Source organism: Photobacterium kishitanii (assembly GCF_003026355.1).
Taxonomy (GTDB): Bacteria; Pseudomonadota; Gammaproteobacteria; order Enterobacterales; family Vibrionaceae; genus Photobacterium; species Photobacterium kishitanii.
This window is the reverse complement of record NZ_PYON01000013.1, coordinates 57,672-115,342: the sequence shown is the minus strand read 5'-3', so window position 1 is coordinate 115,342 and position 57,671 is coordinate 57,672. Positions and strand designations below refer to the sequence as shown.

The window sequence follows — 57,671 nt, the reverse complement described above, 5'->3', positions numbered from 1 at the left end:
TCCCCAAATTGCATCATCTTGGTTGATGATGGTTGTTGTTTGATATTGTTGTTGTGGAAAGCGCGCAGCGCTAATAGCATTAACTAATTTAGCATTGATTTTTTTTGCAGAACTTCTTCCTGCAATTGCCATTATTATACGTGTTTTCCCTTCTAATTTGGTGCTATGCCAGAACTGATAGCTAATACTGTCATTGTTCAGTACTAGTTCACCTTTATTCGTTACAGTAACTGCTGGTAGAGTTGCGCCTATTTCAATGTCATTAGCTTGAGCTAAAGTTGGAATTGTAACAATAAAAAGTATTGTTAATAGTGCTTTATACATAAAAATTCTTATTTATTTGTGATGTTATTAGTGTAGTGAATTATATTCCGAATGGTGATGATTTTATCTTATCGTCGTTAATCATTTTTGTTTATGTGGCAAATTGTTTGCATCTTTTTGTTGTTAATAAAAATAACTGCGTTCATTGATTATGATGTGAGGATATATGTTGAGAATTTTTCAAGTTTATCGTCCTATTCAAGTAGCGAAACATGTTAAAAACTTCTTTAAAGGACGACTTTTTATTATTGGAATTGGTGGGTTTGAATTTGAATATGGCCGTTTACTTCCACCTAAGTCAGCTAATCTTAAAGCATTGAATGTATTATCAGAAGTGAATAAAGAAATTCAAATACTTTCAACTATAATTGCTTAACTAATAGCAAATCAATATAGGTATGAGTGTTTATTTTTTGAGAGAATAGAGCTCAATGTCAATCATTGCTAATGACTATTTAAAGATAGTTATCAAAATGAGGTGAATAAATTATAGGTTTATAATGAGATCGCCATTTTCATTTTGCAACGCTTGTTGATAATATTTAGTGTCTCACTAGGTTAGATTATTTAAAAAGTGTGGATAATTGTTCTAGAGTTATTTGGTCACTATGTAACTCCCTCTGGTGCTTGCCAGATAAAGTCATTCTAATCTGAATGTGCAACGTGATGGTTATTGTGTTGTTAGTGATAGATATTTGAATTGAGTGGTTTATTATCAATAAATATTTGTAGTTATTGTTGGTATAGATATACACACTTGCCAAAATAGACCGTGTGAATGAATCTAATTTTTCCAAGAAGCATAATCCGAATGAATAAAGTTTATCAGTGGCTGGGTATTGCATCTTTTGCCTTAGTATTATCAAGTCCGGCAATGGCGGCATCTCTTAAAGTAAAGGGATTAAAAAGTAGCCTCGAAGATAATGTCGATGCGTATTTATCAGCTATTTCTAAGAATGATTATAGTGATACGTTACGCTTTCAAGAGCAAGTGAAGTCTGAAATAAGTCAAGCTTTACAAGCGCTAGGCTATTATCAACCGAGTTATGACTATCATGTAAAGGGCAGTGGTAAAAAGATTGCAATTACCGTGACTGTTGATGCAGGCCCTCGTACGCATATCAGCCAGAGTAATATTATTATTACTGGAGATGCGAAAGATGATCCTGCTTTTATCTCTTTATTGAAAAATAGTGGCTTAGGGATAGGTAAGGCTCTCAATCAAGGAAAATATGAAGCATTAAAGTCTTCCTTACAAAGCTTAGCTATACGTCGAGGTTATTTTGATGCCGAATTAAAGAAAAGCGAATTAGGCGTGATTCCTACTCGTAATGAAGCGATCATCACTATAGATTTTGATTCTGGACGTCGTTACACTTTTGGTGACACGCATTTTACTGGCAGCCAAATCAAGGATGCCCGTCTTCGTTCGATGATTCCTTATACTGAAAATGAGCCTTATTTAGCATCTAAATTAGGTTTATATAATGAACGTTTATCTAATGTGGGTTGGTTTTCATCTATTTATGTTGGCGGTGATGTTACTAAACGCAAGGATGATAAAATTCCGATTGAGGTCGCTTTAACACCTCAAGTTAGAAATCAAATCGAAACGGGTATTGGTTTTTCAACTGATACTGGCCCACGTTTGAAATTTAATTGGAAAAAGCCATGGATTACCAGTAATGGCCACAGTTTTTATCTTAAATCTGAAATATCGAAAGAGCAGCCTAAACTTGAAGCCGCTTATAAAATTCCATTAGATGATGTATTAAATAATTATTATCAAATTGTTGGTGGCATTCGCTATGTTGATAATCACGATACTATTAGTACCCAACTAGGGTTAGGTGTTGAGCGTCATTGGAAGCTAAGCTCAGGTTGGGATCGTACAGTATCATTACATTGGCTTAATGAAAAATACAAGCAAGCTGGTGATGAAGAGGGTACCTTTAACTTATTTTTACCAGGACTTTCTTATAGTAAAAGTGAATTCACAGGCGGAGTATTTCCAACCTCGGGTAGCAAATATAATTTCTCAGTTGAATTTGCGGATAAATCATTAGGCTCAAATACAAGCTTAGTTCGTTTGCAGGCAAAATCTGCTTGGATTCGTACCTTAAGTGAAAATCAACGTGGTATTTTCCGTATTGCAGGTGGTGCTGTATTAGCTGATAGCATTCGTGATATTCCACCATCATTACGTTACTTTATTGGTGGTGATAATAGTATTAGAGGCTACGGTTATGAGTCTATTTCGCCTCGTAATGATGCCGGAAGAATGGTGGGTGGCCAATATATGGCGACTTCTAGTATTGAGTACCAATATCGCCTATACGGTAATTGGTGGGGCGCACTATTTTATGATTATGGTTCGACATGGAATGATAATAAACCAGATTGGATGCGAGGCACGGGCTTTGGTGTGCGTTGGGCATCACCTGTTGGCCCGGTTCGTATTGACTTTGCTTGGGGGCTTGATAAGCCAGCCAAGAATAAGTTTGAACTTCACTTTACTCTAGGACCTGAATTATGATCTGGGTGAAGCGTATTTCTCTGGCTATCTTAGCCCTTTTATTATTTGTTGTGATTGCCGTTGCGGTGATTTTATACACTCCTGCTGGCTTAAAAGTTGCCAGTTGGGGAGCGCAAAAGGCTTTACCTGCACTATCTATTGGTACAACTAATGGATCGTTGTTAAGCGGTTTCCAAATTGATGATGTACGCTATCAAGATAGCAGTATGGATTTAGCTGTTAAGCAATTAAATTTAACCTTGGATGAGCGTTGTTTACTGACTCCTGAGATTTGTATTTCAGATTTAGGCGTAAAAGGGGTTAAGTTTTCAATGCCTAAATTACCGTCAGCAACGGAACCTCAGCAACCATCAAAACCAGTAACAGAAATTAGTCTTCCGATTCCGATCAAAGTCGATAAAGTCACTTTAGATAATATTGATCTTGATATATTAGCGAATAAAGTGAGTTGGCAACATTTTGCAACGGCAGCGACTGTTATTGGTAGTCATGTAACATTAAAACCAACCGACTGGCAGAATATTAAGTTAGCGCTTGCTCCTGCTAAGGACACTGTTAAATCAAAAAACACCTCTCCAACAGATGTTAAAGCTAAGTCAAACGCTACAGCGATTACATTACCTGATGTTGTATTGCCAATGTCATTTGATATTGAACGCTTTACAGTTAAAAACTTTGAATTGGAAGGTAAAACGCCACAAAAGGTATCTTTGCTTGAGCTGATTGCATCTGGAAAAGGTAGTGAGATTAATGTTGAAAAACTACAAATTAATGCACCGCAAGCTAATTTAAACGCTAAAGCACAAGTGATGTTAGCAGGGGATTATCCATTAACATTAGATGCCGATGCTAAAATCGCAATGAAGCCAGTTAATGGGCATCGACTGACATTAAAAGCTCATGGTTCATTACAAAAGTTGCTTATCGATGCTCAACTAAAAGGTAAGTTAGATGCTGTTATTAAAGGTCAGTTATCGCCTCTTAAGGCAGACTTCCCATTTGATGTTGCAGTATCGAGTAAACACTTGCAGTGGCCAATTGATAAACCAGCTGAGTTTACCGTTGATAATACAGTCATTGACGCCAAAGGTAGTTTAAAAGGATTTACTTTTAAGGCTAAAAGCAGCATCGACGGTACACCTATGCCTGCGGTGAAATTAGCACTTAATGGTAAAGGTGACTTGAATCAGGTCGATCTTTCTTCTTTAAAGATAAATACCTTAGGCGGTGTAATCAGTGGTAATGCGCAAGCGAATTGGAAAAAATTAGTTACTTGGGATGGAGAATTAGCCTTTGCGAATATTCAACCTGGTTTACAGTGGCCTGCGGCTAAAGGCAATGTTAGTGGTAAATTTGTAACGTCTGGTGGATTAACGAAGCAAGGTGGTTGGTTTGTAAAACTGCCGCAACTATCAGTTGATGGCACTATCATGAAACAAGCATTAACGCTTGTTGGACAGTTAGATGCGTCAGATATTAACGGCAAAGGAGATTTACTTCAGGTAAATACCCCAGGGCTGACGTTAAAACATGGCCCTAACGGCATGATGGTGAAAGGTCAGTTGAATAAAACTTGGGACATGATTGCTAAGATTGATGCACCAGATTTATCAAAATCATTAAAAGGTTTACATGGTGCAGTTAATGGTGATGTGAAGTTATCAGGTAGCATGGCAACACCAGATATTAAGCTTGATTTACAAGGTAATGATTTAGGTTGGCAACAATTAGCAAGCTTAGCATCGTTTGATCTTAAAGGTAATGTGACGCCGTTGCCTGATATGAAAGCGGATATCAGTTTAACTGCTGCAAAAGGTAAATATGGCACGACCACATTAGATGATCTTAAGGTCTTATTTAACGGCACGGAGCAGAAACATCGTTTAACGGTTAATGCTAAAGGTGATCCTGTTGGTGCCAATTTATTGATTGATGGATCTTTTAATAAGCAAACTGGTTGGCGGGGTACGCTAGCTAAAGGTGATATTAGTACGCCTGTTGGTAATTGGGTATTGAACCATCCGACTTTGATTCGTTATGACCTTAAAACAGCAATGGCAACGGTTGGAGCGCATTGCTGGCAACAAGGGAAAGCGGGGATTTGTTTAACGCAAGATCTTACCGCAGGGGCTTCTGGTCAAGCGCAATTAGCGGTTCGTAAATTTAACTTTAATTTGCTTAAACCCTTCCTACCACCAGAGCTAAAAGTTAATGGTGAGTTAGGGGCGAATGTTGATGCGAAATGGTCTCCTAAAACAGCACCATATCTAAAAGCTAACATCACCATGCCTGCCGGTGGGTTAAGTCAGCAAATGAGTAGCGATGAACACTCACTGAAATTAGGCTGGGATAAAGTAACAATTAATGCTGAGATGCAAGATAATGCGTTAAATGCTAATTGGCTAGTTGCGATTAAAAATAACGGTGATTTAAGTGGCCAGGCAAAGATCACTAACCTGCAAGGTGATAAACAGATTAATGCTAATGTTAAGCTTGATCATTTTACGTTAGGTTTTCTTGAGCCAATAATTAAGGATTATCATAAGTTTGATGGTCAAGTTGATACTAATCTGACAGTGACTGGACCTATTCTACATCCTGCGGTTAATGGTTTATTACAAGTGACTAAGCTTGAAGCAACAGGGCGTAAGGTACCGTTAGATATTAAAAATGCGGATATTAAACTGGCATTTAATGGTTATAACGCCAACTTAATCGGTAATATTTATACGCCTGATGGTCAGCTTTTACTACGTGGTACTGGTGACTGGCAGGATATGGCCGCTTGGAAAACTAAGCTTAATATCAATGGTAAAGAGTTGAAAGTTAGTGTGCCGCCGATGGTTTCGTTAAAGGTCTCTCCTGATTTAACCATTGAAGCATCACCAACTGCCGCAGAGATCACTGGTAAAATTGGTATTCCATGGGGACGGATTACCGTTAATCAATTACCTAAATCAGCAGTGAAAGTATCGAAAGATCAAGTGATCTTAAAAGATAACTTACAGCCGGTGAAAGAAAAATCTGCGGTTCCATTTGATATTACAACCAATATTTTTGTTCATATTGGTGATGACGTTAAATTGTCAGCCTTTGGTTTAAAAGCTGGTCTGTTAGGTGATTTAAATATTCGCCAAGCAGGTAAGGGACCAATGATTTATGGTGAAGTAAATATTGCTAAAGGATCGTACTACCGCGCATTAGGGCAAGAATTATTGATCCGTAAAGGCCAAATTTTATTTAATGGCCCAGCGGAACAACCTTATCTCTCTATCGAAGCGATTCGAGATCCTGATAATGTAGAAGATGATGTTATTGCCGGAGTACGAGTTACTGGTCCTGCGGATAAACCTGAAGTCAATATATTCTCTGATCCTGCGATGCCGCAACAAAATGCATTGTCATATATCCTAACTGGTAAGAATCTTGATTCTGAAGGTTCAGGTGATAGTAATGGTGCAATGACAACGGCATTGATTGGAATGGGTCTAGCACAAAGCGGCCAGCTAGTGGGTGATGTTGGTGAAGCTGTTGGCGTTAAAGATCTGAGTTTATCCACCTCTGGTGCTGGTGATGATTCACAAGTGACGATCAGTGGCTATATTGCTCCTGGCTTACAGGTGAAATATGGGGTTGGTATTTTCAACCAAGTAGATGAGTTTACTTTACGTTATCAATTAATGCGTAATTTGTATGTTGAAGCGGTTTCTGGTCTTGATCAGGCGGTGGATTTACTTTACCAATTTGAATTTAATTAATCACAATATTGGTATTCAATGTATTGAGTGCTAATAATTGACAAAGCCCGGTTAGATTAATAACCGGGCTTTTTTTTGTCTCATCACTTTATGGTGTGGATATTGGTTGTGATGTTTTAAGTTTTTGATAGCTAAGACCGTTGTAGATTGCAGTGTAACCGAGTTTTTCTAGTGTCGTTGCTGCTATCTCAGCCCGTCGACCTGATTTACAGTAAAGTAAAATGGGTTGAGTCTTGTCTTGATAACGAGTCACTATAGTTGCAATCTGTTGGTAAGGGATATTGATGGCTGAATTTAAATGTCCTGCGGCAAACTCAGCACTGGTTCGAACATCAATAATGACATTAGGTTGTTGCTGCTGTAGTTGCCAAAATTGTTGTACTGAAACATTTTTGGCATAACTTATTGACGTTATAATATTAAGGCTTAATGTTGTAATGAGTAACCCATATTTTAGTGCTGGTTTCATTACTAGGCCTCGTTATTTTTGTGCGCGTTCAAATGAGGTTATTATTTCTTCTTTTGCTGACTCGGCATTTTCCCAGCCATCAATTTTGACCCATTTGTTAGCTTCTAATTCTTTATAGTGTTCGAAAAAGTGCACAATTTGTGCTTTCAATAAACTAGGAAGATCATCAATATCTTGAATATGATTGTATTCTGAAGTGAGTTTACTATGTGGTACCGCCACAATTTTAGCATCTTCACCTGATTCATCGGTCATTTTTAGCACCCCGATTGGACGACAACGAATAACTGAACCTGCAAGTAATGGGTAAGGCGTTGGCACCAATACATCAACAGGATCACCATCAAGAGAAAGGGTGTGGTTGATATAACCATAATTACACGGATAGAACATTGGAGTTGAGGTGAAACGGTCAACAAAAATCGCGCCACTGGCTTTATCTACTTCGTACTTAATTGGGTCGGCATTGGCTGGAATTTCAATAATAACGTTAATATCGTTGGGAATGTCCTGACCTGCAGTCACTTTATTTAAGCTCATGATAGATTCCTTTTTGGTTAATTAAATGTTGCGTATATCGAGGTTATCATGATTATGGCTAAAAACAACCGCAGCGCTTGAAGTGTTTTTAAAGGAACTTGATGGCGATAAAGAGAGGATTAATTAATATCAAGGTGGCTAGCACCACCTTGAATTGTTGTTGTTATTGATCATTTATTTCGTGCAGGAAAGCCTCAACTTTGTTGACCATATTGGTTGAACCAACAAAAAAAGGTACTCGTTGATGTAATTCAGTCGGAATAAGATCCAAAATACGCTGTTGACCATCTGTTGCTCGCCCGCCAGCTTGTTCTATTAACAGTGCCATTGGATTACATTCATAAAGTAGGCGTAATTTCCCATTTGGATAACTGGCTGTACTTGGATAAAGGTAGATTCCACCTTTTAATAAATTACGATGAAAATCAGCAACTAAGGATCCAATGTAGCGTGAGGTATAAGGACGGTTATCTTGTGGAACACATTCTTGGCAATACTTGATGTATTTTTTCACACCTAATGGAAAACGAATATAATTACCTTCGTTAATCGAGTAAATATTGCCATCAACCGGAATTTGCATATTCTCATGCGAGAGGCAGAATACGCCGAGAGAGGGATCATAAGTGAAGCCATGGACACCGTTACCAGTAGTGTAAACCAGCATCGTTGAGGAGCCATAGATAATATAACCGGCTGCAACTTGCAGATGTCCCGGTTGCAGGAAATCGGCATCTGTCGCAGGTGAGCCAACGGGAGATATTCGACGATAGATTGAGAAAATGGTGCCGACGGATACATTAACATCAATGTTAGATGAGCCATCTAGTGGATCCATTAACACCACATATTTAGCATCACGATTTAATTGGCGGTTAAAACTGACAGCTTGATCTTCTTCTTCACTGGCAATGCCACATACTTGATCACGTGCTTCTAATGCTGCTTTAAATTTATCATTAGCATAAAGGTCAAGTTTTTGTTGCTCTTCCCCCTGCACATTTTCGGTGCCTACAGCCCCTGTTATATCAACCAGTCCTGCTTTATTGATTTCGCGGTTTACGATTTTAGCCGCTAGTTTGATCGAGCCTAATAGTGATGATAGTTCGCCACTAGCGTGAGGAAAATCATTCTGCTTCTCGACAATAAATTCACCAAGCGTTCTAATATCGGTCATAAACAATCCTTGCATCATGTTGTCATAAGGGTAGAGAGATTCAGTTGTATACTGTTTGGATCTCAACGCATAATGAGATCGGACGCCTCATAATATTTTTCGTTATATAAAGAATTGTATATAAAGATCTTTTTTATGGTAACGAAGTAACGTCAAAGCGTGACATTAATAAAAATTAAGGATGGAGAGAGCAATTATGCATATTCATATTTTAGGTATCTGTGGAACATTTATGGGGGGCGCAGCTACATTAGCGACTCAACTTGGGCATAAAGTTACCGGTTCTGATGCTAATGTTTATCCACCGATGAGTACCATGCTTGAGTCTCAAGGTATTGAAATAATTCAAGGATATGATCCTGAGCAATTAAATCCAGCACCTGATTTAGTGGTGATCGGCAACGCGATGAGTCGCGGTAATCCGTGTGTTGAATATGTCCTCAACAATAATTTACGTTACACCTCTGGCCCTCAGTGGTTACATGATTATTTATTGCATGATCGTTGGGTAATGGCAGTTGCTGGTACACATGGCAAAACAACTACCGCGAGTATGTTAGCCTGGATTTTAGATGATTGTGGTTATCAACCTGGCTTCTTAGTGGGGGGAGTGCTTGGAAACTTTGGTGTTTCAGCTCGCCTTGGCGAAAGTATGTTTTTTGTTGTTGAAGCCGATGAATATGATAGTGCTTTTTTTGATAAGCGTTCGAAGTTTGTGCATTACCATCCACGCACTTTGATCATGAATAATCTTGAATTTGATCATGCAGATATCTTTGATGATCTAAAAGCAATTCAACGTCAATTTCATCATTTAGTACGTACAGTACCAGGAAATGGTCGTATTTTAGCGCCGCATGGGGTAAAAAATATTGATCAAACGCTAGCGATGGGTTGTTGGAGTGAATTGGAATATATTGGTGGCGATGGCCATTGGCGTGCGCAAAAACAACTTGCTGATGGCAGCATATTTGATGTTTATCTGGATGGTCAATTAGTCGGTGTTGTGGACTGGGCATTAGTTGGCGATCATAATGTTAATAATGCATTGATGGCAATTGCTGCTGCTCGACACGTGGGGGTAACGGCGAATTTAGCCTGTGAGTCATTAGCTAAATTTATCAATACTAAGCGTCGATTAGAGTATAAAGGTGAGGTCAATGGCGTCACTGTATATGATGATTTTGCCCATCATCCAACCGCAATAGAGTTAACATTGGGTGGATTGAGAGCTAAATTGAATCAATCACGTATTCTTGCTGTGCTTGAACCGCGTTCAAATACGATGAAATTAGGTGTACACAAACACGACTTGGCACCTGCGTTACATGCCGCAGATGAAGTGTTCTTATTTCAACCGGATAATATTCCATGGTCAGTTCAAGAAATTGCAGATCAATGTCCACAACCTGCATTTTGTAGTGATGATATTGATACGCTGGTGGCTAAGATTGCTGAATCAGCTCAGGCTGGCGATACTATTTTAGTGATGAGTAATGGTGGTTTTTGTGGTATTCATGACAAATTATTAGCCGCATTAACTGCAAAATAAAGTGAGATATAATGAAGCATAAACAGATAACATTGGCATGGACGGGAGCGTCCGGTGCACCTTATGGTTTGCGTTTGCTGGAATGTTTGTTGGCGGCAGATTATCAGGTTTATCTGTTGATTTCATCGGCGGCGCGAGTGGTATTGGCGACTGAGCATGGGCTTAAATTATCAGCAGCACCAGAAACAGCGCAGCAACAATTAGTTGCTTATTTGCAGTGTGCCACTGAAAAATTGGTAGTGTGTGGTAAAGAGGAATGGTTTTCACCTGTAGCTTCAGGTTCGGCAGCGCCTAAACAAATGGTGATCTGTCCATGTTCGGCATCGACGTTAGCTTCCGTTGCTTATGGAATGTCGAATAATTTGCTCGAGCGGGCGGCGGATGTAGTGATAAAAGAGCGTGGTCAATTGCTACTTGTGGTCAGAGAAACGCCATTCTCAAGCATCCATTTAGAGAATATGCTTAAGCTATCGCAATTGGGGGTTACGATCATGCCTGCAGCACCAGGATTTTATCATCAACCGCAAACCATTGCTGATTTAGTGGATTTTATGGTGGCACGTATCTTAGATCACCTAAAAATAGAGCAAGGTTTAGTTCCTCGTTGGGGATATGATCAACGCGAACAATCCTAATTTAGGAACAGAGTGTCACTCATATTAAGGAGACACTGAAAACAAAGGGTCTATATTTCTTGAGCATTGATATTGATGCTACGCAAAGTTAGATAGACCCTAATCATCGATCAGTTGCTGTAATCAAACAGCTCGCATACCGAGTCATAAAGCTCATTGGTGGTGATGTTATTGGTCGGTGTAATAAAAATAGTATCGTCACCCGCAACAACACCTAAGATTCCTTCCGCTCTACCTAAAGAGTCTAATAAGCGTGCAATAACTTGCGCTGCGCCGGGACCGGTATGGATCACGACTAAGGCACTATTAAAGCCCACTTCCATTACTAATTCTTTTAATGGGCTAGTGATTGTTGGAACACCCAGCTCAATCGGTAAGCAATAAACCATTTCCATCTTTGCATTGCGAGTACGGACTGCGCCGAATTTTGTTAGCATGCGAGAGACTTTTGATTGGTTAATATTATCAAAACCCTGTGCTTTTAACGCATCAACAATCTCACCTTGAGAACTGAATTTTTCTTCTTTTAAAATTGATTTAAACGCTTTGATTAAACGTTCTTGTTTATCTGAATTTCGCATAAGTAAATATTATCTACAGGGACGAGGTGAGCCATTTTTGCATAACCTGTGACTCACTGGCAAACAAACTGAATCAAAATAAATATGTGAATTCGCATTTTTGGCATAGATAAAATTTTTTATTGTGGCTCTTGTCATTGTTTTATCATAACTAATTAATTGAAATCTGATAAAGCAGAGTCATTATTAATTTTTTATTTTATTTGTCTGATAAAAGCATTTGAGTGCATTTTTATGGGATTCTGCGTTACTTCGCAAAGCGAGGGGGAGAAGATTGTATTTTTTTTATGCTTAATATAACGTCCATAGATTGTTATTCAGTTACTACTATTATTAACTGAATTAGGTTGTACCCACTTCAATAAATATACTTCTATCGTAAAGGAGAACGAACATGAAAGTTGCTGTAATTGGTGCGGCTGGTGGTATTGGTCAGGCATTAGCATTGCTATTGAAAAATCGTTTACCAGCAGGCTCAGATCTTGCTTTATATGATATTGCTCCAGTGACACCTGGGGTTGCGGCAGATTTAAGCCATATTCCAACCCCTGTAGCAATTAAAGGATATTGTGGGGACGATCCAACGCCGGCGCTAGAAGGTGCTGATGTTGTGCTTATTTCTGCAGGTGTAGCACGTAAACCCGGAATGGATCGTTCTGATTTATTCAATGTTAATGCTGGTATTGTAAAATCATTAGCTGAAAAAATCGCAGTAGTGTGTCCACAAGCTTGTGTTGGTATTATTACTAATCCTGTAAATACTACGGTTGCAATTGCGGCTGATGTATTGAAAAAAGCCGGTGTTTACGACAAGCGTAAGTTATTTGGTATTACGACTTTAGATGTACTTCGTTCGGAAACATTTGTTGCTGAGCTAAAAGGCGTTTCACCATGTGATATTCGAGTACCTGTCATTGGTGGCCATTCGGGGGTAACTATTTTACCATTGTTATCGCAAGTTGAAGGTGTGAGCTTTAGTGAAGATGAAGTGAAAGCATTAACTCCACGCATTCAAAATGCAGGTACTGAAGTTGTAGAAGCTAAAGCGGGTGGTGGCTCTGCGACATTGTCTATGGGCCAAGCCGCCTGTCGTTTTGGTTTAGCCATGGTGCGTGCATTACAAGGTGAACAAGGTGTTGTTGAATGCGCTTATGTTGAAGGTGACGGTAAACATACTCGTTTCTTCGCTCAACCTGTATTACTGGGTAAAGATGGCATTGAAGAAGTGATGGACTACGGTACATTAAGTGCATTTGAACAAAATGCATTAGAAAGCATGCTTGATACATTACGTGCAGATATTACACTGGGTGAAGAGTTTGCTGCAAAATAAACCAGCTTAACTATTTGAATTAAAAAAGCGGCCTAAAGAGCCGCTTTTTTATGGCTGTTATTTATGAATATTAATAATAACGTTCGCAACCATTATGGAGTTGAGGTTGTTCGATAAGATCTGCAATATCTATTGACTGTAATTGATGATCTTGGCGGTGCTCGACGATCACTGAGTGGTACTGATGATCAATGCCGATCACTTTGCCTACTCCATGATAAGATTCAACCCACATTCCTTTGGTCAAATGCTTCATATCCATGATCACCTTCTTAGCCGATAAGGCACTTTATTTACCTAGTAGCTACAGTATAGATCATCGTCGATCGTAGATAGAGTTATCACGGGGGGAGGTTATTGGATATAAAAAAACCTGCCACTAGGACAGGTTTTGATAAAAAGGGGATTATTTTTTACGTTGTACTGCCATATGGGCTAACGTAATCAGTGCTTGCTTATAGTCGGACTCAGCAATTGGAGCTAGAGCCGCTATGGCTTTTTGTGCTTCTTGTTCAGCACGTTGTTGAGTGTACTCTAACGAGCCATATTGGTGCATACAAGCCAAAATAGCCTCAAGCTTATCCATGCCATTAGCATGAACAATTGCTTCACGTATCATTGTAGCCTGTGCTTGATCGCCATGATGCATTGCATGCAGTAAAGGTAATGTCGGTTTGCCTTCAGCAAGATCATCACCAACGTTCTTACCCATTTCTTTGCCGTCGGCAACATAGTCAAGGACGTCATCGATTAACTGGAAAGCAGTACCTAAATAACGTCCATACTCTTGCAGCGCAACCTCAATTTCTGTTGGTGCATCTGCAATAATGGCCGCAATTTGTGTTGATGCTTCAAATAAGCGCGCTGTTTTCGAGTAGATCACCTGCATGTAGCTGGCTTCTGTGGTTTCAGGATCGTTACAGTTCATTAACTGCAGTACTTCACCTTCAGCGATCACATTGGTTGCTTCACTCATGATATCAAGGATCCTTAAGGATCGTAGGCTTGTCATCATTTGAAATGAGCGCGTATAAATGTAGTCACCAACTAAAACACTGGCTGCATTACCAAAAGCGGCATTGGCTGTTTCTTTGCCACGACGCATATCTGATTCATCAACCACATCATCATGGAGCAATGTCGCGGTGTGGATAAATTCAACAAAAGCCGCGGCTGTGGTGTGTTTGTCACCCTCATAGCCAAGTGCACGTGCTGTTAATACTGCCAGCATGGGGCGAATACGTTTTCCACCACTGTTGACAATGTAGAATCCGAGTTGATTAATGAGGGCAACATCTGAGTTAAGTTGCGCCTGTATCTTCGCGTCGACTTCCGCCATATCGTTGGCGGTGAGCGCTTGGATAGCTTTAAAATCCATTATACATCCAGCAAGATTGTTAGCCGCGTAGGGCGGAAAATATTTTCAATTGATACGGGAATCTTACACTAAAATAACCATATCGTCATAACCTCAAATACAGCTATTTCAAACAGTTTTTGTATTGGGCAGCTTTTCACCAATTTTCTTTCCATAATGGCTTGCCACAAAGTCTCTTTTCGCGTAACATTCGCGCCCTATTGATGACAAGATTAAGCGCATACCCATTGCCCATTTTAGACGTGGCAAATGGCCTATGCGGAGAAGCGGAGTAAGACATGTACGCTGTTTTCCAAAGTGGTGGTAAACAACACCGTGTAAGCGAAGGCCAAACCTTACGCTTAGAAAAATTAGACGCTGAAACTGGCGCTAACGTTGAATTTGACTCAGTACTTTTAGTAGCTAATGGCGAAGAAGTAACTGTAGGCGCACCGTTCGTAGCTGGCGGTAAAGTAACTGCTGAAGTTGTTACTCACGGTCGTGGCGATAAGATTAAAATCGTTAAGTTCCGTCGTCGTAAGCACTCTCGTAAGCAAATGGGCCACCGTCAGTGGTTCACTGAAGTCAAAATTACTGGCATCAGCGCTTAATAACAGGAGAATTTAAAGATGGCACATAAAAAAGCTGGCGGTTCTACTAATAACGGCCGTGATTCAGAAAGCAAACGCCTAGGTGTTAAGCGTTTTGGTGGCGAGTCTGTATTAGCAGGCAACATCATCGTTCGTCAACGTGGTACTAAGTTCCACGCTGGCACAAACGTTGGCCTAGGTAAAGACCACACTCTATTCGCTCTATCTGATGGTAAAGTGAAGTTTGAAGTTAAAGGTCCTAAAAACCGTAAATTCGTATCTATCGACGCTGAATAATTTTCAGAATCGACACGAATATTAAAGCCCTGCCTTTTTGGCGGGGCTTTTTATATCTGGAGGGTTTATGATTAACCGCGGCCCCATGATTGGTTTTTTTCTTGCAATGACAACCGCCGTTTTTTGGGGCGCATTACCCATTGCAATGAAACAAGCTGTAGAAGTGATGGATCCTTTTACAATTGTTTGGTATCGCTTTATTACTGCAGCGTTTGGCTTAGGCCTTTTTTTAGCGTGGCGAAAGCAATTACCAACGATATCAAATCTTGGGCGAATGAGTTGTGTGGTGCTAGCCATCGCCAGTATTGGCCTTGCGGGTAACTTTGTGCTGTATAACAGTTCATTGAAATACCTAAATCCTCCCGTTGTACAAGTTATTATCCAATTAGCCCCCGTGATGCTGTTAGTATCCAGTGCGTGGGTATTTAAAGAAAAGTTAGGCCGACATCAAATTATTGGTGTAATTGCGTTAATTAGTGGGCTGATCTTATTTTTTAATGAACGGCTTATTGAGTTGTTTACCAGTTTTTCTGGCTATACTCTTGGTGTTAGTCTTGCTGTTGCCGCTGCGTTAGTGTGGGTCGTTTATGGCTTAGCGCAGAAATGGTTATTACGGCAGTTTTCATCAGCACAAATATTACTGATGATTTATATCATCTGTGCTGTAATACTGACCCCAATGGCACAACCACAACAAATTTTAACAATGGATAACCGTCAATTAGGGATGCTGTTATTCTGTTGTGTTAATACGCTTGTTGGCTATGGTGCATTTGCTGAAGCAATGGCACGTTGGCAAGCATCACAAGTGAGTGCAGTGATTACACTGACTCCCTTGTTTACGATATTATTTGTCGATCTTGCGAGTTTGGCTTGGCCACAATATGTTGCGACAGTCTCTTTGAATATATGGGGCTATCTCGGTGCTATGGTTGTGGTAAGTGGCGCTGTTTGCTGTGCTATAGGCCATAAGTTTATTCGCCAGAGCAAATAGTCAAGGTCCATGACAATAATTACTACGCGATGATAAGTGCTAAATGCCGTCATCGCTGTATGTTAAACGCCACAGTGCGGAGAAAAAAATGAAGTTTATAGATGAAGCGGTTATTCGCGCCGATGCCGGTGACGGTGGTAATGGTGTAGTAAGTTTTCGTACTGAAAAGTACATTCCTCGTGGCGGCCCTGACGGCGGTGACGGCGGTGACGGCGGTGATGTTTACCTGCTAGCTGATGAAAACTTTAACACTCTAATTGATTATCGCTTTGAGCGTTTCCATGCTGCTGAGCGTGGCGAAAATGGCCGTGGTGGTAACTGTACGGGTAAACGCGGTGCGGATAAAGTATTAACAGTACCTGTAGGTACACGTGCCATTGATGAAGATACAGGTGAAGTGATTGCCGATCTTACTGAACATGGTATGAAAGTGATGGTTGCTAAGGGCGGTTTCCATGGCCTAGGTAACACCCGCTTCAAATCATCTGTAAACCGTGCTCCTCGTCAAAAGAGTATGGGTAGTAAAGGTGAAATTCGTCATTTACGTCTTGAACTACTGCTTTTAGCTGATGTTGGTATGTTAGGTCTGCCTAATGCTGGTAAATCTACCTTCATTCGCTCTGTATCGTCTGCTAAGCCGAAAGTAGCTGATTACCCATTCACTACCCTTGTTCCAAGCTTGGGCGTGGTACGTGTTGATGCTGAGCGTAGTTTTGTCGTTGCTGATATTCCTGGTCTAATTGAAGGTGCCGCTGAAGGTGCTGGTCTAGGTATTCGCTTCTTGAAACACCTTGAGCGTTGTCGTGTGTTATTACACATGATTGATTTATTACCAGCTGATGGCTCTGATCCGGTAGAGAATGCATTTACTATCATCAATGAGCTTGAGCAATACAGTGATAAACTGGGTAATAAGCCACGTTGGATTATCTTTAACAAAGCAGATCTTCTTGATGAAGAGCAAGCACAACAAAAGATCACTGAAGTACTTGAAGCATTAGCATGGGAAGGTCAGCATTACAGTATTTCTGCCTTGAACCGTGTTGGTACTAAAGAGCTTACTTATGATCTGATGGTGGCTATTGATGCCTTGCCACGTGTTAAGTATGAAGTTGAAGAGCAACAAGCTGATAAAGTTGACTTTAAGTGGGATGATTACCACGCTGAACAAATTAAGAAAGTTCAGGATGAAGACGGCGATGATGATGATTGGGATGACTGGAATGAAGATGATTACGATGTAGAGATCATCTATAAGCCTTAAGTCCGAGCGAGCTTTATGCTAATGAGCCACACCTTTTGAGGTGTGGCTTTTTTTTGTGCTTAATCAACGCAGGCTGCAGCGGGTTAGGTATGCTAGTTGTTACAAAAGGTATTTTTATAATGGATTGTAAATGGATATTGGCATGGAGAGAGCACTCCAACCGTTGAATGACGCTCAGCAACGGCAAGTGACTCGGTTAGCGATTGAGGTTGGTCAACGGTTATTGCAACATGGGGCTGAGAGCTCGGTTATCATGGATGTCACTCGCCGACTCGGGTTAGCACTCGGGGTTGAGTATGTTGAAGTGTCATTATCAGCGAGTTCGATAGTGATCAGTACTCGTCATTTAGGTTGCTGTATTACCACCACGCGTCGTTGCCAAGACGGGGGAATTAACATGCAAATAGTGACTGATATTCAACGTATTTGCATTCTTGTTGAGCGTGGATTATTGGATTGTAATGACGTTCAACATCGTTTAGAAAATCTTAAAACCCAACGTTATAATCGCTGGTTAGTTGCGCTTATGATTGGCTTATCATGCGCGGCATTTAGTCGTTTAGCTGGTGGCGATTGGGCTGTATTTTTACTTACCTTTTGTGCTTCATCTGTGGGTATGTGTGTCCGACAGCAAATAGCCAGCTATCATTTTAATCCGTTGTTAAACTTTGCAATAACCGCGTTTGTTACCACTTTAATTTCAGGACTTGGGCAAGTATACAATATTGGAGAACAGCCTTTTTTAGCCATGGCTTCATCAGTGCTGATGTTAGTCCCTGGTTTCCCGTTAATTAATGCGGTGGCTGATATGGTAAAAGGTTTTCCAAGTATGGGGTTAGCTCGTTGGACAATGGCAAGTTTATTGACACTATCAACCTGTATGGGGATTGTGGCGGCGATGAATGTGCTTGATGTCTGGGGGTGGTTACTATGACGTTAATGTTAGCGTTACTCAATGATATGTTACTTGCGATGATCCCTGCATTAGGATTTGCATTGGTGTTTAATGTCCCTAAAAAAGCGCTAAAATATTGTGCAATTGGTGGTGCGATTGGTCATGGAACGCGGTTCTTGCTAATGCATTGGGGGATCTCGATCGAATGGTCAACGTTGGTCGCAGCAACTCTCGTTGGTATGATAGGTGTCCATTGGTCGCACCGTTTTTTGGCACACCCTAAAGTGTTTACTGTTGCCGCATTGATTCCGATGGTGCCGGGAGTGTTTGCCTTTAAAGCCATGATTGCAATCGTTGAAATTAATCATCGTGGATTCTCATTAGAATTATGGGGGCTGATGATTGATAATGTGCTAAAAGCGATGTTTATTGTGGCGGCATTGGCAATTGGATTAGCAATGCCGGGGTTATTATTTTATCGTCGCCGTCCTGTGATATAACGATAGCAGAATGATAATGTGCGCACTGAGAGTGTGAATGGAGATACAAAGATGAAGATCAGTATGATCGCTGCAATGGCTCATGATCGGATCATTGGTAATGATAATAGTATGCCATGGCATTTACCTGCAGATTTTACGTGGTTTAAGCGTTGCACTTTAGGTAAACCGATTGTTATGGGGCGTAAAACCTTTGAGTCGATTGGACGGCCGCTACCTGGGCGATTAAATATTGTTATTAGTCGTAATCCTCATTTCAGTGCTGAAGGTATTACGGTGGTCAACGATATTGCCGCTGCCAAGTTAGTTGCTGGTGATGTACCAGAGTTAATGATCATTGGTGGTGGTAGCATTTATCAGGCCTGTTTACCGATAGCCGATAGACTGTATTTGACTTTTATTGATGCAGATCTTAAAGGGGATACTCAGTTTCCTGAATGGGGAGATCATTGGCAAGTGGTAACAAAAGAGCATCATAATAGCGATGATAAAAATGCTTATGCGATGGAGTTCGTGATCCTCGAACGATCATAACTGATGAATATATTGCATCAGCGAGATAATGCCGACAATCATTGTCGGCATTTTTATAACTTCAAATTAAGCGTAGAGTGGACACTCGGTGACAAATCGTTGTCCATCTTCCCAACGTAACATGGTTAAGCTATTACCCCATACGCAGCCAGTATCTAAACCGATACAGTGCTCATCCTGGTGGCCCATCAGTGCCGCCCAATGACCAAAAATAATGGTTTTTCCTAATGGCTGACTACGTTTGACATCAAACCACGGGATTAAATCACCGATGGCAGGATCGTTAGGTTGCACTTTGCAATGCATATCTAGCCGTCCTTGAGGATCGCAAAAACGCATTCGCGTAAAGCTGTTGATCGTAAACCGTAATCGTTCTAATCGCGAAAGATCGTCTTGCCACCAATCAGGACCATCGCCATACATATTTTTCAGAAGCCATAAGTAGTCATTAGACTGTAGTAGTTGCTCTACTTCACTAGCATGGTGGCGGGCTTGTTCAAGTGTCCACTGTGGCGTAATGCCAGCATGCACCATAACAAATGGATAGTGCGGATGTTCGGCTAATAATGGCTGGTGGCGTAACCAATCGAGTAACTCTTGGCCATCCTCTGCGGTGAAAATCTGATGAATATTATCGCTTTTTTTAGCGCGTGCGAGTTGATGAGATACGGCTAATAAATGCAAGTCATGATTGCCAAGGATCACGGTAGCGTGATCGCCTAATGCTTTGACAAAGCGTAATGTTTCTAATGATTCAGGTCCGCGGGCAACCAGATCACCCGCGAGCCATAAATGATCGTGGTGAGGATCGAAATTAGCTTGCGCCAGTAATTTTTTTAAGTCGGGTAAACAGCCTTGAATATCACCGACAAGATAAGTCGCCATGGTGCTCCCATTATCAATGCGTTAATTAACATGAAATTAATCGCATTAGATTAATGAAGAATGTTTGGCATTGCTAGTCGAAATGGTGCTACTTCAACTTTAAAGGCATTACCTAATTCATCTTCCATGGTGTATTGGCCTTGCATAACGCCGACAGGGGTTTCAATAACGGTACCACTGGTATAAGTGAACTCATCATCAGCGTTAATATACGGTTGTTGACCTACAACACCTTCGCCCTCAATGACTAATTTTTTCCCGTTGGCATCGGTGATCAACCAATAACGTTTAAGTAAGTGGGCACAGCCACGACCTAAATTTTTGATAATAATGGTATATGAAAAAACATAGCGTTGGAGTTCTGGTTGTGATTGTTCGACTAGATAATGACTAACAACATGACACTTGATTGTTGGAGGGGATGAGATACTCACAGGCAATATCCTTTGCTGATGGTTTATTCTCATTTTAGTATTGTTGGCTGATAAATAAAGAAAACCCTGTGTAACACGTGACATGTTACACAGGGTTTTAAGGTTATTTACGCCGTTATAAGTAGGTTATAGCGGTTATTGTTCTTTTTGGAAATTAACATCAAGCCAATTAGCCATAGCAACAAATTGCTCAACCGTAATGTTTTCAGGGCGGTGGCCAGGATTAACGCCTAGCGCTTCAAGTTGTTCTGGAGTGAACAAGCCTTTGTAACAGTTACGAATTGTTTTACGACGTTGGTTGAAGCCTTCACGACACACACGATCTAGCCATTTTAGGTTAGTACATGGGTAAGGTAAAACTTCATATGGCGTTAAACGTACTACCGCAGAATCAACTTTCGGTGCTGGTACGAAAGATTCTGGTGGAACTTCCAATACAGGCATCACTTTACAGTAGTATTGTGCCATTACTGTTAGACGACCATAAGCCTTGCTACCTGGGCCGGCTGCTAGACGATTAACCACTTCTTTTTGAAGCATAAAGTGCATATCTAGTACGTCTTTATGGAATTCAAAAATATGGAACATCAATGGTGTTGAGATGTTGTAAGGCAAATTACCGAAGATACGTAGCTTATTATTTGGCTTAATAAGTTGCGTAAAGTCGAAGCGCATTGCATCGCCTTCATGGATCGTTAGCTTTGAGGCAAGATCGGGATGGTTACGTAAACGCTCAGCCAGATCTCGGTCAAGTTCAATAACGGTAAATTTATCAACTAATTTGCCAACATATTCAGTAATTGCACCAAGGCCGGGGCCAATTTCTACCAAGTTTTGGCCTGGTAGAGGGTTAATCGCTGACACAATGCCATCAATAATATATGGGTCTTTTAAAAAGTTTTGGCCAAAGCGCTTACGCGCGCGGTGACCTAAGTGGACTTGATCGCTGCTCATGCTTGTTTTTCTACCAATTCGAGGGCGTGGGATAGCGCTGTCCGAAGGCTACCTATGTCTGCTTGCCCAGTACCTGCGAGTTCCAGTGCGGTACCATGATCTACTGAAGTTCTGATAAAGGGCAGTCCCAACGTAATGTTGACTGATTTACCGAAGCCTTTGTATTTCAGCACCGGTAACCCTTGATCGTGATACATCGCTAACACCGTATCGGCATCAGCTAAATATTTTTCTTGAAAGATAGTATCTGCTGGAAATGGTCCAAGCAAATTTATGCCTTCTTGTTGACGCAGTTGTTCTAATGTTGGGATGATAGTATCAATTTCTTCCATTCCCATACAGCCGTCTTCTCCGGCATGAGGATTGAGCCCGCAAACATAAATTTTGGGGGACGCAATACCAAATTTAGTCACTAAGTCAGCATGCAAGATACGAATAACTTGCTTAAGTCGAGATTCGGTAATGGCTTTAGAAACACAGCTTATAGGAATATGGGTCGTCACTAATGCAACCCGTAAACCTTCTGTTGCCAGCATCATAACAACTTGTGCTGTATCTGATTGCTGTGCAAAAAATTCAGTGTGACCACTAAAAGAAACTCCGGCGCGGTTGATTACGCCTTTGTGTACTGGACCTGTAACAACCGCGGCAAATTCACCACTCATACAGCCAGAAGCTGCACGTTCTAGTGTTGCTAATACATAGAGACCATTTTGCTCGTCAAGTTGTCCACAGACAACTTCAGCGGCACTGTCTATTTGAGCCACTGTCATGGTGCCAGCTTGATGTGGTTGAGCTGGTAACTCAGATTGATAGGGCAAAATAGTAAGTGGCAAACCTAATTGAGCCGCACGTTCTACCATAACCTGAGCATCAGCACAAATTACAAGTTGATGCGGCCAATGTTGCTGACACAAGGCAATGACTAAATCTGGGCCAATTCCTGCCGGTTCACCTGGAGTGATTGCAATCCGTTGTGTGTTAGTCACCTGCTTGTTATTAGCCATTATTTACCTTATTCATTTGTTCAATGTAGGCACCAGCACGAAGTTCTTGTAACCAAGTTTGTGCTTCTTCATTGAATTTACGGTTAAATAAAATCTGTGCGGCACGGTTCTTTAATGCAGCTTCAGTACGATCGACATTACGGCGACCTTCAACTTCAACAATGTGCCAACCAAACTGAGATTTAAATGGTTGGCTAATTTGATCTACTGGCAATGTTTCTACTTCTTTTTCAAAAGCAGGTGCATACATTGATGGTACTTGCCAACCTAGTTGACCACCATTAGCCGCTGAGCCTGGATCTTCGCTGTATTGTTTTGCTGCTGCAGCAAAGGTTTCTTTACCACTAATGATCTTCTGGCGAATTTGTTGTAATTCTTTTTTAGCTGCGGCGTCACTTAAAATGATGGAGGTTTTAATTAAAATATGACGTGCTTTTACTTCAACCGCAGAAACTGTTGGCATGCCTTTAACGTCATTAATTTTTAAAATATGGTAACCAACACCGCTACGGAAAGGACCAATTACACTGTCTTTACCGCTGGTTTTAATTTGGTCAGCAAAGATAGTTGGCATTTCATCTTTACTCATCCAACCCCATTCTCCACCTTTAAGGGCTTTAGGGCCTTTTGAGTAGCGATAAGCCAATTCAGCAAAATTAGCGCCTTGTTTTAATTGGGCATAAATTTTATCAGCTTCTTGCTTCGCTTTTTCACGGGTCGCTTTGTTTGCATCATCATCGACAGCAATTTGAATTTGGCTAATGTTGTACTGGACGTTTTGCTGAGTTTGTTTTGCTAGCTGTGCGGCTAAACTATCCACTTCTTGTGGCAGAATATTCACTCGTTTACGGACAATAATGGTACGCGCTTCAGAAGCTAGCATATCGTTACGTAATTGCTCACGGAACATTGAGAAGCTGATACCGGCACTCGCTAAATCTTGACGTAGTTGAGCCACGGTCATATTTCGTTGCTTAGCAACATCAGCAATCGCTTGATCAAGTTGATTGTCGTCAATGCGTAATCCTAGCTGTTTTGCTTGCTGGATTTGCAAACTTTCCATGATTAATTTGTCCATCACTTGCTGGCGTAAAATATTATTAGGGGGCAGTTGTTGGCCCTCTGCTGCCGCATTTAGATGAACAGTTTTAAGCATTGCATTGACGTCACTTTGTAAAATGACACCATCGTTAACCGTGGTTACAATTTGATTTAATTCTTGCGGTTGAGGAGCTGCCATTGCTGTCGCTGTCATCCCCATGAGCATTACGCTTAGCGCCGAATACTTCCACTTTTTCATTTATAGTCCGTCATGTTGAGTGGCGATATGTATTATCGCCACGATCATTAATTTTTAAGTGTGAATGGGTCAGCATAACCTAAGATATTGCCGCCATCATCTGTCGATGTTTGACCAAATGGTCGTGCACCTTGAAGCCCAAGTAGACTAAACGAGAAGCTAACATTACTGTCATACTCAGTAAAATCTTGGCTCAATGCATTTTTTGCATAGCGATTATAGCTTAAACCGATCATCCAACATGCAGAGCGGTAAACTAGGCCGACCCGACTCTCTAGCATTTTATTGACATTCATATCTTGGAAATAATCCGCAGTAATATCAATATTATCGTTAATTGGAAAACCTGCTGATAACCCTAATTGTGATATGCCATCATTACCGTTATCTTTTAATGTATTTTCATCAACATAATTACCAAGATAAGAACGAGACACATAACGATAGCTAGGTTGAACAAAAACGCGACCATTACGGTATTCAACTGCAGTACTGCCTTGCTGAATTTCATTCTTACTTGAGTCATATTGCATTGCACTCTTGAAGAACAGGTTATCATTAAGGTTGAATTCGGTTTCTAATGCCGTTGCAGAATAGCTTTTTGCTTCTGTGCCATCAGCGACAGGTTTATCAATATAGAATATTTGACCCAATGAAAGGGTAAATCGTTCCTTAAAGTTTGCATCATAATAGCGAGTTGTGGCACCAACCGTAAATTGGTTAGCAGCAGCAATGTAATCTTGACCACTATAAGTACGATCACTAAACAAGCCGTAATAATCTTGTTGTAAACGGGTTGAGTCGTAACCACCACCACTATAATTAACCGGGTTATAAATCCCCGATTGATCAACATTTTTAACGTATAAATATTGTAGTTGTGGCTCTAAGCTTTGAGTGTAATGTTCTCCCATAATGGAGGTATCACGCTCAAAGTATAAACTACTGTTAACTCGAAACTCAGGTACGGTGCGATTAGTTGTTTTATCAAGTGTACTTAAATTTGGATTAACATTGACATCAAACTGTTGGTTGTAATGTGCGTAGTTTAATTTTGCTTGAGTCGTGACTGACCACCACGGTGTCGCGTATGGCAAGGTTAATGTTGGATCAAATGTAACTCGATCGGCTGTCGGTTTAGCTCGATCATCGGTATCAAACTTACCGATACTCATTGGCAAACTAAAGTCTAAGCCATAAGGCAGATCAGACTTATAGTAGGTGCTTGATAGTTGAGGCATTAATCGGTATTGAGTGCCTTCGCCACTTGGAGTGAGTGGTTGGAAGTCACGCACCATTAAGCTGGTGTCCCAATTATCATTTCGATATGCTAATGACGCGGTTTGCAGCAGGTTATTATCTTCACGCTGGCCGATAGTTGAATCAACGTCGTCAAAATATGCAGTATCACTGACTTTGCTGTAATCAATGTTCAGCAACCAGTTTTTGTTGATAATACCGCTATGTGTCCACTGAATACCCCAGCGTTTATCGTAATCTGGGTGTTTTTTGTCGTGACCTAAATATTCACCAATGAACTGGCCTTGACCAAAGTCAGTCAGATAACGGAATTTAGACGTTAGCTGTAACCCTCTGTGATTCATGTATTTAGGTGTAAAGGTCAAATCGTAATTAGGGGCAATATTCCAGTAAAATGGGGTTTCAATTTCCATACCGTTTTTAGAGCCGTAGCTAAGCGACGGGTAAAGGAAACCAGTAAGACGTTGCTCTGTAACTGGAACGCGTAACCAAGGCAGATAAAATATTGGGAAATCGAGTACTTCAAAGCGGGCGTTATACAGATCTGCAAACGGAGACTCACCATCACGCTCGAGGCTGCCAGCGGCAAAGCGCCAGCTTTTATCGTTATTCGGGCAAGTGGTGTAGGTGCCATCTTTCATCTTATAAAACTGTGTGCCATCAACATTGCGACGCTCAATTAATTTCGCATCACCCCGACCTGGCTGACAGGTCATTTGGTAGACGGCATCATCCATTTGGGCATCTTTAGTATCAAGATCGCTCGTAAGGCGTTTGGCATCAATATCCATGCCACCATCTTGGTAGAAAACGTTACCGTTAGCCGTCACAATATTGGCTGGTTGTTGTAAAGTTGCTTTATCAGCAACAATAGTACGAGTGCCTTGCTTGACCACCACATCACCAGAATATACCGCGGTTTTATTTTGTTGCGCTTCAACGCGGTTAGCACTGATATGGATCGGTTCGTTGTTGGTATCTTGTTGGCGATCTTTTTCTGGGATGCAGACGCCACGTACCATCGCAAGAGGATCTTTGTTACCATTAATCGTATTATTAGCGGGATCTGCAATGGTTTGCTGGTTGTGACCATCACCACTTGTAGAGGTGGTGTCGGCAGCCATTGCTGGGCCATAAAGGGCTAAGCTAATCATTGTGGCTAGTAAACTGTGAGAGGTAAGTGACATCTAATTCAACATTCCTGTATCAATTTGGTGCAAGGCGAATTGTTGCGCTTTTTACAAGCATTCCCGACAAATGACAGCTATCATAATGCAAATTTAACGCGACGGCATCTTTTCAGCGCATGCTGTGGGGTAAACAGTGAAAAAATTAACGAATTACCAGAGAGTATAGAATGCAGAAAACAGGTATATGGGGAAAAATTATTGGCGCGTTGCTAGGACTCTCTATTGGTAAGCTACCTGGATTGTTGATCGGGCTGTTTATTGGCCATCAATTTGACAAGGCTTATGCGCGCCAAATGAATGGCGGCTTTGGTGGTTTTGGCGGTAAAAATGCCACTAATGCTGAACGCCAAGCGGAGTTCTTTAATGCCTGTTTTGCCACTATGGGCCACATGGCAAAAGCCAAAGGTCGCGTGACTGAGAACGAAATTCGTGTTGCTAGTACGATTATGGATCGGATGGGGCTGCAAGGCGAATCTCGTCGCCAAGCACAAAATGCATTTCGTGAAGGCAAAGAAGATAACTTCCCATTAGAAGAAACCCTTAATCGTGTCCGTAGTCGTGCTGGACGGGCTGATTTATTACAGTTTTTCTTAGAGCTTCAAATTCAAGCTGCGTTCGCTGACGGGCAATTACATCCGAAAGAGCGTGAGTTATTGCATGTGATTGCACGCTATCTTGGTTTCTCAGAAGCGCAACTAGAGCAACGCTTGCAAATGCAAGAAGCGGCGTTCCGCTTTCAGCAAGGTGGATTTCATCAGCAGTACCAACAGCAAGGTGGTGGTTTTCAAGCACCACCAACGCGTGATCAATTAGCGGATGCATTTAAAGTGTTGGGTGTTAATGATGATGCCTCTGCGCAAGAAGTTAAGCGTGCCTACCGTAAGCAAATGAATGAACACCATCCTGATAAATTGGCCGCTAAAGGTTTACCACCAGAAATGATGGAAATCGCTAAACAAAAAACTCAAGAGTTACAAGCTGCTTATGATCTGATTCGAAAGGAAAAGGGTTTTAAATAAGGTTGTGCTTATAGCTATAACCAGCGACTAAAATAAAAAAGCGAGCGTAGTGCTCGCTTTTTTGTCACTAAAAATCATCATTAAAGCCGATTTTTATGGGTGCCTTGGTGAAAGCTATTGATATTATCAATGAGCTGATTCACTAATGCCTGAATAGCGGAGTCAGATCCCCACGCAACGTGTGGTGTTAAAATTAAATTAGGTAAATGGCTATGGGCAATTAAAGGATTAGACATCGGCGCAGGCTCTTGAGTAAAGACATCAATACCAGCGCCCGCTATTTGTTGGGAGAGCAGTGCATCAATCAAAGCCTGTTCATTAATCAGTCCGCCACGGCCAGTATTAATAATAATTGCGCTGGGTTTCATTAATTTAAATTGCGGGGCTGCAATCATATTATTCGTTGCTGAGGTGAGCGGACAATGAAGGCTAATGATGTCAGCTTCACGTAATACTTGCTCAAAGGGATGATAGCCATCACGACATTGATTTGCCCCTGGATGCTCTGCAAATAAAACTTCGATTCCGATTGCACGCGCGAGTGCTGCAACTGCTTTGCCTAAACTGCCGTTACCGATAATGCCTAAGGTCGATCCCGCAACATCCGTAATTGAATGCGTAAAGAAACAAAATTGCTGCTGGCGTTGCCATTCACCGTTAGCAATATCTTGCTGATAACCAGCAAGGTTACGTTTGAGAGCAAAAATCATTGCGATCACATGTTCTGGTACTGAACGAGTGGCGTAACCCTGAATATTCGCCACTCCAATGTTATGGGCTCGGCAATAATTGAGATCAACATTATTAGTGCCTGTGGCGGCGATGGCGATAAATTTAAGTTGTGGTAATTGGGCAAGAATATGGCTATCGAGGACAACTTTATTAGTGATCACTATGGTCGCATGTTGAAGTCGTTCAATTATCTGTGCTGGTGTGGTGGTATCGTATTGCTGCCATTGGTGACAAAAGGTTGGACGAGGGAGACTAATGTGTGTCGGAATGGTTCCATGATCAAGAAAAACGATGGTTTCCATGGGTAACCTCAATAAACAATGAATGCAGGCTTTACGCTAGCATTCATTGCTAAAGATGCCTACCGCTTATGGGTAAATTGTTTGAGTTGGTGCTTGTGGATAAAATTCACATGGTGCGAAAAGATGCATCGGCTCATCGGTACCAGGGTGAGTAAAGGTTAGCTCAGCGGCGTGTAATAGCAGTCGCGGTGATGCTGCAAGCGCTTCGTCATTAGCATAGAAGCCATCACCTAAAATAGGGTGCCCGAGTGCTTGCATATGTACTCGTAATTGATGAGAGCGACCAGTGATAGGTAATAAACGCACTAGCGTGGTTTTATCATCGCGGCTTAATACCTCATAGTGAGTAACTGATGGCTTACCATCATCAAAACACACTTTTTGACGAGGACGATTTGGCCAATCACAAATCAGTGGCAAATCAACCGTACCGCTATCATGTTCTAGATGTCCCCATACTCGAGCGTAATAGACTTTTTTCGTTTCACGCTCACGAAATTGTGCTTTGAAATGGCGTTCGGCTGCCTTATTTAAGGCTAATACGATTAAGCCTGATGTACCCATATCTAAACGATGCACAATTTGTGATTGAGGATATTGGGCTAACACGCGCGCAAACACACTGTCATGGTGCTCAGGTTGACGACCTGGGTTTGATAACAGGCCTGCTGGTTTGTTGACAGCAATAATATCACTATCAATAAAAAGGGTATCCAACCAAGGATCTGTGGGTGGATTGTAGATCAGCACTGGCAATGGTTTCATGATGCGCTCGTTGGTGAGAGTAAAAAATTGGTCAGCATACTAATATGAATACCTCATAATTGGTATGCCTATAGCACTGCTACCATAAAAAAGCCGCCGATCAGATGCTGTAAACATATAATCGGCGGCGGAGTTTTTATGGTAATAACGTCAGTAATTAGTTATGACTAACAACAATTAAACGTAATGAATCAAGTTGAATTTGCGCTTTGGCAATGTAATCGGTCAAATCTAAAATTTGAGTTTCAATCAATTCTAATTCGTCATCACGAATATTTGGGTTAACCGCTTTTAGTGCCAGTAAGCGTTGATGTTCAGCGCGTAAGCTTGCTTCCATCTCTGCTTGTGCTTGGCTACGAACGCTAACCAACTCTTTATCAATTTCGCGTTCAGCATGAGCAATTAAAGTATGGATCTCTTTCTGTACTGAATTGACTAGCTTACTGCTTAAATGACGGTTAATTGGGCTTAACTGACGGTTAAAGCTTTCAAACTCAACATTCGCCGACAGGTTATTGCCTTTACTATCAAGTAAAATACGAATTGGCGTTTTCGGTAAGAAACGGCCGATGCCTGATTGTTTTGGTGCTTGCGCATCAACCACATAAATCAGTTCTAACAATAACGTACCGACTGGTAATGCTTTGTTTTTCAATAATGAAACAGCAGTCGTACCAACGCCTTCACTCAATAGTAATTCGATACCACCTTGAATCATTGGGTGTTCCCAGCTGATAAAGTGCAGATCTTCGCGTGATAGCGCCGTATTTCGATCAAAAGTAATCGTACAGCCGTCATACGGTAAACCTGGGTAGCTCGCGACCATCATGTGTTCCGATGGGGTGACTACAATTGCGTTTTCACCTTTATCGTCTTGGTTAAGGCCGATAGTGTCAAATAAGCCAAGAGCGAAAGAGACCAAGTTGGTATCGCCGTCTTTGCTACTGATTTGTTCAACTAATTGTTGAGCAGCCTCACCACCGTTAGAGTGGATTTCAAGTAAACGATCACGACCTTGTTCAAGTTTGCCTTTGAGTTCGTTATGTAGCGCAGCACTTTGAGTGATCACAGCTTCTAGAGCATCGCTATCTTGCTTATCACTTGCAAGTAGAGTGATGAGATCTTCACATACTGCTTCGTAAACTGGGCGACCTGTTGGGCAGGTTTCTTCAAAAGCGTTTAAACCTTCGTTGAACCAACGTGCAAGTAATGCTTGTGACGTTCCCTCAAGATGCGGCACATGAATTTCAATTTCACGCTGTTGACCAATACGATCTAAACGACCAATACGTTGCTCGAGTAAGTCAGGGTTACTTGGTAAATCGAACATTACTAATTGATTAGCAAATTGAAAGTTACGCCCTTCAGAGCCAATTTCTGAACAGATTAAGACCTGAGCGCCACTTTCTTCTTGAGCAAAATACGCGGCGGCTTTATCGCGCTCAATAATTGACATCCCTTCATGGAACACGGTGGCACGAATACCTTCACGTTCACGTAATGCTTGCTCTAATGTTAACGCGGTTTGAGCGCGAGAACAGATCACCAATACTTTTTCATTACGGTTGGCTTTTAGCATATCTAATAGCCAATTAATACGTGGATCAAAGTTCCACCATGTGGCTGATTCACCTTCAAATTCTTGATAGATATCTTCAGGGTAAAGCAGTTTAATGGCTTTTTCGTTAATGCTTAGCTTACCTGACATCATACTTGCAACACGCATTGCGGTGCTGTATTGATTAGGCATTGGTAATGGATACATATTAAGGTGACGCTTAGGGAAACCTTTGATAGCTGAACGGGTATTACGGAACAATACGCGGCCAGTACCATGGCGATCCATCAGATTACTGATCAGTTCATGGCGAGCTTCTAATGCGGCTACGTCATCATCAGTAGCCGCATTTTCAATGGCAGTTATCATTGGCTCAACATCTTGACCAGCAAGTAAATCAATTAAGGTTTGCTTGGCGTTGTTATTGAGTTTTTCTCCCGCAAGTAATTGAGATACTGCATCTGCAACAGGTTCGTATAGACGCTCTTCTTCAACAAAAGCGTCATAATCGTAAAAACGATCAGGATCCAATAAGCGTAGGCGTGCAAAGTGACTTTCACGGCCTAATTGTTCTGGGGTTGCGGTAAGTAATAATACCCCTGGCGTTTTTTCAGCAATCGCTTCAACCACTTGATATTGACGGCTTGGGCGCTCTTCACTCCACTCAAGGTGATGTGCTTCATCAACAATCAATAGATCCCAATCGGCATCAAGCGCTTGTTCAAAGCGGCGACGACTCTTACGTAGAAAATCAAGCGAACACAATACAAATTGTGCAGTATCAAATGGGTTGGCAGAGTCAGCAAAAGCTTCAACACAACGCTCTTCATCAAAAATAGAAAAGTGAAGGTTAAAACGACGCATCATTTCCACGAGCCATTGGTGTTGTAGTGTTTCTGGTACCAAAATTAGAATACGTTCAGCACGGCCTGACAACACTTGTTGGTGGATGATCATACCCGCTTCAATGGTTTTACCTAAACCGACTTCATCAGCCAGTAAAACGCGTGGAGCGTAACGACGACCCACTTCATGGGCGATGTAAAGTTGGTGTGGAATTAAACCTGCACGCATGCCACATAAACCACGTAATGGGCTTTTTAATTGTTCATATTGGTTTTTTAGCGCACGGTAGCGTAACGCAAACCGATCCATGCGATCGATTTGGCCTGCAAATAATTTATCTTGCGGTTTATTAAATCGAATTTGATGGCTTAAAAATATTTCACGTAATGCAACATCACTTGCTTCGGTATCTGTACGAGTACCGATATAAGTGATAATTCCTTTATCTTCTTCGATCGCTTCAACTTTTAGCGACCAGCCTTCGTGGCTTTCAATCACATCGCCAACATTAAACATTACGCGGGTAACTGGTGCATCATGGCGAGCGTATAAGCGGTTTTCATCTGATGCTGGAAACATCAAAGTGACAGTTCGTGGCTCAATCGCAACGACTGTGCCCAAACCTAAATCACTTTCTGTATCACTGATCCAACGTTGACCCAAAGCAAATGGCATAGTGCTAAAAACCTTCTAATTATTTGATATAAAGGAAAATGTTATAATTCGCGTTATCTGTTTATCGTCTATAATAAAACTAAATGCATAAATGAATAATACGGCATACGCATAACTCAAAAATGGGGGAGTTATGGTACTGCATGATGTGATTAAGGTCACGGTGAAAGTGTGTAAAAAAGGCTTAAGTTCCAATGTCATTTTAGTTTCATCAACTCCGGTCATTAATAGAGATGACGTCGTTATTTAACTAAATCGTTAATTTTGACGTAAGCTAAAATAGGATAGTAAGTTTATTGCTATTTGCCCTACCAAGGAGGTGCTTATGGACAATGCCGAACGGAAACTGTTTGTATTAGATACAAATATTCTGCTTCATGAACCTCTCGCTATCTTCTCTTTCCAAGAACACGACGTGGTAATTCCCATGACGGTATTGGAAGAGTTAGATCGTATCAAAGACAGTAAACGTGATGTTTCTCGTGATGCACGAGTTGCAATTCGTGCCTTAGAAAATATCTTTCACGATGCCACCCCTGAACAAATTTCAGCGGGTATTTGTTTTAATGATCAAATTCCTCACAACGGTACCATTGCCATTTTTGCTGATTATGAAGTCAAACAAACGGTGCATGCGTTTAGTGATAAAGCGGGTGATAACCGTATTCTTAATAGCGTTCTTTTTTTACAACAAAAACATGCTCCCAGAAGCGTAGTCTTAGTCACTAAAGATATCAATATGCGCTTACGAGCTAAAGGTGCTGGAGTATTGAATGTCGACGATTATCGTTCTGATCAATTGATTGATGATGTTGCTTTACTCAGTAAAGGTTTTCATCGTTATAGCGGTAATTTTTGGAGTAACGTCGTTGAATGTCATTCTGAAAATCGAGGGAGCTCAACCTTACATACCTTGCCAAAAGTGTTATTTGAAACGCCTTATGTGAATCAATATTTACTTGATGATAGCGAAGAGTTTGCCGCGCGTATCAAAGCAATTGATGGTGAAGAGGTCACCATTAAAGATATTAGCTACGAACGCTTAATGCATCGTCAAGCATGGGGCGTTCACCCTAAAAATATTTATCAGGGAATGGCGTTGGATGCGATGCTCGATCCGAACATTGATTTGGTGATCTTAACGGGGCCTGCAGGTTGTGGTAAAACCATTTTAGCGATGGCCGCCGCCTTAGAGCAGGTAATTGAAAAAGGGATGTATGACAAGATCATCGTCACTCGTAATACGCCTGAAATTGCAGAATCTATCGGTTTTTTACCAGGCACAGAAGAAGAGAAAATGTTGCCGTGGTTAGCGGCAGTGACCGACACGATGGAAGCGTTACATAAGCATGATGTTTGTACTGATGGCTCAATGAAGTACATTTTTGATAAAGCGAATATTCAATTTAAATCGATCAACTTTATGCGTGGGCGTTCGATTCAAAATGCGTTTGTACTACTTGATGAGTGTCAAAACTTAACTGCATCTCAGATTAAAACTATTATTACCCGTTGTGGTGAAGGCACTAAATTGGTGTGTTCAGGCAACCTTGCTCAAATTGATTCAAATTATTTGTCACCAGTGACATCAGGCTTAACCTATATTGTCGAACGGTTTAAGCATTTTGACGGTAGTGCCAATATTTATCTTAATGGCGTGGTACGGAGTCGCTTAGCGGAGTTTGCTGAAGAAAATCTTTAGTTTGATGCCGATTTTATTGATTGTTTTAACGACAGAAGGCGAGCTCTTGGCTGATAATGCCAAGAGCTCGCCTTTATTTGGGGGCAACTACTGTGGTGTGTCTAATCCAAGATAATGACGTAAATCAGCTTGTTGCGGCTGGTTTAGTAATATGTCAGTGTCGCCAAATGCTTTAACTTCGCCGTTATCAACGAAGATACATTTATTGGCGATTTTTTTCGCATCATCAGGACTATGAGTGATCATTAACACTGTGATGGCTTGCTGTTGTGCCAATTGTTGGACTAACTTGAGCATATCATTACGCAGTGCTGGATCTAGGGCAGAGAACGGTTCGTCGAGTAATAGTAGCGGACGTTGACGAATAAGACAGCGTGCGAGCGCTACCCGTTGGCGTTGTCCCCCAGACAGTTGTTCTGGTAGACGAGCTAAATATGAATCGAGCCCGACCTTAGCGGCAGCATCATGTACCTGTTGTTGCTGGTGTGCGTTTAGTTTAAGACGTGGATCAACCCCTAAGGCGATATTTTCGTACACCGTTAAATGTGGAAATAAATTGTGCTCTTGAAATAACATTGATAATGGGCGCAGGGCAGGATCCAGCATAATAATGGATTGCTGGTGGATACTGATATCGCCGCTATTCGGTTGCAAAAAACCAGCAATAAGTGCTAATAAGGTACTTTTTCCTGCACCACTTGGACCAATCAGCGCCGCAATATCACCTTGTTGGAGCGTAAAGTTAAAGCTTAACGGCATTGGGTGTTCATGCTGGTGTTGAGGTTGGTAGGTATAACGTAATTGGTTTACATCAAGCATGGTGTTTACCTTTGGTACGCCGAGGTTGGAAGCAGTATTCAATGGCACTGAATAAGCCTAAACTGAGTAATAACAATAATAATGCCGCCACAGCAGCACCATCCATACGGTAGCTACCCATTAATTGAAATAAATACAGTGGCAGTGTTTGGAAATCTTGACTGCCAAATAAAGCGATAGCACCGAGATCGCCGAGAGAAAGCACCAAACTGATCGCCAATGCTTGTGCGATTGGTCGACGTAGGGATCGCCATTCGACCAGTCGTAATCGTGACCAGCCATTCATCCCTAAACTATGGCATAAGAGGTTGTACTGCTGGGCAATATGGAGCATTGGTTGACTGAGGGTCTTTATTACATAAGGCAATGCCATTAATGCATTCACTCCCACTACGACCCAAAATGCGGTGCCATAGACATCGGTATATTGACGTAATAGTAAGAAGATCCCAGTACTTAACACCAGCCCAGGTGTGACTAAAATGATGGTACCGATCATTTCGATACTATCGGCGCCAAAGCGTTGTTTCGTTAATCGTAACTGCCGACTAGCCAGTAAGATCATCACCCCAAATACAAATGCTAAACCACACGCCATAACGGCAATTTTGAGTGAATTAGCCACTGCGTGCCAGAGTGCTGGTTGTTGCAATAACTGTGGTAATTGGCGATTTAAACCCGCAATAAAGACCGCGATAATGGGTGGGATTACTAGTAATATTGCCCCAATTATCCAACTCCAATCCCAACATTTGGCGCGCCAATTATCTTGATAATTCACTACGTTTTTACCAACTGATGCGCTAAATGTTGCTAATGGTTTAGAAAAACGGTGGCTGAGTAATACTAACCCACCACAAAGTAACATTTGCCACAGGGCTAAAATAGCGCCAGTTGCAAGATCGAAGTCATAGCGAATCGCTTGATAAATAGCCAGTTCAATTGTGGTTGATTTAGGGCCACCACCAAGGGACATAATTACCGCAAAACTGGTAAAACACAGCATGAAAATGAGTCCAGCGACATGGGGCAATTGTTGGCGTAATCGTGGCCAAGCAACAAGTCTAAATTTATGCCAACCCCTAATGCCTAAATGGGCTGCTAATTGATGTTGTTCATGGGGAATCGCTTCTAAACTTTGGAGTAAGAACCGTACTGCTAAGGGTAAATTGAGAAAAACATGCGCCAGTAAAATCCCGCTTAAACCATAAATATTGAGCCGAGGTAATCCAAGCAGGCTTAGTCCATGACTAATGATCCCACTTTTACCGTAGATAGCTAATAGACCAAATACCGCCACTAATACTGGCATGACTAAGGTCATTGCAAACAAACGTAGTAACAGCTGTTTGCCAATAAAATTACGCCGTGATAATGCGTAAGCAATCGCAATTGCGGGGATTATGCTAAGTAATGTTGACAGTAAAGCTTGGTAAAAACTAAACCGTGTAACGTGACGTAAATAGGGATCATGCCATAAGCTACTTAGTTGCCATTGACCTGCATGGATAATAAGACTGGTGATCGCGGCGATCACCAGTAATAGAATAAGCCCAGCACTAGATAGCCCAGGCAGTAGTTGAGTTACACGTTTATTCACAGCTCTATGCCATTATTGGGTCAGCGCTTGCTGCCACTCTCGAATCCATGCTTTACGCTTATGAGCAACTTCATCAGCACTAAATTCTAATGCTTTATCAGGTACAGTTAATTGTTTAAATGCTGCTGGTAATGGCTGCTTAGTCACCGGATACATCCAGTTATGAGTGGCAATTTGAGATTGAAAGTCATCACTGACGATGAACTGCATAAATTGATCAGCAAGTTTAGGATGAGGGCTATTTTTCATTTTAGCCGCCACTTCAACTTGCATGTAATGACCTTCTTTGAAGTTAGCCGCCTTATATTGGGTCTTGTGCTCTTCAATGATGTGATAGGCCGGCGAGGTGGTGTATGACAATACCATATCTGCTTCACCATCAAGGAACATGTTGTAAGCTTCTGACCAGCCTTTAGTAACGGTAACTGTGTGTTTGGCTAACTGTTGCCATGCAGCGGCAGCTTTATCACCATAAACTGATTTCATCCATAACATTAGCCCTTGACCTGGAGTTGAGGTGCGGGGATCTTGATAGATCACACTGATGTTTTGATCATTAACCAGTGCTTTTAAACTTGTTGGTGGGTTGGGTAATTTGGTGCTGTCATAAACAAACGCAAAATAGCCATAATCGTAGGGAATAAAGGTGTCGTCATGCCAGCCTTTAGGTAGCGTTAATTTACTAAGATCAACATGCTGTTTGGCTAATAGCCCTGTTTGCTTGGCTTCAGTCATGAGATTGTTATCTAACCCGAGCAGAATGTCGGCTTGGCTGCGGCTGCCTTCAAGGCGAACACGGTTAAGAATTGATACGCCATCTTCTAAAGAGACAAAGTTAACCTTACAGCCATTACATTGCGCTTCAAAGGCTTTTTTAATGATAGGTCCCGGTCCCCATTCAGACGAAAACGAACTGTAGGTATAAACATTAAGAGTATTATCGGCGGCGAAGGCGTTGCTGGAGAGTAACGACATCGAAATTAACGGTAAAAGTGTATAACTGATTTTCACTATGCGCTCCTGATGTTTACATCCTGCAAACAAAATAAAAAGAGAGAGCGGCACAGGGTTGAGAGGGGAAGCATCATGCTGTAATAGCAGATTTACATGAGCGAAATACCCATGCGTTTCTCAATTCCTACGCCAGCATTACCTGGTTCAGGTTCAATGGGTTCTGCTATACCAATCAAGGTCATAACAACAATCTCAGCCTAACGGCTCCCCAATGAGAACACGAGTATTGTACCTGTAATAGACGTTAAGTTATAGCTTCCTATTTAACAACCAGTTGTAATCAAATTTGATGTTCTTGGCAGTGATTTTTTTATGCACACGATAATGATTTATATGCTGCAATAAAGCCTGTTGATTACCAAAGTCGGCACTATACCAATCATAAATTGACGATAAAGTGGTTTGGGTTGAGTTAGTACGTACCCCTTTAGGACTATTAATAAACCTGCTCGCAGCAGCATCGAGTTGATGATTTAATTGCTGGCTGTCAAATACTTGTGGTAGTAAATCAGGGCAGCCTAAACTGGCACAATTAACCGCATAATGAATACGAGGATCGCGCCAGATCGGACGTAATATTCGGTGTTCTATATCATTAAGACTAAGCGTTTTATTGTTGATCGTCACTATAGGTTGATCCCATGGTCCAAAACTAAAAAAGCCACCAAGTTTAGTGATCGAAGTGATTGGATAATTATTAATGATCAATTGCACTGTCAGCGCATTATAAAGATTAACCCAATAACTAAATTGGACATTACGATTATATTGACGTGGGTCAAGATCGCTTAGTTGGTTGATATAATTACTTAATTGTTGTTTGTCTGCGGTGGTGACATCACCATAACGAAAGAGTGTTTGTTGAGGTTGTACAACGAGATATTTATCCAATAACTGTTGCCATTGGTGATGATCTATTTGACGTTGATCAGTGGCAAGCTGATCCTGCCAATAAGGTAAAAGATCTGCTTTTGGTGCTGCGAAAATAGTCATTGACCATAAAATACATAATAAGCTTAAAACAATGCGCATAAGTAACCAATTATAGAGGTAAGATAACTATCAAGACCGCTACAAGTCTTCGTTTATTACAAGGTTGATAGTAATTTTAGGAACAAACGCCTGATTATTACAGGCGTTTTATTGCGCGGGTTATTTAAGCAAGGAAAGTTGGAATATTCGCTTCGTATTCAGCAATTTTTGCTTGATGTTGCAGCGTTAAGCCAATGTTATCTAATCCGTTTAATAGACAGTGACGTCGAAATTCATCAATCTCAAAGGAGTATTGTTTACCGTTGGCAAATACTGTCATAGCTTCCAGATCAACGGTGATCTCAGCCCCCAGAGTTGTCTCTATATAGTTAAATAATTCATCAATTTGTTGATCAGTTAAGCGTACTGGGATCATTTGGTTATTGATTGAATTACCATAAAAAATATCCGCAAAACAGGGGGCGATCATCACTTTAATACCGTAATCAGCCAGTGCCCACGGTGCATGTTCCCGTGATGAACCACAGCCAAAATTTTCACGGGCGAGTAAAATGGTTGCGCCTTGGTAACGTGGTGCATTCATGACGAAATCTGGATTAGGCTGTTGACCTGCATCATCTAAAAAGCGCCAATCATGAAATAAGTGTTGTCCAAAACCAGTACGGGTGACTTTTTGTAAAAATTGTTTTGGAATAATGGCATCGGTATCAATGTTGGCGGTATTTAATGGCACTACCAATCCAGTATGTTGGGTAAAACCTGTCATAGTTATGTCCTTATTATGCCGATACGGGTTCAAGTTGGCGAATATCTACAAAGTGACCAGCACATGCCGCCGCTGCTGCCATTGCTGGGCTTACTAAGTGAGTTCGACCATCACGGCCTTGACGACCTTCAAAGTTACGGTTGCTGGTCGATGCACAACGTTCACCTGGGCCTAAGCGATCGTTGTTCATGGCGAGGCACATTGAACAACCCGGTAGCCGCCACTCAAAGCCTGCTTCAATAAAGATCTTATCTAACCCTTCTTGCTCGGCTTGGGCTTTGACTTGCTCAGAGCCGGGTACCACTAATGCTTGCACATGCGCCGCAACTTTACGCCCTTTCGCTATCGCAGCAGCAGCACGCATATCTTCAATACGAGAGTTAGTACAAGAGCCAATAAATACTTTATCAACGGCGTAATCAGATAATGACTTTTGCGCTTCTAATCCCATATAAGCTAACGCTTTTTTAGCAGATGTTTGCTCGACAGGGTCTGTAAAACTTTCAGGAGTAGGGATCGGCTCATCAACGGCGATTACTTGGCCAGGATTAGTACCCCATGTGACTTGTGGTTTAATCTCTTTAGCATCAAGGGTCACGACAGCATCAAACGTTGCTTCAGGATCAGATTTTAATGAGCTCCAGTACTTCACCGCAGCATCAAAATCAGCGCCTTTAGGTGCAAACTTACGATCTTTAATGTAATCAAAAGTGATTTGATCTGGTGCAATTAATCCCGCTTTAGCGCCAAGCTCGATCGCCATATTACACACGGTCATGCGACCTTCCATCGATAAATCAGTGATTGCCTCACCACAAAACTCGACCACATACCCAGTACCACCGGCAGCCGTGGTTTTACCTATGATTGCCAACACAATATCTTTGGCGGTAATACCTGCCGCCACTTTACCTTTAACTTCAATCTTCATGGTTTTAGCACGTGATTGTTTCAGGGTTTGAGTCGCTAATACATGCTCAACTTCAGAGGTACCAATACCAAACGCAAGCGCACCAAATGCGCCATGAGTAGCAGTGTGTGAGTCACCACAAACAATGGTCATTCCAGGCAAAGTAATGCCGAGCTCTGGCCCCATTACATGGACAATTCCCTGATATTTGTGGTTAAGATCGTATAACGTCACTCCGAAATCAGCACAGTTTTTAGCTAACGTTTCCATTTGGATACGTGCCATTTCACCAGAGGCATTAATGTCTTTGGTCTGAGTTGAAACGTTATGATCCATTGTGGCAAAAGTTTTATTAACTTGGCGTACTTGGCGGCCTTGTTCGCGAAGGCCATCAAATGCTTGTGGCGAAGTCACTTCATGCACTAAATGGCGATCGATATACAAAATCGGGTTTTCGCCAGCAGCAGCAACAACGATATGGGCATCATAAACTTTTTGATAAAGTGTCTTGGCTGGGGTTGCCAGCGAAGTTGTATTATTCGACATTATGCTAATCCTTATGCATGTTGAATATAGGCTGCGATTTTGTCACCCATTTCGCTGGTGGTTAGAGCGGTGCCATTACCAGCTAAATCAGCCGTGAGCTCACCGGCTTCTAATGCTTGTGCTACCGCTCTTTCTATTGCGCGTGCGGCATCTTCTTCACCAAGACTGTAACGTAGCATTAAGGCTGCTGATAAAATCTGTGCAATTGGGTTGGCGATGTTTTTACCTGCAATATCAGGTGCTGAACCGCCTGCTGGTTCATACATACCAAACTTTTGTTGGTTTAAACTTGCTGATGGCAACATTCCCATAGAACCGGTGATCATTGCACACTCATCGGAAATAATATCGCCAAAAATATTTGAACATAGCATGACATCAAACTGCGATGGATCTTTGATTAACTGCATAGTGGCATTATCAATGTACATATGGGTTAAGCTAACATCGGGGTAACCTAGGGCGACTTCTTCAACAACTTCGCGCCATAAAATAGAACTTTGTAGGACGTTGGCTTTATCAATTGAGCATACTTTTTTACGGCGTAATTGAGCTGATTCAAAAGCAATTTTAGCAATTCGCTCAATTTCATAACGATGATAAATTTCAGTATCAAACGCTTTTTCTTGGGCGCCTTCACCTTCGCGGCCTTTTGGTAGACCGAAGTAAATACCGCCAGTTAATTCACGTACGACGGCAATATCAAAGCCACGCTCAGAAATATCAGCACGTAGCGGTGAAAAGCGTTCTAAGCCACGATGAATTTGTGCCGGACGTAGATTACAAAACAATTGAAAGTGCTTACGCAATGGGAGTAAAGCGCCGCGTTCAGGTTGATCATTCGGTGCGAGGTGTTCCCATTTAGGGCCACCAACAGAGCCAAATAGCACCGCATCTGCTGCTTCACAGCCTTTTAAAGTGATGGCGGGTAATGGACAACCATGATTATCAATCGCAATACCACCAACATCGAACTGATGACAATGAAGAGTAATATCAAACTGCTGTTGCACCGCAGCCAATACTTTGTGTGCTTGTTGCATTACTTCTGGGCCAATACCGTCACCGGGTAGTACCGCTATATTATATGAACCTGCCATGGTGGATGCTCTCCGTAATGTACTAAAAATAAAATTGAATTGGTTAATAAGTTATTGGCTATTTTGTTGTTTGATAGTCGCGATTTGATCGGCACGATGAATACTATTGATAACATGGATCAGAGCCTGACCTGACGCTTCAACAATATCAGTCGCTAGACCGGTGCCGTGGTATTTACGACCTTTGTAATTAGCAATGATATCCGCTTGGCCTAAACCATCTTCACCTTCGCCTTTTGCAGTAAGATCAAATTTATCTAATACAATCTCATAACCTGTTAGACGATAGATACATTGATAAAGTGCATCAACCGGACCATTGCCGACAGCAGCTTCACACTTTTCTTCTGCACCACATTGAAGCTTAATGCTAGTGGTTGCCATCACACTGCCAGATTGCACACTTAAATAGTTTATTTTGAAAAAGTCATCTTCATCGCGCAGGTTAGCAAAATGCATTAATGCTTCTAGATCGTAATCAAATACTTGGCCTTTACGATCCGCCAATTTAAGAAAATCAGCGTAAAGTTTATCTAGATCGTATTCATGCTCGGTATAGCCAAGGGTATCCATATGGCTTTTAACGGCAGCTCGGCCTGAGCGACTAGTAAGATTTAGCGCTTGATTCTTAAGACCAATCGAATTGGGGGTCATGATTTCATAGGTATTTTTATTTTTCAGCATGCCGTCTTGATGAATACCGGAAGAGTGGCTAAAGGCATTGCCCCCGACTATCGCTTTATTAGCTTGAATCGGCATATTACATAGCTGACTGACCATTTTGCTGGTGCGATGGATCTCGTTATGTTTGATATTAGTATGCACCCCTAATAGTGATTGACGGGTTTTAATTATCATCGCTATTTCTTCGAGGGCGCAGTTTCCTGCTCGTTCACCAAGACCATTTATTGTACCTTCGACTTGACGAGCACCGGCTTGAATCGCTGCCATTGAATTAGCAACTGACATGCCTAGATCATCATGACAGTGAACGGAAATGACGGCTTTATCGATATTAGGTACGCGATCAAACAGTTGGCTGATAATGCCGCCAAACTCACTTGGAAGGGTGTAACCAACAGTATCAGGAATATTAATAGTATTAGCGCCAGCTTTAATCGCGGCTTCTACCATACGGCATAGGTTATCTATTGGTGTTCGTCCCGCATCTTCACATGAGAATTCGACATCATCGGTATATTTTCGTGCCCGTTTTACCGCCGCAATACCCATTTCAATGACATCATCATAGCTACGGCGCAATTTATCTTGTACATGAACCGTTGAGGTTGAAATAAAGGTATGGATACGAAATGCTTCTGCGACTTTTAATGATTCAGCTGCAACATCAATGTCTTTTTCGACAGCACGAGCAAGTGCACAGATTCGGCTATGTTTAATGTGTTTAGCGATGGTCTGTACTGACTCAAAATCACCGGGGGACGAGACCGGAAAACCAGCCTCGATAACATCGACGCCTAACCGTTCAAGTGCATAGGCTATTTGCAATTTTTCTTTAACAGTTAAGCTGGCTGATAATGCTTGCTCGCCATCACGCAAGGTTGTATCAAAAATAATGACCTGATCTTTCATAGTGACATCCTTTTAAATATAAGCCGATATAAGGCTGAGTTCCGCATTCACTTGCGCTGGTCAAAATATGAAAAAACCCGCGCTTGGTTGCGCGGGTTTTGAAATCTTTGGTGGTGTTTCCCACTCGATAGCAACCCGCGCGATTATGTCACGATAAGGAGGAGCGTTAAGAGGATAGAGAAACATGTTTTCATTTCATTAAAGACTTCAATAAATTCAGTTAACAAATGAATATCAAATAGACAGGCTATAGGTCAACCAAAAGTTGTATTTTTTTTGTACTTTTAGTCAGTAAGAGGAGTCTAAAAAAGATAAAAATCGGGTTATAGAAATGAGGTGTAAGTAGTCACTAACTTATTAGGGGTAAATTGAATGACAATTATTAATAATATAATTAGTTATAGAACTAGAAACTATTATTAAAAATAATAATTGTTTCTAGTTATTATATTTATATATCTATAATGTTTAACTAGCGGTATATGCAAAATTTAAATATATAATAAGTATATAATATTCTCATTGTGAATTTTAATTTGAAAATAAATGATAATCTTTGAAAATAAAAGACTATTTTATCTTATTTTATTAACGTTTGTTTTATTTATATTAAATTAACTTTATCTTTATATTTAATTAAACTGTTGAATTTTAATGATTTATTTTTCTGAATTGTAATTAAATAAGTGACTGTTCATATTGTCTTATTTTCTATTATTAGTTTCATCAATCTATATGGTTGATACTTGTTGTATCCCAACAAGGGCATTCAAAGCAGACACTGTAGACAGTAAAAATAATGTCTAAGTTAGTATGGCATTGCGATGCACCAATAATAATTAAATTTTAGAGGTATACCATGAGCCGAACAACTACTTCAGTTTCTGCTGTTGATAATTATAGTATGGAATCAACATTACGCAGTGTAGATCTTAATTTATTGACTGTTTTTGATGCGGTTATGCAGGAGCAAAATATCACTCGTGCAGCGCAAAATTTAGGTATGTCGCAACCAGCAGTAAGTAATGCTGTTGCGCGTTTAAAAGTGATGTTTAATGATGAACTATTTATTCGTCATGGTCGTGGCATTCAACCAACGCAACGTGCTAAACAATTGTTTGGTCCATTACGTCAAGCATTGCAGTTGGTAAAAAATGAATTACCGTGTTCTATTTTTGCGCCATTAACATCAAGCCGCACTTTTAAACTCGCAATTTGTAGTCCTTCAGATATGCGTTTTGCACCGACGGTGTTATCAACGATGCGTGAACAAGCACCGAATATTCAATTGCAATTAGAAGCCGAATTAGACGCAGAATTACCACAAAAAATGCGTTATCAGGAAGTTGATTTTGTGATTGATTATGCACGATTTGATGAAGATGGTTTCTGTAGTACAGAGCTATTTTGTGATGAGTTAGTTGCTATTGTTGCTAACGATCATCCTCGTATTAGAGACAGCATTTCTGCTGATGAATTTAATACTGAAATGCATGCGGTACTGAAATCAGTTTCGGATGTAAAAATGTTTGCAGATGATATTTATAATCACAGTGCAGCAAATTGTCAGGATGCTTATCAAGGTGCAAGTCTAAACGATATTATGTTTGTAGTAAGTCAATCTGAATTGATTGCGGTGGCTCCACGTTGGTTAGCTGAAGCGTCAGCTGAAAACTTACAAATTAAGGTATTATCGCTACCATTTGCTAATGCTAAGATCACCGGCTATCTGAGCTGGCATGAATCAACGCAGAAAGATAAAGGTAATATTTGGATGCGTGATCAGTTAATGGCTATTTGTGGTGATCTGACCAGCTAATAGTTAATATAGCGATACCATAAAGCCAGCTTAAATGCTGGCTTTTTTATTGGCTAAATAAAATTATATCGACTGGCGATAGCATTAAATAGCTAACGTAACGATGTTTTTAGCGGTGATATTTAAGACTCGTATTTCCACACAGATTTTTTCTGTTATGGGGGCATGTTATTTATAGATTCTTACACTTTTACCGTTTACTTAAAAAGTTATTGAAGACAATAAGTAAGCAGGTATAGAGTGATGTGGATCATTAGAAACTATAATTTAATATGCATTATAGTTGGCTTTTCAAAGACTGAATTGTAGACTGCACCTCTCAAATAAGCTTACAAGTGTAAGCTAAAAAAACAGAGTACTTATGGCACAACATGATTTCCATATTGTTCACCGTATTCGTCAGCAAATTGCGCGCTTAGGCGACAGTCCTGCTTTACGTCATCAAGTTGATGGCGAATGGCAAGATATTAGCTGGAATAATTTTGGTGAAAAAATTCAACAATTGGCTTTGGCATTGTTAAATCAAGGTTTAGCAGTACAAGATAAAGTCGGTATCTTTGCTAATAATATGCCTCGTTGGACCGTTGCTGATTTTGCCTCGTTATATAACCGTTGTGTTACGGTTCCTATTTATCCAACTAATACGCCTCAGCAAGCGGCATATATTATTAATGATGCCAAAGTAAAAGTATTGTTTGTTGGTGAGCAAGCTCAGTTAAATGCTGCGGTTTCTATTGCTGATCAGTGTCCAGGTTTAGAACTTATTGTCGCGTTAACTGATGATATTGAGTTACCTCAGCATCCTTTAGTTTGCCATTATGTGGATTTTTTAAAGACCGCCACCTCAGAACATCAATCAGAGCTTGATGTGCGCCTTGGCGATTTAGCGATGGATGATTTACTGACGCTAATTTATACCTCGGGTACTACAGGTACGCCAAAAGGGGTGATGCTTGATTATGCTAATGTCGCTTCACAAATTATTGCCCATGATGAACGACTAGCATTAGATGAAGGTGATACTTCACTGTGTTTCTTACCTTTATCACATGTGTTTGAGCGTGCTTGGACATTTTATGTGTTGCACCGTGGCGTGGTTAACTGTTATCTAGCTGATACTAATAAGCTTAAAGAAGCATTAGTGACGGTTAAGCCTAACTACATGTCTGCTGTGCCACGAGTGTATGAAAAAATATATTCAGGTGTGCATGAGAAAGTGTCTCGAGCGCCGATTCACCGTAAGATCATTTTTACTTGGGCAGTGAATATGGGGGCAAGAATGTCACTTGCTCGTCAGCAATGCCGTGAACCATCATGGTTATTAAAAAAGAGCTATAACCTTGCGGATAAAATAGTGCTATCTAAGCTACGCGCAGTGCTTGGTGGTAATATTAAATGTATGCCATGTGGTGGTGCTAAGTTAGATGCGGGTATTGGGCGTTTTTTCCATGCGATGGGGGTTAACGTTAAGTTAGGCTATGGCATGACAGAAACAACTGCGACAGTATCTTGTTGGGATGATCGCTGTTTTAATCCAGATTCAATTGGTATGCCGATGCCGGGTGCTGAAGTTAAAATTGGTACAGACAATGAAATTTTAGTTCGCGGTCCAATGGTTATGCGTGGCTATTATAATATGCCGGAAGAAACCGCTAATAACTTTACTGAAGATGGTTTTCTAAAAACGGGTGATGCGGGTTATATTGATGAGCAAGGTAACTTGTTTATTACTGATCGTATTAAAGAATTAATGAAAACTTCGGGTGGTAAATATATTGCACCACAAGTGATTGAAGGTGCGATCGGTAAGGATCATCTGATTGAACAAATTGCAGTAATTGCCGATACCCGTAAATTTGTCTCGGCGTTGATTGTGCCATGCTTTGAAACATTAGAAGAGCATGCTCGCGAGTTGAACATTAAATATAAAGACCGCATAGAACTGGTTAAACATAGCCAAATTGTGGAGTTAATTGAAAAACGTGTTATTGAGCTGCAAAAAGATTTAGCCCGTTTTGAGCAAGTGAAAAAATTTACCTTGTTACCAAAATCGTTTTCGATGGATAAAGGTGAACTAACACCAACGCAAAAACTGCGTCGTAAAGTGATTCAAGATCGTTACCATAAAGAGATTGAACATATGTACGAAGAAAGCCACAAAAAAGCCCAGCAAAAAGACGACTAAGCCGTTTTTTGCTTACATTTAAGAAAGAAGCCTTATTGGCTTCTTTTTTTATGGTTATTACACAGTGATATGTACTGATTTATTACTTAATAATAGTGATTGGTAGTAGTGTGCTAATTAATAGTTATATAAAGCATCACTAATTTTAACCGCGATAGATAAAAACCGTAAACTCCCATTTTGCTCTAGTAATGAATGCTGCAAAAGCGTTAAGGTTGTTGCAGTTATTTATAGTTGTTATTACAACTGTGATAAACATAGCATGCTTAGTCATGTTTTTTATTAGGCTAAAAATAAGCCCTAACTATGTTTCATCGATCTGGAGACAAAATATGGAAATGTTGTCTGGCGCAGATATGATCGTTCGTTCAATGATCGATCAAGGCGTTAAGCATATCTTCGGTTATCCCGGAGGTTCAGTACTTGATATTTATGATGCGCTGCATGAAAAAAGTGATATTGAACATGTACTTGTGCGTCATGAGCAAGCAGCAGTGCACATGGCTGATGGCTATGCTCGAGCGACGGGTGATGTTGGTGTTGTACTGGTCACTTCTGGACCGGGTGCAACCAATGCTATTACCGGTATTGCTACCGCTTATATGGACTCGATCCCATTAGTGGTACTGTCTGGTCAAGTGATGAGTAATCTGATTGGTAATGATGCTTTTCAAGAGTGCGATATGGTTGGTATTTCACGACCTGTCGTAAAGCATAGCTTTCTAGTTACTAAACCTGAAGATATCCCCACTATTATCAAAAAAGCCTTTTATATCGCAGCGAGTGGCCGTCCTGGGCCTGTTGTGGTCGATATTCCTAAAGATATGCTTAATCCTGCAGAAACCTATCCATATCAATATCCTCAATCGATAGCATTACGTTCATATAACCCTACTACGCAAGGCCACAAAGGTCAGATTAAGCGTGGCGTTAAAGCCTTATTAGCAGCGAAACAACCAGTGCTTTATGTTGGTGGTGGCGCGATTATGTCAAGTTGCAGTGAGCAACTAATGACCTTAGCTGAAAGCTTAAATATTCCGGTAGTAAATACGCTAATGGGGCTCGGTGCTTTTCCGGGAACGCATGAAAAATGTTTAGGCATGTTGGGGATGCATGGCACTTATGAAGCTAATATGGCAATGCATAATGCTGATTTGATTTTTGGTATTGGGGTTCGATTTGATGATCGTACCACCAATAACCTTGAGAAATACTGCCCTAATGCCACCATTATGCATATAGATATTGATCCATCATCGATATCGAAAACGGTGGCTGTCGATATACCGATTGTTGGCTCTGCCGAAACTGTTCTTACTAGCATGCTAAAGCTGATTAATGAGCAAGACAGCAATACGAATCAAGCAGCATTACAGTCGTGGTGGCAACAAATAGCAACTTGGCGTCAACGCCAATGCCTTCGTTATGACACCACCAGTGGCCGTATTAAGCCACAACAGGTGATTGAATCCTTGTATCGCCTCACAGATGGTGATGCATATGTCACTTCTGATGTTGGTCAACATCAAATGTTTGCTGCTTTGTATTATCCATTTGATAAACCACGTCGTTGGATTAATTCTGGTGGTCTTGGCACCATGGGCTTTGGTTTGCCTGCGGCGATGGGGGTTAAGTTTGCATTGCCAGATGCAGAAGTGGTATGTGTAACGGGCGATGGTAGTATTCAAATGAATATTCAAGAGCTTTCTACAGCATTGCAATACGATATTCCGGTAAAAATTATTAACCTTAATAATCGTTTTCTTGGAATGGTAAAACAATGGCAGGATATGATTTATCAAGGGCGTCACTCTCAGTCTTACATGGATTCTGTACCTGATTTTGCAGCGATTGCAGAAGCGTATGGCCATGTTGGTGTCCGTATTTCTGATCCAAAGTTGTTGGATCAGCAATTAGAGCAAGCACTGGCACTGAAAGATAAATTAGTCTTTATTGATATTAGCGTTGATGAGACTGAGCATGTATACCCAATGTTGATCCGTGGTGGTGCAATGAGTGATATGTGGTTAAGCAAGACGGAGCGAACTTAATGCGTAGAATTATTTCAGTATTACTTGAAAACCAGCCAGGTGCGCTTTCTCGAGTGGTGGGACTATTTTCTCAGCGTGGTTATAATATTGAGTCATTAACTGTTGCACCGACTGATGATCCAACCTTATCACGGTTAAATATTACCACTCAGGTTCAAGATGAGGCTGCTTATGAACAAATTGAGAAGCAACTTCATAAATTAATTGATATTTTAAAGGTAAGTAACGTTACTGAATCTGATCATATTGAGCGGGAGTTGATGCTGGTAAAAGTTAAGGCTAGTGGTTTTGCGCGCGCAGAAGTAAAACGTACTGCGGATATATTCCGAGGCTTAATTGTTGATGTTACCAGTAAGATTTATACCATTCAATTAACAGGAACCGGTGAGAAGTTAGATGCGTTTTTAGCGGCGATAGGTGAGGCAACTGAAATTATTGAAGTCGCACGTAGTGGTATTGTTGGCCTTGCTCGTGGTGAACGCGCTTTAAAAGTATAATTCTGTTGTAAACAAAAAAAACCCATGCCATCTAGGTGTCATGGGTTTTGTTATGTCATTAGCTTAGTAAAACTAGAGATAAGGACTGACCGAGCTAACCGCATTTTTTGAGTGGTTATTCATGATTGTTTGTGCAAGTTCAATATCACGATCTAATACTGCCTTCATTAACGCTTCATGCTCACCAGCATCGCTATAACGATTTTCGCTATCACGAGATTGACTTAGCCAAATATGACGATAACGTTTTAGTTGATCATAAATATCAAGGTAAAGATCAAGCAACACTGGCGAATTACTACCCGATAAAATAGCAATATGAAAATCACCATGACGTTGTTCCCACTCTGAGAGATCAGCATCATCAGATGTAGGATTAAGGCGACTTAATTTATGGTAGCTAGTGAGAATATTGAGTTCCCAAGCCTCATCACCCTGCAAAATCGCTTTTTTTAATAATTCATGTGAGATTAATTGATGAGCATTAAATAGATCAGTTAATTCTTCCACTGAAACTGGCGCTACCCAGCAACCTTTTTGGGGGGCAAATTTAACATACTTTTTCCACGATAATTGGACTAATGCTTCACGAATAGGGGATGCACCAATTTGGTAATGTTCTTTCAAATCGGCAACAACAAGTTTTTGTCCGGGAGTCAATTTGCCAAGCAAAATATCTTGTCGTATGACCTCCATGATTTTATTGGTTTGCGTAGGACTGGACACAGTTTCCCTCTTTGTTGTTATATTTATTCGACATCATACAGACATAACCTTTAGTAGCAGTTATTGATGTATCAGTATCTATTGACAAGGAGTATAACTGGCTTTGTTTATTGCTTAAACATTAAAGAAGCAGATAAGCAATGATTAAAATATATTTGTAGTGTGAATGTGATGTTTTTAGTGTATTGATTTATAAAATATATTTATGGTGAGTGTTTGTTGAGGTGTATTTTATAAATTGTTGGTGTTATTGGCAGTATTGTATATAAAGCAGGCTATAAATGTGTCGTTATTCAGGAATTATCTATAAATAAAAAGGGAGCCTAAGCTCCCTTTTTTAAGGTCTGTTTACGAACAATTATAGTACGTGAACAGATGCAGTATTAGTTGTACCTGAAGCAACAAGTGCACCAGAAACCATTACTACGATATCGCCTTTAGCGCCAAGACCAGTTTCTAACGCTAGTTCTTTACCACGAAGGTAGAATGCGTCAGTACTATCAATTGACTCAACAACAACAGGTGTAACACCTTTAGAAAGACATAGCTGTGCTGCTGTCTTAGTATTTGTTGTTACAGCAAGGATACGTGCTGTTGGGAAGTACTTACGGATTGAACGAGCAGATTTACCTGCTTCAGTTGCAACGATGATTAGCGGAGCGCCTAGCTTCTCTGCTGTATCAACTGCACCTTTACATACCGCTTCAGTGATACGTAGACGTGGGCTATCTAGACGTGAACCTAGCTCAGCTTTAAGTACTTTATCTGTACGTGCACAGATTTGCGCCATGATAGTTACAGCTTCAATTGGGTATTTACCCTTAGCTGATTCACCAGAAAGCATTACTGCATCAGTACCATCCATGATTGCGTTAGCAACATCACCCGCTTCTGCGCGTGTTGGACGTGGGTTCTTGATCATTGAATCAAGCATTTGTGTTGCTGTGATAACAACTTTACGAGCGCGGTTACACTTCTCGATCATCATCTTTTGAGCAAAGATAACTTCTTCAACTGGGATTTCAACACCAAGGTCACCACGAGCAACCATGATACCGTCAGATGCTTCAAGAATAGCGTCAAAGTTATCAACACCTTCTTGGTTTTCGATCTTAGAAATGATCTGAATGTTAGCGCCGCCGTTTGCTGCTAGTAGAGCACGGATTTCTAGTACGTCTTCAGCCTTACGGATGAAAGATGCAGCAACGAAATCAACACCTTGCTCACAACCAAACTTAAGGTCAGCTTTATCTTTTTCAGCAAGTGCTGGAAGTTTTACAGAAACGCCAGGAAGGTTAACACCTTTGTTTTCACCTAGGTCACCGCTGTTAAGTACTTTACACTTAACTTCAGTTTCTGTTGTTTCCAACACTTCCATTTCAATTAGACCGTCGTCTACAAGGATAATGTTGCCTTTTACTAGGTCTTTAGCAAAACCAGGGTAAGTCACAGCCACACGGTCTTGGTTACCGATTACAGATGTATCTGTTGTGAAAGTGAAATCTTGACCAGCTACTAGAGTGAAGTCATTACCACCTTCTAGCTTGATAGTACGAATTTCAGGACCTTTAGTATCTAGCAAAATTGCTAGTTCTTTGCCTGTATTAGCCATAACTTCACGTAAGTTAGTGATACGCTGACCGTGTTCTTCAAAGTCACCGTGTGAGAAGTTAAGACGCATTACGTTCATACCAGCGTTAGCTAGTTTAGTAAGCATTTCTACAGATTCAGTTTTTGGTCCAATCGTACATACGATCTTGGTCTTTTTCATTGAGGATACTCTCCGGACGAACTTGCTACCCAAGGGAAAATTAACATTAATCAATATCGGATAATCAACCCGTGGTTGCTATCTGATAGTGAGTAATGGATAAATAAAAAACTCTTTAAATATTACTTTAAAAAAGCGTTAGTGCGCTTTTGTAAAGTTCATCTTCAAATGATGTTGAGTGAGGTTAAATCCCCTGCATTATCATTGAGCAAGCAGATAAATGCCTTTAGAACATTGATCCTAGCCCCAATATTCAAGCGCAAGATTATAGCAGATATTCCACCATTTAGCACCCTGAGATATAGCTGTTCATTGTTGATATTGCGTGTGACATAAAAATGATGATTATGTGGAAAAATAAAAACAAAGCTTTGCTATTTATCAAGTGTCGGTGTGTTAATTATATTTTTGTGCAGTTACAGCAATAAAAGATGGAAGTTGGTCATTTTTCTGTGGTTTGAAAACGAAAAAAGGCTGAAGTAAAAATACTTCAGCCTTTTTGAAATTTGGTGGCCCCTCCCAGACTTGAACTGGGGACCAAGCGATTATGAGTCGCCTGCTCTAACCACTGAGCTAAGGGGCCATATGCGGCAAATTATAGGGGATGGCGTGGCACTTGTCTAGTGATTAACACCAAAAAATTGTTTGCTTTTTCGGCAGTTAGAATAATTGAATTAGTATCTCAAACTTTTAATGTTGCTATTGCATATAATAAAAAAGCGAGCTCAAGGCTCGCTTTTTTTGATAACGTTATCGAGTTTACTTATTCGTCAAGGAAACTACGAAGTACGTCTGAACGACTTGGGTGACGTAATTTACGTAACGCTTTCGCTTCAATTTGACGGATACGCTCACGAGTAACATCAAATTGCTTACCCACTTCTTCTAACGTGTGGTCAGTATTCATATCGATACCGAAACGCATACGAAGTACTTTTGCTTCACGTGGGGTTAAACCCGCGAGTACATCGTTAGTTGCAGCACGCAAGTTAGTCGCAGTCGCTGCATCCATTGGTAGTTGAAGTGTCGTATCTTCAATAAAATCACCTAGGTGAGAATCTTCATCATCACCAATTGGTGTTTCCATTGAGATTGGCTCTTTAGCAATCTTCAATACTTTACGAATCTTGTCTTCCGGCATTTGCATGCGTTCAGCCAATTCTTCCGGTAATGGCTCTCGGCCCATCTCTTGAAGCATCTGACGTGAGATACGGTTCAATTTATTGATGGTTTCAATCATGTGCACAGGAATACGAATAGTACGTGCCTGGTCAGCGATTGAACGTGTGATTGCCTGACGGATCCACCATGTGGCGTAAGTTGAGAATTTGTAACCACGACGGTATTCAAATTTATCAACGGCTTTCATTAGACCAATGTTACCTTCTTGGATGAGATCCAAGAACTGTAGGCCACGGTTGGTGTACTTTTTGGCAATAGAGATTACAAGACGTAAGTTTGCTTCAACCATTTCTTTTTTCGCACGGCGCGCTTTTGCTTCACCGATTGACATACGACGGCTGATGTCTTTGATACGCTCAATAGACAGTCCCGTTTCTTGCTCAAGTATGCGTAACTTCAACGTTGAACGACGAAGATCTTCTTCATAGTTCTTTAGACGTTCAGCGTAAGGCTTACCTGAGTTAAGTGCGGTATCAATCCAATCACTGTTTGATTCATTGCCCGCAAATAGGCTAATGAACGTTTTCTTTGGCATTTTGCTGTTATCAACACACATACGCATGATAAGACGCTCGTTAGTGCGTACCTTATCCATAGAGTCACGTAGTGAGCTAACTAGACGATCAAATTGCTTTGGAATTAAACGGAATTGCTTGAAGATCTCTGATAGTTCTTCAACGGCAACTTCAGTGGTAGCGTGTTGACGACCGTGTTGATTAATGGCTAAAGCCATTTTTTCATAGGATTGACGTAGTTCTAGGAACTTTTCACGTGCTAATTCTGGGTCGATGCTACCATCGTCTTCTTCTTCGTTTTCCGCATCTTCGTCGTCGTCGTCTTCAAGATCTTTATCTTCATCTTCAAGATCGGTTTCGCTGAGTTCTGAGCCAATGTGTGTTGCTGTTGGTGCTGCGGTAGCTTCTTCGTTAGGATCAACGAAGCCTGAAATGATATCAGTTAGACGAAGTTCATCGGCTTCAACTTTGTCAAACTGCTCAAGTAAATGAGCAATTGCTGAAGGGTATTCAGCAACAGAGCATTGAACTTGGTTAATACCATCTTCAATGCGTTTTGCGATATCAATTTCGCCTTCGCGAGTAAGTAGTTCAACCGTACCCATTTCGCGCATGTACATACGCACAGGGTCTGTTGTGCGACCGATCTCGCTTTCTACGCTTGATAATGCTTGCGCCGCTGCTTCAATGGCGTCTTCGTCGGCATTATCTTCAGTCATCATGAGTTCATCGGCATCAGGGGCAGTTTCAACTACCTTAATGCCCATGTCATTAATCATTTGAATAATGTCTTCAACCTGATCAGAATCAACGATATCTTCTGGTAGGTGGTCATTTACTTCGGCGTAGGTCAGATAGCCTTGTTCTTTGCCTTTAGCGACAAGTAACTTTAGCTGTGACTGCGGATTTTGCTCCATAGACGGTATCCAACTTCGGGTCTGAGTGATAATTTAGTATGCAGAGTTGCAAACCAGTCATTATAACAAATTTCTTAATTGTTGACTACTTATTAGACAGGGCGATTCAGCGTTAATAGCTGTAATTCCTGCTTTTCTTCGACTGATAAGCCGACAGTTCTTGATTTAGTCTGCAACTGTTCAATTTGTTGATTAACGCATTGGATAATAATGTTATCCATTGCATCTAAAAATACATCGAGGCTGTTGTCTTCATCATTCGACAACGGTAGCTCCCACGCGGCAAGCCGAGCCATCATGGCTTCATTCTTGGTGCCGCGCCAATATTCTAAAAGCTGTCCAGTGCTAATATTGGGATTGTTTCGGCATTTATCAACTATCGAGAGCAATAAATTTAAACCTGCGAGCTCAATACCAGCAAATGCGTCCATATCAAATTCAAGCTGTTGCACAAAGTGTGGATGCTGAATTAATAAGGCAATAACTTCTCGCATCGGGGTGCGTTTAATTTGCACTTGGCCGACCGCTTTAGTGATCTGGCCATGTTTTGATAGCAGCTGCTGTAACTGTGCTTCATCGGGTAAACCGAGTTTTTTACCGAGTAACTCACGCAAGTATAGTCGCAGAGTGCCACCAGGTACTTTATCAATTAAAGGAACCGCTAATGTGGTTAGCTTGGCTTTTCCTTCGCGACTACTGGTATCAATCTGAACCATTAAGCTATTAAACAAAAAGTCCGATAGCGTTGTAGCACACTCGATGCGTTGTTCAAATTGTGCTTTGCCTTCTGCACGAATACAAGAATCTGGATCTTCGCCATCAGGTAAAAACATAAATTTTAATTGGCGGCCATCGGTTAAGAAAGGCAATGCCTGTTCCATTGCGCGCCAAGCGGCTTCACGTCCTGCACGATCACCGTCATAACAACACACAATAGTGCTGGTTTGACGAAATAGGCTTTGAATGTGATCGCCAGTGGTGGCGGTACCCAAAGATGCGACGGCATAATCGACGCCAAATTGAGCTAGAGCTACCACATCCATGTAGCCTTCAACCACCATGATTTTTTCAGGCTCACGATGGGTTTGTAATACTTCATATAAACCATAAAGCTCACGACCTTTATGGAAAATATCAGTTTCTGGTGAGTTAAGGTATTTAGGGGTACCTTCACCTAATACTCGACCACCAAAACCAATTACTCGTCCACGGCGATCATGGATCGGAAACATCACTCGTCCACGAAAGCGATCATAGCGACGACCTTGGTCGTTTTCGATCAGCATTCCAGTGTTAACAAGTGCTTTTTGCGATTCATTATCACGCCCAAAGCGAGTGCGTACCATGTCCCATTGATCGGGAATAAAACCGATATTAAATTTTTTAACTATATCGCCAGATAAGCCACGACCTTTGAGATAATCAACGGCAATCTGAGCATCTTGTGCTCGTAATTGTGATTGATAAAACTGTGATACTTGGCCCATTAATTCATAGTAGTTACGTTTATCTGCCGCTTTTGGCCCACGGGGTGCGGTGCCGTCATTTTCTCGTGGAACTTCTAATCCTAACTGTGAAGCTAACTCTTCAATGGCATCGACAAACTCTAATCGATCATACTCCATGACGAAGTCAAGTACGTTGCCATGAACGCCACACCCAAAACAATGATAGAACTGTTTTTCTTGGCTTACCGAAAAAGATGGTGTTTTTTCATTATGGAATGGGCAACAGGCACCAAAGTTCTTACCTTGTTTTTTGAGTTTTACACGCGCGTCAATGACATCGACAATATCATGTCGAGAGATCAAATCATCGATAAATGAACGCGGTATTTTTCCTGCCATAACAAAGTAAACAACCTAGAGTTAGTCAAAAAGAGTGTAACGGTAACACCGTTAAAGTGAGGATTGTCAGATACAAACAAGCCGCGCATTCCGAAAGAATAGCACGGCTTGTTGCAGAATAAGAGGAGTGATTAACCTAGCTTGATTTTCACCAGCTTGCTAACAATCCCCATATCGGCACGACCCTGAATTTGCGGTTTCAGTACGCCCATGACCTTGCCCATATCTTGCATGTTGACAGCACCAGTTGCAGCGATAGCTTCATCCATCAGAGCAGAGATTTCATCTTCACTTAATGGTTGAGGCATAAATTCTGCAAGAACACTGATTTCAGCATGTTCAACATCAGCAAGATCTTGACGGCCTGCAGCTTCATATTGTGCTACAGAGTCACGACGTTGTTTCACCATTTTGGTCAACACTACTAACACGTCGTCGTCGGAAAGAGTGATCTTTTCGTCAACTTCGCGTTGTTTAATTGCAGCAAGCACCAAACGGATGGCACCAAGACGAGGTTTATTCTTCGCCTTCATCGCCGCTATTTGTTCGCTTTTTAGGCGTTCAATAAGAGTCATTACGCGATCCTTCTGTTTTATAATCTAACGATTAGTACAGACGAACGCGACGCGCGTTTTCGCGAGCCAATTTCTTCAGGTGACGCTTAACTGCCGCTGCTTTAGCACGCTTACGTACAGTTGTTGGCTTTTCGAAGTGCTCACGACGACGAACTTCAGAAAGGATACCTGCTTTTTCGCAAGAGCGCTTGAAACGACGTAGTGCTACGTCAAACGGTTCGTTTTCACGTACTTTGATTACTGGCATGTAATACTCACCTCAGAGTGATTCGGTTTAATA

Annotated in this window: 49 protein-coding genes, 1 tRNA gene and 1 riboswitch (1 of these 51 only partly in view); of the genes, 19 read left to right on the top strand and 31 right to left on the bottom strand. The window is 41.1% G+C overall.

Annotation, left to right across the window (positions count from 1 at the left end; translation table 11 throughout):
* Window positions 1-324, bottom strand: the 5' portion of a protein-coding gene (locus tag C0W29_RS15280; RefSeq protein WP_045045359.1) for a YtfJ family protein. 228 nt of this gene lie to the left of the window's left edge; the window shows 324 of its 552 coding nt (coding positions 1-324); its start codon is at window positions 322-324; the stop codon falls past the left edge of the window.
* Between the two features lie 166 nt (window positions 325-490).
* On the opposite strand from C0W29_RS15280, the gene C0W29_RS15275 reads away from it, so the two are divergent.
* The 3 genes from C0W29_RS15275 (at window position 491) to tamB (ending at window position 6,618) form a co-directional block, all read left to right on the top strand.
* Window positions 491-700, top strand: coding sequence for a DUF1107 domain-containing protein (locus tag C0W29_RS15275; RefSeq protein WP_036796206.1), 210 nt, complete (start codon window positions 491-493; stop codon window positions 698-700).
* 435 nt (window positions 701-1,135) lie between these two features.
* The gene (gene tamA / locus C0W29_RS15270; RefSeq protein WP_045041761.1) at window positions 1,136-2,860 is read left to right on the top strand and encodes an autotransporter assembly complex protein TamA; all 1,725 of its coding nucleotides are present in this window, start codon (window positions 1,136-1,138) and stop codon (window positions 2,858-2,860) included.
* Window positions 2,857-6,618: an autotransporter assembly complex protein TamB gene (gene tamB, locus C0W29_RS15265; protein WP_045045358.1), complete on the top strand. Its 3,762-nt coding sequence runs from the start codon at window positions 2,857-2,859 to the stop codon at window positions 6,616-6,618. The genes tamA and tamB overlap by 4 nt, the downstream gene beginning before the upstream one ends.
* Before the next feature lie 88 nt (window positions 6,619-6,706).
* Here tamB and C0W29_RS15260 read toward each other — a convergent pair whose 3' ends face one another.
* The 3 genes from C0W29_RS15260 to fbp form a co-directional block, all read right to left on the bottom strand.
* Complete coding sequence (locus tag C0W29_RS15260; RefSeq protein ID WP_045045357.1) at window positions 6,707-7,087, bottom strand: rhodanese-like domain-containing protein; 381 nt, start codon at window positions 7,085-7,087, stop codon at window positions 6,707-6,709.
* A 12-nt stretch (window positions 7,088-7,099) separates the two neighbouring features.
* On the bottom strand, window positions 7,100-7,627 hold the full coding sequence (gene ppa, locus C0W29_RS15255) for an inorganic diphosphatase (protein ID WP_045041764.1): 528 nt from the start codon (window positions 7,625-7,627) through the stop codon (window positions 7,100-7,102).
* Between the two features lie 163 nt (window positions 7,628-7,790).
* Entirely contained in the window at window positions 7,791-8,804 is a 1,014-nt protein-coding gene (gene fbp / locus C0W29_RS15250) for a class 1 fructose-bisphosphatase (RefSeq protein WP_036796200.1), read from the bottom strand.
* 196 nt (window positions 8,805-9,000) lie between these two features.
* Here fbp and mpl point away from each other — a divergent pair, with 196 nt between their 5' ends.
* Both mpl and C0W29_RS15240 read left to right on the top strand, forming a co-directional pair.
* A complete protein-coding gene (gene mpl / locus C0W29_RS15245; protein ID WP_045045356.1) occupies window positions 9,001-10,356 on the top strand; it encodes a UDP-N-acetylmuramate:L-alanyl-gamma-D-glutamyl-meso-diaminopimelate ligase in 1,356 nt (451 codons plus the stop codon).
* An 11-nt stretch (window positions 10,357-10,367) separates the two neighbouring features.
* A complete protein-coding gene (locus C0W29_RS15240; protein ID WP_036796197.1) occupies window positions 10,368-10,991 on the top strand; it encodes a flavin prenyltransferase UbiX in 624 nt (207 codons plus the stop codon).
* A 110-nt stretch (window positions 10,992-11,101) separates the two neighbouring features.
* On the opposite strand, the gene argR is transcribed toward C0W29_RS15240, so the two are convergent.
* A complete protein-coding gene (gene argR, locus C0W29_RS15235; protein WP_036796195.1) occupies window positions 11,102-11,572 on the bottom strand; it encodes a transcriptional regulator ArgR in 471 nt (156 codons plus the stop codon).
* Between the two features lie 394 nt (window positions 11,573-11,966).
* Between argR and mdh the strand changes: the two genes are divergently transcribed.
* Window positions 11,967-12,905: a malate dehydrogenase gene (mdh, locus tag C0W29_RS15230; protein WP_036796193.1), complete on the top strand. Its 939-nt coding sequence runs from the start codon at window positions 11,967-11,969 to the stop codon at window positions 12,903-12,905.
* A gap of 70 nt (window positions 12,906-12,975) precedes the next feature.
* On the opposite strand, the gene C0W29_RS15225 is transcribed toward mdh, so the two are convergent.
* Window positions 12,976-13,161: a hypothetical protein gene (locus tag C0W29_RS15225; RefSeq protein ID WP_230850453.1), complete on the bottom strand. Its 186-nt coding sequence runs from the start codon at window positions 13,159-13,161 to the stop codon at window positions 12,976-12,978.
* 150 nt (window positions 13,162-13,311) lie between these two features.
* Window positions 13,312-14,283 (bottom strand): octaprenyl diphosphate synthase, encoded by a 972-nt coding sequence (gene ispB, locus C0W29_RS15220; RefSeq protein WP_045041766.1) that lies wholly within the window; start codon window positions 14,281-14,283, stop codon window positions 13,312-13,314.
* 278 nt (window positions 14,284-14,561) lie between these two features.
* Between ispB and rplU the strand changes: the two genes are divergently transcribed.
* The 7 genes from rplU (at window position 14,562) to folA (ending at window position 19,336) form a co-directional block, all read left to right on the top strand.
* The gene (gene rplU / locus C0W29_RS15215; RefSeq protein WP_036796189.1) at window positions 14,562-14,873 is read left to right on the top strand and encodes a 50S ribosomal protein L21; all 312 of its coding nucleotides are present in this window, start codon (window positions 14,562-14,564) and stop codon (window positions 14,871-14,873) included.
* A gap of 18 nt (window positions 14,874-14,891) precedes the next feature.
* A complete protein-coding gene (gene rpmA / locus C0W29_RS15210) occupies window positions 14,892-15,149 on the top strand; it encodes a 50S ribosomal protein L27 (protein WP_036796188.1) in 258 nt (85 codons plus the stop codon).
* Window positions 15,150-15,216: 67 nt separating this feature from the next.
* Window positions 15,217-16,143: a DMT family transporter gene (locus C0W29_RS15205; protein ID WP_036796187.1), complete on the top strand. Its 927-nt coding sequence runs from the start codon at window positions 15,217-15,219 to the stop codon at window positions 16,141-16,143.
* A gap of 88 nt (window positions 16,144-16,231) precedes the next feature.
* On the top strand, window positions 16,232-17,407 hold the full coding sequence (gene cgtA, locus C0W29_RS15200; RefSeq protein ID WP_036796185.1) for an Obg family GTPase CgtA: 1,176 nt from the start codon (window positions 16,232-16,234) through the stop codon (window positions 17,405-17,407).
* Window positions 17,408-17,537: 130 nt separating this feature from the next.
* Window positions 17,538-18,341 (top strand): threonine/serine exporter family protein, encoded by an 804-nt coding sequence (locus C0W29_RS15195; protein WP_373455555.1) that lies wholly within the window; start codon window positions 17,538-17,540, stop codon window positions 18,339-18,341.
* Window positions 18,338-18,802, top strand: a complete 465-nt coding sequence (locus C0W29_RS15190; protein WP_045045355.1) for a threonine/serine exporter family protein — start codon at window positions 18,338-18,340, stop codon at window positions 18,800-18,802. The genes C0W29_RS15195 and C0W29_RS15190 overlap by 4 nt, the downstream gene beginning before the upstream one ends.
* A gap of 51 nt (window positions 18,803-18,853) precedes the next feature.
* Window positions 18,854-19,336, top strand: coding sequence for a type 3 dihydrofolate reductase (folA, locus tag C0W29_RS15185; protein WP_036796183.1), 483 nt, complete (start codon window positions 18,854-18,856; stop codon window positions 19,334-19,336).
* 66 nt (window positions 19,337-19,402) lie between these two features.
* Here folA and C0W29_RS15180 read toward each other — a convergent pair whose 3' ends face one another.
* The 6 genes from C0W29_RS15180 to lptD form a co-directional block, all read right to left on the bottom strand.
* Window positions 19,403-20,221, bottom strand: coding sequence for a symmetrical bis(5'-nucleosyl)-tetraphosphatase (locus C0W29_RS15180; protein WP_036796181.1), 819 nt, complete (start codon window positions 20,219-20,221; stop codon window positions 19,403-19,405).
* A 50-nt stretch (window positions 20,222-20,271) separates the two neighbouring features.
* Window positions 20,272-20,688, bottom strand: a complete 417-nt coding sequence (apaG, locus tag C0W29_RS15175; RefSeq protein ID WP_373455556.1) for a Co2+/Mg2+ efflux protein ApaG — start codon at window positions 20,686-20,688, stop codon at window positions 20,272-20,274.
* Window positions 20,689-20,790: 102 nt separating this feature from the next.
* A complete protein-coding gene (gene rsmA / locus C0W29_RS15170; RefSeq protein ID WP_036796179.1) occupies window positions 20,791-21,609 on the bottom strand; it encodes a 16S rRNA (adenine(1518)-N(6)/adenine(1519)-N(6))-dimethyltransferase RsmA in 819 nt (272 codons plus the stop codon).
* The gene (pdxA, locus tag C0W29_RS15165) at window positions 21,606-22,616 is read right to left on the bottom strand and encodes a 4-hydroxythreonine-4-phosphate dehydrogenase PdxA (protein ID WP_173425424.1); all 1,011 of its coding nucleotides are present in this window, start codon (window positions 22,614-22,616) and stop codon (window positions 21,606-21,608) included. The genes rsmA and pdxA overlap by 4 nt, the downstream gene beginning before the upstream one ends.
* Entirely contained in the window at window positions 22,609-23,916 is a 1,308-nt protein-coding gene (gene surA / locus C0W29_RS15160; protein ID WP_036796178.1) for a peptidylprolyl isomerase SurA, read from the bottom strand. Before surA ends, pdxA begins: the two co-directional genes overlap by 8 nt.
* Before the next feature lie 47 nt (window positions 23,917-23,963).
* The gene (lptD, locus tag C0W29_RS15155) at window positions 23,964-26,363 is read right to left on the bottom strand and encodes an LPS assembly protein LptD (RefSeq protein WP_045045354.1); all 2,400 of its coding nucleotides are present in this window, start codon (window positions 26,361-26,363) and stop codon (window positions 23,964-23,966) included.
* 170 nt (window positions 26,364-26,533) lie between these two features.
* Here lptD and djlA point away from each other — a divergent pair, with 170 nt between their 5' ends.
* Window positions 26,534-27,385 (top strand): co-chaperone DjlA, encoded by an 852-nt coding sequence (gene djlA, locus C0W29_RS15150; RefSeq protein ID WP_045041771.1) that lies wholly within the window; start codon window positions 26,534-26,536, stop codon window positions 27,383-27,385.
* Window positions 27,386-27,465: 80 nt separating this feature from the next.
* Here djlA and C0W29_RS15145 read toward each other — a convergent pair whose 3' ends face one another.
* The 3 genes from C0W29_RS15145 to rapA form a co-directional block, all read right to left on the bottom strand.
* The gene (locus tag C0W29_RS15145; RefSeq protein WP_045045353.1) at window positions 27,466-28,419 is read right to left on the bottom strand and encodes a D-2-hydroxyacid dehydrogenase; all 954 of its coding nucleotides are present in this window, start codon (window positions 28,417-28,419) and stop codon (window positions 27,466-27,468) included.
* 66 nt (window positions 28,420-28,485) lie between these two features.
* Window positions 28,486-29,184, bottom strand: coding sequence for a bifunctional tRNA pseudouridine(32) synthase/23S rRNA pseudouridine(746) synthase RluA (gene rluA, locus C0W29_RS15140; protein WP_045041772.1), 699 nt, complete (start codon window positions 29,182-29,184; stop codon window positions 28,486-28,488).
* Between the two features lie 157 nt (window positions 29,185-29,341).
* Window positions 29,342-32,263, bottom strand: coding sequence for an RNA polymerase-associated protein RapA (gene rapA, locus C0W29_RS15135; RefSeq protein WP_045041773.1), 2,922 nt, complete (start codon window positions 32,261-32,263; stop codon window positions 29,342-29,344).
* A 325-nt stretch (window positions 32,264-32,588) separates the two neighbouring features.
* Between rapA and C0W29_RS15130 the strand changes: the two genes are divergently transcribed.
* On the top strand, window positions 32,589-33,965 hold the full coding sequence (locus C0W29_RS15130; RefSeq protein WP_045041774.1) for a PhoH family protein: 1,377 nt from the start codon (window positions 32,589-32,591) through the stop codon (window positions 33,963-33,965).
* Between the two features lie 87 nt (window positions 33,966-34,052).
* Here C0W29_RS15130 and thiQ read toward each other — a convergent pair whose 3' ends face one another.
* The 8 genes from thiQ to leuA all read right to left on the bottom strand — a co-directional run bounded on the left by thiQ (window position 34,053) and on the right by leuA (window position 43,306).
* The gene (gene thiQ, locus C0W29_RS15125) at window positions 34,053-34,784 is read right to left on the bottom strand and encodes a thiamine ABC transporter ATP-binding protein (RefSeq protein WP_045045352.1); all 732 of its coding nucleotides are present in this window, start codon (window positions 34,782-34,784) and stop codon (window positions 34,053-34,055) included.
* Complete coding sequence (gene thiP, locus C0W29_RS15120) at window positions 34,777-36,384, bottom strand: thiamine/thiamine pyrophosphate ABC transporter permease ThiP (protein WP_045045351.1); 1,608 nt, start codon at window positions 36,382-36,384, stop codon at window positions 34,777-34,779. The genes thiQ and thiP overlap by 8 nt, the downstream gene beginning before the upstream one ends.
* Window positions 36,385-36,396: 12 nt before the next feature.
* Entirely contained in the window at window positions 36,397-37,359 is a 963-nt protein-coding gene (gene thiB / locus C0W29_RS15115) for a thiamine ABC transporter substrate binding subunit (RefSeq protein WP_045045360.1), read from the bottom strand.
* Window positions 37,360-37,502: 143 nt separating this feature from the next.
* Window positions 37,503-37,619, bottom strand: a riboswitch (TPP riboswitch).
* A gap of 28 nt (window positions 37,620-37,647) precedes the next feature.
* Complete coding sequence (locus C0W29_RS15110) at window positions 37,648-38,430, bottom strand: DUF547 domain-containing protein (protein ID WP_045041777.1); 783 nt, start codon at window positions 38,428-38,430, stop codon at window positions 37,648-37,650.
* A gap of 124 nt (window positions 38,431-38,554) precedes the next feature.
* Window positions 38,555-39,157: a 3-isopropylmalate dehydratase small subunit gene (leuD, locus tag C0W29_RS15105; RefSeq protein WP_045045350.1), complete on the bottom strand. Its 603-nt coding sequence runs from the start codon at window positions 39,155-39,157 to the stop codon at window positions 38,555-38,557.
* 13 nt (window positions 39,158-39,170) lie between these two features.
* Window positions 39,171-40,613 carry a 3-isopropylmalate dehydratase large subunit gene (gene leuC, locus C0W29_RS15100; RefSeq protein ID WP_045041779.1) on the bottom strand — a complete coding sequence of 481 codons (1,443 nt, stop codon included), beginning with the start codon at window positions 40,611-40,613 and terminating at the stop codon, window positions 39,171-39,173.
* Between the two features lie 11 nt (window positions 40,614-40,624).
* Window positions 40,625-41,713, bottom strand: coding sequence for a 3-isopropylmalate dehydrogenase (gene leuB, locus C0W29_RS15095; protein ID WP_036796163.1), 1,089 nt, complete (start codon window positions 41,711-41,713; stop codon window positions 40,625-40,627).
* Window positions 41,714-41,764: 51 nt separating this feature from the next.
* Window positions 41,765-43,306, bottom strand: coding sequence for a 2-isopropylmalate synthase (gene leuA, locus C0W29_RS15090; RefSeq protein WP_045041780.1), 1,542 nt, complete (start codon window positions 43,304-43,306; stop codon window positions 41,765-41,767).
* Window positions 43,307-44,165: 859 nt separating this feature from the next.
* Here leuA and leuO point away from each other — a divergent pair.
* The 4 genes from leuO (at window position 44,166) to ilvN (ending at window position 49,858) form a co-directional block, all read left to right on the top strand.
* The gene (gene leuO, locus C0W29_RS15085; protein WP_045041781.1) at window positions 44,166-45,125 is read left to right on the top strand and encodes a transcriptional regulator LeuO; all 960 of its coding nucleotides are present in this window, start codon (window positions 44,166-44,168) and stop codon (window positions 45,123-45,125) included.
* A gap of 361 nt (window positions 45,126-45,486) precedes the next feature.
* Window positions 45,487-47,310 (top strand): AMP-dependent synthetase/ligase, encoded by a 1,824-nt coding sequence (locus C0W29_RS15080; protein WP_045041782.1) that lies wholly within the window; start codon window positions 45,487-45,489, stop codon window positions 47,308-47,310.
* A 332-nt stretch (window positions 47,311-47,642) separates the two neighbouring features.
* Window positions 47,643-49,361 carry an acetolactate synthase 3 large subunit gene (locus C0W29_RS15075; protein ID WP_045045349.1) on the top strand — a complete coding sequence of 573 codons (1,719 nt, stop codon included), beginning with the start codon at window positions 47,643-47,645 and terminating at the stop codon, window positions 49,359-49,361.
* Window positions 49,361-49,858, top strand: a complete 498-nt coding sequence (gene ilvN / locus C0W29_RS15070; RefSeq protein ID WP_045041784.1) for an acetolactate synthase small subunit — start codon at window positions 49,361-49,363, stop codon at window positions 49,856-49,858. The genes C0W29_RS15075 and ilvN overlap by 1 nt, the downstream gene beginning before the upstream one ends.
* A 72-nt stretch (window positions 49,859-49,930) precedes the next feature.
* On the opposite strand, the gene C0W29_RS15065 is transcribed toward ilvN, so the two are convergent.
* From C0W29_RS15065 to rpsU, 7 genes are all read right to left on the bottom strand, one after another.
* Window positions 49,931-50,554, bottom strand: a complete 624-nt coding sequence (locus C0W29_RS15065; protein WP_036796492.1) for an FCD domain-containing protein — start codon at window positions 50,552-50,554, stop codon at window positions 49,931-49,933.
* Window positions 50,555-50,942: 388 nt separating this feature from the next.
* Entirely contained in the window at window positions 50,943-52,355 is a 1,413-nt protein-coding gene (gene pykF, locus C0W29_RS15060) for a pyruvate kinase PykF (RefSeq protein ID WP_036796155.1), read from the bottom strand.
* Between the two features lie 507 nt (window positions 52,356-52,862).
* Window positions 52,863-52,938 (bottom strand) — tRNA-Ile (locus C0W29_RS15055).
* A 180-nt stretch (window positions 52,939-53,118) separates the two neighbouring features.
* Complete coding sequence (gene rpoD, locus C0W29_RS15050) at window positions 53,119-54,969, bottom strand: RNA polymerase sigma factor RpoD (RefSeq protein ID WP_045041785.1); 1,851 nt, start codon at window positions 54,967-54,969, stop codon at window positions 53,119-53,121.
* Window positions 54,970-55,061: 92 nt separating this feature from the next.
* On the bottom strand, window positions 55,062-56,816 hold the full coding sequence (gene dnaG / locus C0W29_RS15045) for a DNA primase (protein ID WP_036796153.1): 1,755 nt from the start codon (window positions 56,814-56,816) through the stop codon (window positions 55,062-55,064).
* A 131-nt stretch (window positions 56,817-56,947) separates the two neighbouring features.
* The gene (locus tag C0W29_RS15040) at window positions 56,948-57,391 is read right to left on the bottom strand and encodes a GatB/YqeY domain-containing protein (protein ID WP_036796152.1); all 444 of its coding nucleotides are present in this window, start codon (window positions 57,389-57,391) and stop codon (window positions 56,948-56,950) included.
* 31 nt (window positions 57,392-57,422) lie between these two features.
* Window positions 57,423-57,638, bottom strand: a complete 216-nt coding sequence (gene rpsU / locus C0W29_RS15035) for a 30S ribosomal protein S21 (RefSeq protein WP_005301411.1) — start codon at window positions 57,636-57,638, stop codon at window positions 57,423-57,425.
* Between the last annotated feature and the right edge of the window lie 33 nt (window positions 57,639-57,671).

Excerpts from the sequence above, each read along its gene's own strand:
- leuD (WP_045045350.1), bottom strand. The coding sequence starts at position 39,157 with ATGACAGGTTTTACCCAACATACTGGATTGGTAGTGCCATTAAATACC.
- tamA (WP_045041761.1), top strand. The coding sequence starts at position 1,136 with ATGAATAAAGTTTATCAGTGGCTGGGTATTGCATCTTTTGCCTTAGTA.
- tamB (WP_045045358.1), top strand. The coding sequence starts at position 2,857 with ATGATCTGGGTGAAGCGTATTTCTCTGGCTATCTTAGCCCTTTTATTA.
- cgtA (WP_036796185.1), top strand. The coding sequence starts at position 16,232 with ATGAAGTTTATAGATGAAGCGGTTATTCGCGCCGATGCCGGTGACGGT.
- C0W29_RS15190 (WP_045045355.1), top strand. The coding sequence starts at position 18,338 with ATGACGTTAATGTTAGCGTTACTCAATGATATGTTACTTGCGATGATC.
- mpl (WP_045045356.1), top strand. The coding sequence starts at position 9,001 with ATGCATATTCATATTTTAGGTATCTGTGGAACATTTATGGGGGGCGCA.
- djlA (WP_045041771.1), top strand. The coding sequence starts at position 26,534 with ATGCAGAAAACAGGTATATGGGGAAAAATTATTGGCGCGTTGCTAGGA.
- rplU (WP_036796189.1), top strand. The coding sequence starts at position 14,562 with ATGTACGCTGTTTTCCAAAGTGGTGGTAAACAACACCGTGTAAGCGAA.
- pykF (WP_036796155.1), bottom strand. The coding sequence starts at position 52,355 with ATGAAAAAGACCAAGATCGTATGTACGATTGGACCAAAAACTGAATCT.
- C0W29_RS15195 (WP_373455555.1), top strand. The coding sequence starts at position 17,538 with ATGGATATTGGCATGGAGAGAGCACTCCAACCGTTGAATGACGCTCAG.
- C0W29_RS15145 (WP_045045353.1), bottom strand. The coding sequence starts at position 28,419 with ATGGAAACCATCGTTTTTCTTGATCATGGAACCATTCCGACACACATT.
- thiB (WP_045045360.1), bottom strand. The coding sequence starts at position 37,359 with ATGTCGTTACTCTCCAGCAACGCCTTCGCCGCCGATAATACTCTTAAT.
- mdh (WP_036796193.1), top strand. The coding sequence starts at position 11,967 with ATGAAAGTTGCTGTAATTGGTGCGGCTGGTGGTATTGGTCAGGCATTA.
- C0W29_RS15205 (WP_036796187.1), top strand. The coding sequence starts at position 15,217 with ATGATTAACCGCGGCCCCATGATTGGTTTTTTTCTTGCAATGACAACC.
- rapA (WP_045041773.1), bottom strand. The coding sequence starts at position 32,263 with ATGCCATTTGCTTTGGGTCAACGTTGGATCAGTGATACAGAAAGTGAT.
- C0W29_RS15080 (WP_045041782.1), top strand. The coding sequence starts at position 45,487 with ATGGCACAACATGATTTCCATATTGTTCACCGTATTCGTCAGCAAATT.
- C0W29_RS15275 (WP_036796206.1), top strand. The coding sequence starts at position 491 with ATGTTGAGAATTTTTCAAGTTTATCGTCCTATTCAAGTAGCGAAACAT.
- thiQ (WP_045045352.1), bottom strand. The coding sequence starts at position 34,784 with ATGCTTGATGTAAACCAATTACGTTATACCTACCAACCTCAACACCAG.
- ispB (WP_045041766.1), bottom strand. The coding sequence starts at position 14,283 with ATGGATTTTAAAGCTATCCAAGCGCTCACCGCCAACGATATGGCGGAA.
- rluA (WP_045041772.1), bottom strand. The coding sequence starts at position 29,184 with ATGAAACCATTGCCAGTGCTGATCTACAATCCACCCACAGATCCTTGG.
- C0W29_RS15110 (WP_045041777.1), bottom strand. The coding sequence starts at position 38,430 with ATGCGCATTGTTTTAAGCTTATTATGTATTTTATGGTCAATGACTATT.
- apaG (WP_373455556.1), bottom strand. The coding sequence starts at position 20,688 with ATGAGAATAAACCATCAGCAAAGGATATTGCCTGTGAGTATCTCATCC.
- dnaG (WP_036796153.1), bottom strand. The coding sequence starts at position 56,816 with ATGGCAGGAAAAATACCGCGTTCATTTATCGATGATTTGATCTCTCGA.
- folA (WP_036796183.1), top strand. The coding sequence starts at position 18,854 with ATGAAGATCAGTATGATCGCTGCAATGGCTCATGATCGGATCATTGGT.
- C0W29_RS15040 (WP_036796152.1), bottom strand. The coding sequence starts at position 57,391 with ATGACTCTTATTGAACGCCTAAAAAGCGAACAAATAGCGGCGATGAAG.
- C0W29_RS15075 (WP_045045349.1), top strand. The coding sequence starts at position 47,643 with ATGGAAATGTTGTCTGGCGCAGATATGATCGTTCGTTCAATGATCGAT.
- C0W29_RS15225 (WP_230850453.1), bottom strand. The coding sequence starts at position 13,161 with ATGAAGCATTTGACCAAAGGAATGTGGGTTGAATCTTATCATGGAGTA.
- C0W29_RS15260 (WP_045045357.1), bottom strand. The coding sequence starts at position 7,087 with ATGAAACCAGCACTAAAATATGGGTTACTCATTACAACATTAAGCCTT.
- leuB (WP_036796163.1), bottom strand. The coding sequence starts at position 41,713 with ATGGCAGGTTCATATAATATAGCGGTACTACCCGGTGACGGTATTGGC.
- rpoD (WP_045041785.1), bottom strand. The coding sequence starts at position 54,969 with ATGGAGCAAAATCCGCAGTCACAGCTAAAGTTACTTGTCGCTAAAGGC.
- ppa (WP_045041764.1), bottom strand. The coding sequence starts at position 7,627 with ATGAGCTTAAATAAAGTGACTGCAGGTCAGGACATTCCCAACGATATT.
- argR (WP_036796195.1), bottom strand. The coding sequence starts at position 11,572 with ATGCGAAATTCAGATAAACAAGAACGTTTAATCAAAGCGTTTAAATCA.
- C0W29_RS15180 (WP_036796181.1), bottom strand. The coding sequence starts at position 20,221 with ATGGCGACTTATCTTGTCGGTGATATTCAAGGCTGTTTACCCGACTTA.
- rpsU (WP_005301411.1), bottom strand. The coding sequence starts at position 57,638 with ATGCCAGTAATCAAAGTACGTGAAAACGAACCGTTTGACGTAGCACTA.
- rsmA (WP_036796179.1), bottom strand. The coding sequence starts at position 21,609 with ATGAGCAGCGATCAAGTCCACTTAGGTCACCGCGCGCGTAAGCGCTTT.
- leuO (WP_045041781.1), top strand. The coding sequence starts at position 44,166 with ATGAGCCGAACAACTACTTCAGTTTCTGCTGTTGATAATTATAGTATG.
- fbp (WP_036796200.1), bottom strand. The coding sequence starts at position 8,804 with ATGACCGATATTAGAACGCTTGGTGAATTTATTGTCGAGAAGCAGAAT.
- C0W29_RS15130 (WP_045041774.1), top strand. The coding sequence starts at position 32,589 with ATGGACAATGCCGAACGGAAACTGTTTGTATTAGATACAAATATTCTG.
- lptD (WP_045045354.1), bottom strand. The coding sequence starts at position 26,363 with ATGTCACTTACCTCTCACAGTTTACTAGCCACAATGATTAGCTTAGCC.
- pdxA (WP_173425424.1), bottom strand. The coding sequence starts at position 22,616 with ATGGCTAATAACAAGCAGGTGACTAACACACAACGGATTGCAATCACT.
- C0W29_RS15065 (WP_036796492.1), bottom strand. The coding sequence starts at position 50,554 with ATGGAGGTCATACGACAAGATATTTTGCTTGGCAAATTGACTCCCGGA.
- surA (WP_036796178.1), bottom strand. The coding sequence starts at position 23,916 with ATGAAAAAGTGGAAGTATTCGGCGCTAAGCGTAATGCTCATGGGGATG.
- leuA (WP_045041780.1), bottom strand. The coding sequence starts at position 43,306 with ATGAAAGATCAGGTCATTATTTTTGATACAACCTTGCGTGATGGCGAG.
- rpmA (WP_036796188.1), top strand. The coding sequence starts at position 14,892 with ATGGCACATAAAAAAGCTGGCGGTTCTACTAATAACGGCCGTGATTCA.
- ilvN (WP_045041784.1), top strand. The coding sequence starts at position 49,361 with ATGCGTAGAATTATTTCAGTATTACTTGAAAACCAGCCAGGTGCGCTT.
- leuC (WP_045041779.1), bottom strand. The coding sequence starts at position 40,613 with ATGTCGAATAATACAACTTCGCTGGCAACCCCAGCCAAGACACTTTAT.
- C0W29_RS15240 (WP_036796197.1), top strand. The coding sequence starts at position 10,368 with ATGAAGCATAAACAGATAACATTGGCATGGACGGGAGCGTCCGGTGCA.